General features: G+C 67.7%; 56 protein-coding genes and 1 pseudogene (1 of these 57 running past the window's edge). 38 read left to right on the top strand and 19 right to left on the bottom strand.

The genetic code is table 11. The annotated features are described in order from the left end of the window. Both AB0M15_RS00285 and AB0M15_RS00280 read left to right on the top strand, forming a co-directional pair. A protein-coding gene (locus AB0M15_RS00285) for a hypothetical protein (RefSeq protein WP_363812361.1) crosses the window boundary here: on the top strand, positions 1-969 show its 3' portion. 957 nt of this gene lie to the left of the window's left edge; only the last 969 of its 1,926 coding nucleotides appear in the window; the start codon falls outside the window, past its left edge; it ends in the stop codon at positions 967-969. A gap of 135 nt (positions 970-1,104) precedes the next feature. Beyond that, a complete protein-coding gene (locus AB0M15_RS00280; protein ID WP_363812359.1) occupies positions 1,105-2,010 on the top strand; it encodes a hypothetical protein in 906 nt (301 codons plus the stop codon). Here AB0M15_RS00280 and AB0M15_RS00275 read toward each other — a convergent pair. From AB0M15_RS00275 to AB0M15_RS00250, 6 genes are all read right to left on the bottom strand, one after another. Next, positions 1,989-2,936 carry a hypothetical protein gene (locus AB0M15_RS00275; protein WP_363812357.1) on the bottom strand — a complete coding sequence of 316 codons (948 nt, stop codon included), beginning with the start codon at positions 2,934-2,936 and terminating at the stop codon, positions 1,989-1,991. The genes AB0M15_RS00280 and AB0M15_RS00275 overlap by 22 nt on opposite strands. Positions 2,937-3,019: 83 nt before the next feature. After that, positions 3,020-4,240 (bottom strand): OmpA family protein, encoded by a 1,221-nt coding sequence (locus AB0M15_RS00270; RefSeq protein WP_363812355.1) that lies wholly within the window; start codon positions 4,238-4,240, stop codon positions 3,020-3,022. 27 nt (positions 4,241-4,267) lie between these two features. After that, positions 4,268-4,438 (bottom strand): hypothetical protein, encoded by a 171-nt coding sequence (locus tag AB0M15_RS00265; protein ID WP_363812353.1) that lies wholly within the window; start codon positions 4,436-4,438, stop codon positions 4,268-4,270. Beyond that, positions 4,435-5,688, bottom strand: a complete 1,254-nt coding sequence (locus AB0M15_RS00260) for a hypothetical protein (RefSeq protein ID WP_363812351.1) — start codon at positions 5,686-5,688, stop codon at positions 4,435-4,437. Before AB0M15_RS00260 ends, AB0M15_RS00265 begins: the two co-directional genes overlap by 4 nt. Positions 5,689-5,698: 10 nt before the next feature. Beyond that, positions 5,699-5,863 carry a hypothetical protein gene (locus AB0M15_RS00255; protein ID WP_363812349.1) on the bottom strand — a complete coding sequence of 55 codons (165 nt, stop codon included), beginning with the start codon at positions 5,861-5,863 and terminating at the stop codon, positions 5,699-5,701. A gap of 96 nt (positions 5,864-5,959) precedes the next feature. Further along, positions 5,960-6,337, bottom strand: coding sequence for a hypothetical protein (locus AB0M15_RS00250; protein WP_363812347.1), 378 nt, complete (start codon positions 6,335-6,337; stop codon positions 5,960-5,962). A gap of 464 nt (positions 6,338-6,801) precedes the next feature. Between AB0M15_RS00250 and AB0M15_RS00245 the strand changes: the two genes are divergently transcribed. Together AB0M15_RS00245 and AB0M15_RS00240 are read left to right on the top strand one after the other, a co-directional pair. Further along, positions 6,802-7,212, top strand: coding sequence for a hypothetical protein (locus AB0M15_RS00245; protein ID WP_363812345.1), 411 nt, complete (start codon positions 6,802-6,804; stop codon positions 7,210-7,212). A 129-nt stretch (positions 7,213-7,341) separates the two neighbouring features. Next, positions 7,342-8,328, top strand: a complete 987-nt coding sequence (locus AB0M15_RS00240; RefSeq protein ID WP_363812343.1) for a LuxR C-terminal-related transcriptional regulator — start codon at positions 7,342-7,344, stop codon at positions 8,326-8,328. Here the strand turns inward: AB0M15_RS00240 and AB0M15_RS00235 are convergent. After that, positions 8,325-9,122, bottom strand: a complete 798-nt coding sequence (locus AB0M15_RS00235) for an alpha/beta hydrolase (protein WP_363812341.1) — start codon at positions 9,120-9,122, stop codon at positions 8,325-8,327. The genes AB0M15_RS00240 and AB0M15_RS00235 overlap by 4 nt on opposite strands. Before the next feature lie 57 nt (positions 9,123-9,179). On the opposite strand from AB0M15_RS00235, the gene AB0M15_RS00230 reads away from it, so the two are divergent. Then, positions 9,180-9,914, top strand: a complete 735-nt coding sequence (locus AB0M15_RS00230) for a TetR/AcrR family transcriptional regulator C-terminal domain-containing protein (RefSeq protein ID WP_363812339.1) — start codon at positions 9,180-9,182, stop codon at positions 9,912-9,914. 62 nt (positions 9,915-9,976) lie between these two features. Next, a complete protein-coding gene (locus tag AB0M15_RS00225) occupies positions 9,977-13,510 on the top strand; it encodes a discoidin domain-containing protein (RefSeq protein ID WP_363812337.1) in 3,534 nt (1,177 codons plus the stop codon). Here the strand turns inward: AB0M15_RS00225 and AB0M15_RS00220 are convergent, their stop codons facing one another. From AB0M15_RS00220 to AB0M15_RS00185, 8 genes are all read right to left on the bottom strand, one after another. Further along, the gene (locus AB0M15_RS00220; RefSeq protein WP_363812335.1) at positions 13,511-14,479 is read right to left on the bottom strand and encodes a TAXI family TRAP transporter solute-binding subunit; all 969 of its coding nucleotides are present in this window, start codon (positions 14,477-14,479) and stop codon (positions 13,511-13,513) included. After that, positions 14,476-15,837: a HAMP domain-containing sensor histidine kinase gene (locus tag AB0M15_RS00215; RefSeq protein WP_363812333.1), complete on the bottom strand. Its 1,362-nt coding sequence runs from the start codon at positions 15,835-15,837 to the stop codon at positions 14,476-14,478. Before AB0M15_RS00215 ends, AB0M15_RS00220 begins: the two co-directional genes overlap by 4 nt. Beyond that, positions 15,834-16,487 (bottom strand): response regulator transcription factor, encoded by a 654-nt coding sequence (locus AB0M15_RS00210; protein WP_363812331.1) that lies wholly within the window; start codon positions 16,485-16,487, stop codon positions 15,834-15,836. The genes AB0M15_RS00215 and AB0M15_RS00210 overlap by 4 nt, the downstream gene beginning before the upstream one ends. 4 nt (positions 16,488-16,491) lie before the next feature. Then, a complete protein-coding gene (locus AB0M15_RS00205) occupies positions 16,492-17,805 on the bottom strand; it encodes an MFS transporter (RefSeq protein ID WP_363812329.1) in 1,314 nt (437 codons plus the stop codon). An 82-nt stretch (positions 17,806-17,887) separates the two neighbouring features. After that, positions 17,888-18,577, bottom strand: coding sequence for a pentapeptide repeat-containing protein (locus AB0M15_RS00200; RefSeq protein ID WP_363812327.1), 690 nt, complete (start codon positions 18,575-18,577; stop codon positions 17,888-17,890). A 26-nt stretch (positions 18,578-18,603) separates the two neighbouring features. After that, entirely contained in the window at positions 18,604-19,449 is an 846-nt protein-coding gene (locus tag AB0M15_RS00195) for an ROK family protein (protein WP_363812325.1), read from the bottom strand. A gap of 30 nt (positions 19,450-19,479) precedes the next feature. Then, complete coding sequence (locus tag AB0M15_RS00190; RefSeq protein WP_363812323.1) at positions 19,480-20,199, bottom strand: hypothetical protein; 720 nt, start codon at positions 20,197-20,199, stop codon at positions 19,480-19,482. 1 nt (position 20,200) lies between these two features. Beyond that, positions 20,201-20,644 carry a sigma factor gene (locus AB0M15_RS00185; RefSeq protein ID WP_363812321.1) on the bottom strand — a complete coding sequence of 148 codons (444 nt, stop codon included), beginning with the start codon at positions 20,642-20,644 and terminating at the stop codon, positions 20,201-20,203. 76 nt (positions 20,645-20,720) lie between these two features. Between AB0M15_RS00185 and AB0M15_RS00180 the strand changes: the two genes are divergently transcribed. From AB0M15_RS00180 to AB0M15_RS00105, 16 genes are all read left to right on the top strand, one after another. Further along, the gene (locus tag AB0M15_RS00180) at positions 20,721-21,482 is read left to right on the top strand and encodes an alpha/beta hydrolase (protein ID WP_363812319.1); all 762 of its coding nucleotides are present in this window, start codon (positions 20,721-20,723) and stop codon (positions 21,480-21,482) included. Positions 21,483-21,566: 84 nt separating this feature from the next. Then, positions 21,567-22,298: a hypothetical protein gene (locus AB0M15_RS00175; RefSeq protein ID WP_363812317.1), complete on the top strand. Its 732-nt coding sequence runs from the start codon at positions 21,567-21,569 to the stop codon at positions 22,296-22,298. A gap of 39 nt (positions 22,299-22,337) precedes the next feature. Next, positions 22,338-23,024, top strand: a complete 687-nt coding sequence (locus AB0M15_RS00170; protein ID WP_363812315.1) for a YcnI family protein — start codon at positions 22,338-22,340, stop codon at positions 23,022-23,024. Between the two features lie 2 nt (positions 23,025-23,026). Further along, complete coding sequence (locus AB0M15_RS00165) at positions 23,027-23,536, top strand: copper resistance CopC family protein (protein ID WP_363812313.1); 510 nt, start codon at positions 23,027-23,029, stop codon at positions 23,534-23,536. After that, positions 23,533-24,651 carry a CopD family protein gene (locus AB0M15_RS00160; protein ID WP_363812311.1) on the top strand — a complete coding sequence of 373 codons (1,119 nt, stop codon included), beginning with the start codon at positions 23,533-23,535 and terminating at the stop codon, positions 24,649-24,651. The genes AB0M15_RS00165 and AB0M15_RS00160 overlap by 4 nt, the downstream gene beginning before the upstream one ends. Before the next feature lie 30 nt (positions 24,652-24,681). Continuing rightward, complete coding sequence (locus AB0M15_RS00155; RefSeq protein WP_363812309.1) at positions 24,682-25,143, top strand: helix-turn-helix domain-containing protein; 462 nt, start codon at positions 24,682-24,684, stop codon at positions 25,141-25,143. 83 nt (positions 25,144-25,226) lie between these two features. Continuing rightward, positions 25,227-25,790: an NAD(P)H-dependent oxidoreductase gene (locus AB0M15_RS00150; protein ID WP_363812307.1), complete on the top strand. Its 564-nt coding sequence runs from the start codon at positions 25,227-25,229 to the stop codon at positions 25,788-25,790. A gap of 205 nt (positions 25,791-25,995) precedes the next feature. Then, entirely contained in the window at positions 25,996-27,534 is a 1,539-nt protein-coding gene (locus AB0M15_RS00145) for an ABC transporter substrate-binding protein (protein ID WP_363812305.1), read from the top strand. Continuing rightward, complete coding sequence (locus tag AB0M15_RS00140) at positions 27,535-28,473, top strand: ABC transporter permease (RefSeq protein WP_363812303.1); 939 nt, start codon at positions 27,535-27,537, stop codon at positions 28,471-28,473. After that, the gene (locus tag AB0M15_RS00135) at positions 28,470-29,267 is read left to right on the top strand and encodes an ABC transporter permease subunit (RefSeq protein WP_363812301.1); all 798 of its coding nucleotides are present in this window, start codon (positions 28,470-28,472) and stop codon (positions 29,265-29,267) included. Before AB0M15_RS00140 ends, AB0M15_RS00135 begins: the two co-directional genes overlap by 4 nt. Next, entirely contained in the window at positions 29,264-30,967 is a 1,704-nt protein-coding gene (locus tag AB0M15_RS00130; protein ID WP_363812299.1) for an ATP-binding cassette domain-containing protein, read from the top strand. Before AB0M15_RS00135 ends, AB0M15_RS00130 begins: the two co-directional genes overlap by 4 nt. Next, positions 30,964-32,010: a pyridoxal-phosphate dependent enzyme gene (locus tag AB0M15_RS00125; protein ID WP_363812297.1), complete on the top strand. Its 1,047-nt coding sequence runs from the start codon at positions 30,964-30,966 to the stop codon at positions 32,008-32,010. Before AB0M15_RS00130 ends, AB0M15_RS00125 begins: the two co-directional genes overlap by 4 nt. Before the next feature lie 9 nt (positions 32,011-32,019). Further along, a complete protein-coding gene (locus tag AB0M15_RS00120) occupies positions 32,020-32,778 on the top strand; it encodes a phytanoyl-CoA dioxygenase family protein (RefSeq protein ID WP_363812295.1) in 759 nt (252 codons plus the stop codon). Further along, on the top strand, positions 32,775-33,587 hold the full coding sequence (locus AB0M15_RS00115; protein ID WP_363812293.1) for a DUF364 domain-containing protein: 813 nt from the start codon (positions 32,775-32,777) through the stop codon (positions 33,585-33,587). Before AB0M15_RS00120 ends, AB0M15_RS00115 begins: the two co-directional genes overlap by 4 nt. Before the next feature lie 47 nt (positions 33,588-33,634). Continuing rightward, entirely contained in the window at positions 33,635-34,780 is a 1,146-nt protein-coding gene (locus tag AB0M15_RS00110; RefSeq protein ID WP_363812291.1) for an MFS transporter, read from the top strand. 94 nt (positions 34,781-34,874) lie between these two features. After that, entirely contained in the window at positions 34,875-37,745 is a 2,871-nt protein-coding gene (locus AB0M15_RS00105) for a S8 family serine peptidase (RefSeq protein WP_363812289.1), read from the top strand. A gap of 1 nt (position 37,746) precedes the next feature. Here AB0M15_RS00105 and AB0M15_RS00100 read toward each other — a convergent pair whose 3' ends face one another. Genes AB0M15_RS00100 through AB0M15_RS00090 form a run of 3 tightly spaced genes read right to left on the bottom strand, consistent with a single transcriptional unit; the run spans position 37,747 to position 39,812 of the window. After that, positions 37,747-38,244: a hypothetical protein gene (locus AB0M15_RS00100; RefSeq protein ID WP_363812287.1), complete on the bottom strand. Its 498-nt coding sequence runs from the start codon at positions 38,242-38,244 to the stop codon at positions 37,747-37,749. A 3-nt stretch (positions 38,245-38,247) separates the two neighbouring features. Next, on the bottom strand, positions 38,248-39,453 hold the full coding sequence (locus tag AB0M15_RS00095) for a sigma-70 family RNA polymerase sigma factor (protein WP_363812284.1): 1,206 nt from the start codon (positions 39,451-39,453) through the stop codon (positions 38,248-38,250). A gap of 2 nt (positions 39,454-39,455) precedes the next feature. Next, the gene (locus tag AB0M15_RS00090) at positions 39,456-39,812 is read right to left on the bottom strand and encodes a YciI family protein (protein ID WP_363812282.1); all 357 of its coding nucleotides are present in this window, start codon (positions 39,810-39,812) and stop codon (positions 39,456-39,458) included. 153 nt (positions 39,813-39,965) lie between these two features. On the opposite strand from AB0M15_RS00090, the gene AB0M15_RS00085 reads away from it, so the two are divergent. Further along, positions 39,966-41,360: a CocE/NonD family hydrolase gene (locus AB0M15_RS00085; RefSeq protein ID WP_363812280.1), complete on the top strand. Its 1,395-nt coding sequence runs from the start codon at positions 39,966-39,968 to the stop codon at positions 41,358-41,360. Positions 41,361-41,388: 28 nt separating this feature from the next. Then, positions 41,389-42,060 carry a DUF1707 domain-containing protein gene (locus tag AB0M15_RS00080; RefSeq protein ID WP_363812278.1) on the top strand — a complete coding sequence of 224 codons (672 nt, stop codon included), beginning with the start codon at positions 41,389-41,391 and terminating at the stop codon, positions 42,058-42,060. Here AB0M15_RS00080 and AB0M15_RS00075 read toward each other — a convergent pair. Continuing rightward, the gene (locus tag AB0M15_RS00075; RefSeq protein WP_363812276.1) at positions 42,057-43,742 is read right to left on the bottom strand and encodes a phospholipid carrier-dependent glycosyltransferase; all 1,686 of its coding nucleotides are present in this window, start codon (positions 43,740-43,742) and stop codon (positions 42,057-42,059) included. The two genes, AB0M15_RS00080 and AB0M15_RS00075, sit on opposite strands and share 4 nt — an antisense overlap. Positions 43,743-43,836: 94 nt before the next feature. Between AB0M15_RS00075 and AB0M15_RS00070 the strand changes: the two genes are divergently transcribed. The 14 genes and pseudogenes from AB0M15_RS00070 to AB0M15_RS00005 form a co-directional block, all read left to right on the top strand. Continuing rightward, a complete protein-coding gene (locus AB0M15_RS00070; protein WP_363812274.1) occupies positions 43,837-44,076 on the top strand; it encodes a hypothetical protein in 240 nt (79 codons plus the stop codon). Beyond that, positions 44,073-44,345, top strand: a complete 273-nt coding sequence (locus AB0M15_RS00065) for a PIN domain-containing protein (protein ID WP_363812272.1) — start codon at positions 44,073-44,075, stop codon at positions 44,343-44,345. The genes AB0M15_RS00070 and AB0M15_RS00065 overlap by 4 nt, the downstream gene beginning before the upstream one ends. Positions 44,346-44,353: 8 nt before the next feature. Then, complete coding sequence (gene rsmI, locus AB0M15_RS00060; protein WP_363814528.1) at positions 44,354-45,193, top strand: 16S rRNA (cytidine(1402)-2'-O)-methyltransferase; 840 nt, start codon at positions 44,354-44,356, stop codon at positions 45,191-45,193. 22 nt (positions 45,194-45,215) lie between these two features. After that, positions 45,216-46,787, top strand: a complete 1,572-nt coding sequence (gene metG, locus AB0M15_RS00055; RefSeq protein WP_363812270.1) for a methionine--tRNA ligase — start codon at positions 45,216-45,218, stop codon at positions 46,785-46,787. An 81-nt stretch (positions 46,788-46,868) separates the two neighbouring features. Beyond that, the gene (locus tag AB0M15_RS00050) at positions 46,869-47,780 is read left to right on the top strand and encodes an NADP-dependent oxidoreductase (RefSeq protein ID WP_363812268.1); all 912 of its coding nucleotides are present in this window, start codon (positions 46,869-46,871) and stop codon (positions 47,778-47,780) included. 72 nt (positions 47,781-47,852) lie between these two features. Then, positions 47,853-48,278, top strand: a complete 426-nt coding sequence (locus tag AB0M15_RS00045; protein ID WP_363812266.1) for an SRPBCC domain-containing protein — start codon at positions 47,853-47,855, stop codon at positions 48,276-48,278. Positions 48,279-48,290: 12 nt separating this feature from the next. Beyond that, positions 48,291-50,534, top strand: coding sequence for a hypothetical protein (locus AB0M15_RS00040; protein WP_363812264.1), 2,244 nt, complete (start codon positions 48,291-48,293; stop codon positions 50,532-50,534). An 18-nt stretch (positions 50,535-50,552) separates the two neighbouring features. Next, the gene (locus tag AB0M15_RS00035) at positions 50,553-51,467 is read left to right on the top strand and encodes a TatD family hydrolase (protein ID WP_363812262.1); all 915 of its coding nucleotides are present in this window, start codon (positions 50,553-50,555) and stop codon (positions 51,465-51,467) included. Next, complete coding sequence (locus AB0M15_RS00030; protein ID WP_363812259.1) at positions 51,461-52,363, top strand: hypothetical protein; 903 nt, start codon at positions 51,461-51,463, stop codon at positions 52,361-52,363. Before AB0M15_RS00035 ends, AB0M15_RS00030 begins: the two co-directional genes overlap by 7 nt. Before the next feature lie 13 nt (positions 52,364-52,376). Continuing rightward, positions 52,377-52,991: a nitroreductase family protein gene (locus AB0M15_RS00025; protein WP_363812257.1), complete on the top strand. Its 615-nt coding sequence runs from the start codon at positions 52,377-52,379 to the stop codon at positions 52,989-52,991. A 219-nt stretch (positions 52,992-53,210) separates the two neighbouring features. Beyond that, positions 53,211-54,323, top strand: coding sequence for a transglycosylase family protein (locus AB0M15_RS00020; RefSeq protein ID WP_363812255.1), 1,113 nt, complete (start codon positions 53,211-53,213; stop codon positions 54,321-54,323). A gap of 87 nt (positions 54,324-54,410) precedes the next feature. Next, complete coding sequence (gene rsmA, locus AB0M15_RS00015) at positions 54,411-55,229, top strand: 16S rRNA (adenine(1518)-N(6)/adenine(1519)-N(6))-dimethyltransferase RsmA (RefSeq protein WP_363812253.1); 819 nt, start codon at positions 54,411-54,413, stop codon at positions 55,227-55,229. A 9-nt stretch (positions 55,230-55,238) separates the two neighbouring features. Beyond that, positions 55,239-56,165 carry a 4-(cytidine 5'-diphospho)-2-C-methyl-D-erythritol kinase gene (locus tag AB0M15_RS00010; protein WP_363812251.1) on the top strand — a complete coding sequence of 309 codons (927 nt, stop codon included), beginning with the start codon at positions 55,239-55,241 and terminating at the stop codon, positions 56,163-56,165. 319 nt (positions 56,166-56,484) lie between these two features. Continuing rightward, positions 56,485-56,900, top strand: a pseudogene (locus AB0M15_RS00005) (hypothetical protein); the annotation flags it as partial.

The following is a 56,900-nucleotide window of genomic DNA, read 5'->3' as shown; positions in this document are numbered from 1 at the left end:
CCGTGGATCAGGCAGGCGGGCAGCGACGAACAGCGAGGCCGGTTCGAAGTCCTGGTCCGGTGGTCGACCGGTGTGCTCGGTTCGCCGGAGCACGGTACTGCGGACGACGCCGTCAAGGTTCTCAACGACCTGGTACTCCGGATCCGCTCCGGGGTGGTTGACGCCAGGGAACTCGACTTGATCGACCGGACCGTGGCGGAGTGCGAACCGGCCACTCAAGGGCACTTGGTCGTCTCGCTGTACGCGATCAAGACCATGATGCTGGCCAGCCTCGAACGAGTCCCGGAAGCCCGGCAAGCAGCGGAGCTGGGGCGTACGGCGTACCGGAGGCTGGAGGAGGCGAAGCCAGGTGGCTATCCACTGCTGATCCGGTCGGGCCTGGAGATGGCCGACGTGATGATCGAGCTGGCCGCCGGGCAGCCGGCCGAGGCGGTACGCATGCTGGATGCGAGCTGGCGAAAGAGCGCGGCGGCCGGCTCGCTGGCGGCTACCTGCGCAGCAGCCTCCACCGCGGCCTGCCTTCACCTCAAGGTGCTTCGGCAACCGCAGGAGGCGCTCGAGGCAGCGGTCGTCGCGTTGACCGCGGCCCAGGAACTCGAGTACGCCAAGGCCGACAGCAGCGACCGGCTGTCGTTCGCCGGACTGCACGAGAACGTCCGCGGCTGGGCGATCGATGCCGCTGAGGAGTTGCGGGATCCGCGGCTGATGGCGGAACTCCTCGAAGTACTGCGGGCGCGAGCCATCCCGTACGTCTCCGCGAACGGCCAGGCGGCCGGACCGCTCGGCTCGCTGCTCGGTGCGGCGCTGGCCGCGATCGAGACCGCCGAACCGACGGCACCCGGGATGGAGTTGCCGCCGCCACCGTTGATCGTGATGCCGTGGGGATCGGTTGCTCTGTCGCGCTGGTTGAGCTATCCGTCCGGCGTCGCCAGATGCTCCGGCCGGGTCGGTCTGGAGCCGATCCACTGAGCGATCCGGTCTGGACCTGACAGATAGTTGACAGTTCGTTCGATCTACTCGGTCCTGCGGGGCGCTCGCCACAACCATGGAACAACCAACCGCTCGGAGGGGGGCGGCGATGGTTCGCAACAGGGGGTTGAGGGGATGTCAGCAGGTGTTGATGATCGACTCGCGGAGCTGGTTTGGTACGGGACCGCCAAGCTCCGTCGTCGAGCGCACGTGGCGGTGGGGCACGCGCACTGCCCGACCCGCGGAGTTCCTTACGCGGAGAACGAGGGCAGGGTCCACCAGCTCTGCCGCGACGATGGTTGCCTGGGCATCATGCACGAGGTCTACGTGCGGGCGATCCAGCGGTTGGGGGACCGTAGGGAATCGATGTCACCGGTCAAGGACCGGCTGCGCTACGCCCGGACGATCGTGTCGTCGCAGGTGGCCGACTACGAACGCGACGGCCGGGTACGCCGGGGCCTGCCGGCCAAGCCGACCCGCAACGACGGGATCGCGGCCCGGATCAACGTCGCGCTGGACGCCAAGGGCGTGGACGAGCACCAGCGGGCCTGGCTGCGGATGCTGTTCCGGATGATGCGTGGCTACGCCTGTCGCGACGACCGGCGCAGCGCGGTCTGGCCGGTCGATGTCTGGGCCGGTGAGAAGAGCACGGTCGACGGCGGGCTGCGGGTGATCGGAGCGGCCGCGACCCGTGCTGAGCTGTCGGCCGATATCGCTCTGGTACTCGACGTCGCTGAGCAGGTCGCCGGGCGCCGGTGGGTCGACGACGCGATCCGCCATCCGCTGCTCACTTTCACCGGGCCGCTGACCGAGGAGCATCAGCGTGAACTGCCGGCCACGGCGGTCGACCCGGTCGACGTGGTCTCGATCGCCGCGCTGCGTTCCAGGTTCTGGTCGCTGCTGCAGGAGGGAGCATCAGCGCAGGAGGCGTTGAACCGATCGGCCGACGAGGTGCTGGGGCATCGGGCGGAGTGCGACGTGGGGGACGTCTTGGAGGATCTGCTGGCACCGTGTTCCGATCAGGACCAGCCGATTCCGTAGGCGAGGCCCTGGCGCACGATCGGCCAGTCGGCGGCGACCGATCGTCCGGTGCCGAGGTCGAGCAACCGGCCGGTCGGAACGCCTTCCTCGATCGACAACGGCGGTACGCCGTCGTAGCTCCAGACGGCGCCGACCTCGGTGTCGGGGTCGAAGGTGACGCTGGCGTGGAAGGATCGGGTCCGGCGTACCGCGACCAACGCGTTGTAGGGGCGGACGAACGCACGGGACGGCATCGTGACGGCGATGCCGACCCGATGCGTCTGCATCGCCTTGAAGGTCTGCGGCAGATGGACCGTCAGTTGCCAGCAGCTGAGGGAGAACCGGTTCACCTCGACCAGTTCCGCGCCTTCGGTCGCCTCGACCGTGAGCTCCTGGCCGGCCGGCGTCCCCGCGCTGTGCGGCACGTTGAACGACTCGCACAGGTACCGCACGTTGTCGTGGGTGAACTTGATGTCACGCACACTGGTGAACCGGGGGCGCTTGCCGATCACGGCATGCGACTCGAGCTTGTCGACGTACCAGCCCTTGGTGGCAAAGGGATTACGGTCGTCGTTGATCAGCGCCCGGCGCTCCAGTACCTGGGCCACGGCCCGGTCCGCCTCGGTCAGCCGGCGGCTCATCGTCCGGTTGCCCCGGTCCATCAACCGGCCGAGCCGTTCGAGCCGCTCGGTCAGCAGCGGCGCGGTGTCGTCGACTCCCAGGCCGGCCCGGAACACCCTGGCCAGATCGGTGGGTATGACCTCCGCGGCCGAGACCAGCGTCGCCCGGATCAGGCTGCGGCTCTCGGCTTCGTCGGGCTCGTTGTCGCCGTAGATCAGCTCCCGCAGGGTGGGGCCGAGGCGCTCGCCGACGGCAGGCGCGTGGATGCCGCGGCCTCTGTGCAGATCGTCCAGCTCCCTGGTCAGCAGGTCGACTCTGGAACTCACAAACTCTCACCTCGGTCCGGTGTAGCCGATAACGATGGGGGACCTACCCCGCACCGTATCGCTCCTGGCTGCCGAGCGCCTGTTCAGTGCGTCGGCGGTAGCGGTGCCACGGTGACTCGGACGGTCCGGTTGCGGATCGCGAGTTCGGGAATCAGTTCGCCGGTTCGCGAACGGTCGTTGACGAACGCGCCGAAGTGCTTGCCGACGCCCACCGCGACGATGGAGGCAGGTGAGACGTTAAGTACCTCGGCGAGCAGGCTGCGGAACGACTCCGCCCGGTCGGTGGACACGCGCTTGCGGCCGGCCTCGGTTCCCCACGAGCTCGTCGTACCGGTCACCGTCAACCTGCCCGGGCAGTTCTCGAACGCCTCCGCGACCCGCTCGGCGGCCGCCCGGGCCTGCGGGGGCGCGAGGAACTCGGCGGTGTCCGGCTTGAACTGCACGACGGTCTCGGGAATCACCTGTTCCTTGCAGGGCTGGGGCTTCCGGCCCGGTGGTGGTGGTTCGGGTCGCTTGACCGGAACCACCGAGACCTCGAACTGCGACGTGGACGGCACGGCCGCGAGGACCGCCGAAGCGAAGTCGACTGTCGTGCGCTTGTCGCCGGACCGGATCAGGATCGTCCGCCAGAGGTCCTCCAGCTGCTTCTTCCGCCCCTCGTCCAGTGCTTGCTGCGGCGACGTGGTGGCGCCGAGGCCGAGGACCACGACATGGATGTCCCGTAGATCGGGCAGGTTGGTGGGCTTGTGGCTGTTCAGCCGTTCCCAGATGTCCTCGGTCGTCCAGTCGAAGCCGAGCCGCTGGAACTGCAGATCTCCCGCGGTGGGCAGCAACGGGTCGGCGATGATCAGGAGCTTCTTGGTGGCGGGGCTGCCCTTCAACTGCCGGGCCGCGACCGCGATCGCTGCCAGCGGATCGCTCTCGGCCGCCTCGGCGGCCGCGCCGTCGATCTTCGTGACGAACTCCGACTTGGCGTCGGAGATCGCGTCGAGCCGGTCGGGGCCCGACTTGGCCGTGCCGATGATCTTTCCGTCGACGATGGGCAGGCCGTCGACCGTACCGTCCACGCCGACGGCGGTCAGGCGGTCCCCGTTTGTCAACTCCGGCAGGACTTTCAGGACCTGCTGGCCCGACATCTTCGGCGCGTTGCGGTGGACGCTCACCACCACCGCGACGTCGGACGTCATCGGTAGTTGCTCCGCCTTCGCCGGCTCATGCTTGCCACAGGCAACCAGTGGCGAGATGACGGCCAAGACGACGGCTGCCGTCAGCAATCGTCGCCGGCCGGTGGGTCTTGTGCTCATTCGGTCGTCCCCCTCGATAGTGAAGCTCTAGAACCAGTTCCGGCCGTGGGTCGGGCAGCTGACCTTCAGGAAGCAGTGCACGTAGTCCAGCCGGCCGTGGGCGGGCGACTCGCAGACCTCCAGCGGCTCCGCGCACGCGCGGCAGCGGCCCGACCGGTCGGGCTCGATCCGCCGCCACTTCCAGAACCGCCAGGTCATGCGACTTCCCCGCTGGTCAGGCCGGTGGTGAAGTCGGGGCTGCCCATCATCGTGACCAGGCTGTCGCGGTAGTGGCGTTTCACATGGGTGCCGGCCCGGACCAGCACCACGTCGTACACGTGCCGGCGTGCTTCGTTCTGCTTCTCGATCATCCGGCGCTTGAAGTCGGCGTGGTTGGTCACCGCCGCCAGTTCCGACCGCAGTTTGCTGAGCTTGCGGCGCAGCAGGGCGATGGTCGTGTCGAGCTTGATCGCGTCGGCCCGGACCGGGTTGTGGGTCAGTACCTTGATGAACATCATCGCGATGCCGACGGCGAGGACGGCGAGGAACCACATCAGCAGCGTCGGTACGTAGGAGAAGGTCTGAGCCGTGCCGCCGGTGGCTGCGATGGCGCGTTGCTCGGACTCGAAGATCTGGCGCGACGCGTCGGTCCGGGCCAGGGCCAGGGCGACCCCGAAGAGGACCCAGAGCGCGGTGCCGAGGAAGACGATCTTGTCGAGCCGGTTGGCGTTGCCGCGTCGCTTGCAGCCGACCAGCCGGGTTCCGCAGACGTACGGAACCATGACCATGAAGACGATCAGCATCGCGGCCAGGCCGGTGGTGAGCTCCACGTCCTCCTCGTCGTGGAGGAAGGTGCCGATGATCCGCCGCAGCACGTACCCCTCGGGGAGGCCGAAGATGATCAGCAGGCCGACCGTGGTGAACCACAACTTCAGCCGCTCGGGCCGCAGCACGATCTGCCAGCGGTTGTCCGAGGTGGGCACCGACGGCTCGGTCGCGCTCCAGTCGGTGTCGTCGGACGCCAGCTTCTCGCCGCGCAGGATCCGGCCGAGCTCGGCCCTGCTCTCCTCGGCGGCCGCCAGGTCGGTCTCGAGATGGTGGGCCCGCAGTTCCAGCTTGGCGTAGGAGAGCTGGTTGCCCTTGCTGTCCTCGGTCGACTCGAGCGCATGGTGGACGAAGTGGTCCCCCTCGGCCTCGGACAGGATCCGGCGGACCTCCTCCTCGGACCGCAGTCGCTCGATCTTCGCGTCGATCTCCTTCTCGTACGGGAGTTGTCCCTCGATCGCCTCCACCACGGTCACGTCGTACGCGCCGCTCTGGACGTCGGCCTGCGCCTTCGCCTCAGCCGCCTTCAGCTCCAGCGGCAGGTCGAACTCCGGTGGCAGCTGGGTGAAGGCGGGCAGGTCGCTGTTGCGCTGCACCAGTGCCTCGATGCCGTTGTTTCGCACGCGACGGGAAAAGAACTTCATGCTCGCCTCCTCAGGCGCTGCGGGTTTGGACGCTGGCCAGATGGGTCCGGCGATGGCGCCAGCCCGGCCCTTCGTACGGCGGCCCGGACGGTACTTCGGTGATCTTGCGATCGGCCCTGGAGTAGCGGCTGCGGTTGTACAGCTCGACGCGGACCAGGTACGCCCCGCCGCACAAGCCGTCGAGCGTCTCGTACTCGCCCTCCAGCTGACCGAGCTCGGTCTGTACGGCGGCCAGGCGGACTGTGGCCGCCCGGCGTTCATTCGTCCCGGTCTATAGCGCGTCCAGCGACGTCAGCTCCCTACGCCGTTCGCGCGCCCAGTCGTGCAGTTGCCGGGCGTCCCCGGCCGGTCGGGGCCGGGACGCGGGTGGCGCGGCGGCTGGCGCGGCTAGCTGCGCCTCCAACGTCGCCTGCTCGACCTCCAGTGCGTCCTGGCGCTCCTCGAGCTGCTCACGGAGCGCGAGTGAGAACTCGTAGTACCGGGCGTGCAGCGTCAGCGTCCAGCCGGTGGCCTCGCCGATCGGCACCCGCCGGTACCGCGCGCAGTCACGGAACGCCTTCCATCTGATCTCCCAGCGCTCCTTCCGCTGGATCTCCAGCGGCGGAGCCGATGCCTGCGCGGCCCAGCCGGCCAGCGACTTCCTGTTCATCGCGCCTCCCTCTCACGGTGGGTCCTGACGGACCGTGAGATTTCCGGGCTGCGAGGTCTCACCCGTGGGGTGAGACGTAGTTGAGCGGAAGATCATCCTGCGGGGGATGGGCGGGAAGTGCGGAGAGTGACAGTCTTTGCGTTGGGGGGATGGAGGAGGCCGATGGTTCGGGTGGTTCAGGGGTTGCTTGTTCCGGTGGGGGCACTGGGGACAGGTGGTCCGGGCACTCGGGCGGGTCTCGGAACTGTGGGCGTGGGTGGTGGTGGACGGTGTGACCGGGGAGCGCAGGGCTCCAGGTTGGGGATGCGTCGCAAGGGTCGGTTGAGTTCAACCAGGTGGTGAACTCGAAACGATCGATCGCCGGATGTACTGGGGGCGGTACATCGGGCGGTCCGCATCCAACTGGTCATACAGGTCGCCACCCCCGCGTTCACGTGAACGGTCTTGGCTGAGAAGGAGAAACGGTGGAGGCCGTTCGTGAAGTGGTGGTGATCGATCCCGTCGATCTGCAGGCGATCCGGGAGACGGCCGAGCGGGTCGGGGCGCAGACGGCTGAGGTGCCGCCGTTTCGCGGGATTCAGCCGGTGATGGCTTCGGTACTCGTCGTAGGCGAGCGTGGAGCGGTCGGCCAGGTGCGGGCGGAGATCGAGCGTCGCCGGGGCGGACTGGTGTTCGACCTGCGAGTGGGCGCGGTCCGGCCGATTCACCGGAGCCGGGCGCTGGGCCACAGGGAACTCAAGGTAGTCGCCGCGGACGGCATGGTGACGGTCGCGGAGTGTGACACGGAGCTGGTCGCCGCGCTCACCAGGCTGGCCTCGGGACGAGGGGAGAAGACGGTCGCGAGCGTGCGCGACCTGGTCGACACCCTGAGCTGATCCATCTGGCACCGTCGCCACTTGCTGCTATTGGCATCCGCCGTGTTCCCGGCCGACCCCTTGGCAACCGAGCGTGACGACGGCATAGTCCTGCTTGCCAGGAAGGACTAGCTAGGGGGACGGCGGCCGGTGAATTCCGACAAGCCTGCTCCGCTGCGGGTGGACGCCGAGACGGCGATCATCCTGCGCGAGGCGTACCACAAGATCCAGTCGCTCTACCGGGGCGACCACTACGGTCTGTACGACTACGTGCGGGCGGTCTGCGCCAAGATCGCCCGGGTGGACACCTTCTACGTGGGGTTCCTGCACGGCACGAACCGGGTCCGGTTCCCCTATGGCTACGACTCCGGTACCTACCTCGATCCGGACACCCACAACTTCGGGCCCAACGGTCAGACCGCGTGGCTCCTGAAGCATCGGCAGACCTACCGGCTCGCCTATGACAACGGTGCCGTACTGCGCTCGGGCGTCCAGTTCGGCGACCTCTCCCGGACGTCGGCGGACGCCGTCACGGTGCCGATCTTCCGGGCCGGTGAGGGCGGCACCGATCGGTTGTTCGGCATGTTGTCGATGCACAGCTACGAGCCGAACAGCTACGACGACAACGCGGTCCGCGCGTTCGAGTGGCTGAGCGGGTTCGTGGCGCGGGTACTGACTCGCGAGGGTGAGGACGCCGAGGCGCTCCGCCGGTTGCCGGCCGGCGACGAAGGGCAGAACCTGCTGACGTCCGATCGAGTGATGGAATACCTCGGTCACCAGATCGCGTCACTGCGCGCGATCGCCGTCGAGGCGATGGCCGAACCCGAAGGGTCGGGCGCGGCGGTCCAGGGGCACCTGAGTCGGCTGGTTCGCGCCACCGAGCAGATCCAGTCGGAGCTGATGGAGATGATGCTCGACACCGACCAAGGCCCCGAACGCCGCTACGCCAGCCTGACCAAAGCCCAGCAAGGCGTGGCGGTCCTCCTCGTCGACGGCTTCGACAACGACCAGCTCGCCGCCGAACTCGGCATCAGCCTCAACACCGTCAAGACCCACCTCAGCGCGATCCTGAAGAAGTACGGCATGGTCCACCGCGCCCAGGTCGCCGACGACGTCCGCAAGTACCTCGCCCGCTAGAGCAGCCGCTCCGCCAGCCACGGCTCGACGACGGGCAAGATCTTCGCTGCTTGCATCGCTTGCATGTGGTCGAGGCCGTCGAGTAGCTCGATCGTCCACCCGAGTTCCTCGAGCAGTTGCTTGTTGGAGGCCACGGCAGAGCCGATGCTGACGAGAGTGTTGCCCCAGCGTTCGCCGTACTGGATGTTGTCCGCGCTTCCGGCGATGCAGAGTCGCGGAATGGTCAGCGTGACGGCATGGTCGTCAAAACCCTGCAGGGCTTGGTAAAGCGTGAGGAATTGCTGGGTTTGGTCCTTGGTCAGGGGGACCTCCGTACTGTCCCAGTCGCCGGGCTCGACGACGGCGCCCGAGACAGGTTGGCCCGCCTCGGCGTGCGTCGCGGCCGTGACGGCGAGCATCGCGTCGTACGGGCCGTCGAGCGGTGGGTAGCCGCCCATCGCCAATGCGGTCAGTCGATCGGTGCGGATGGCGAGTTGGAGGCCGGCCATGCCTAGCCAGCTGTATCCGTAGTACGCGAAGGTCGAAGCGTCGGCGGCATCCGCGACGGCCAGGAAGTCGTCGACCAGGACCGAAGGGGTGAGCGTCGTCGGCTTCGGATGGGCTTGGAGGAATCCCTCGTAGTCGAAGGCGATCACCCGGAATCGCTTGCTGAAACCCTCGACGAGAGCGTGCCCGAGCCCCGGATCGGCGCCCCAGGCCCGCATCTGGTCGGCCTCAGTGCCTTCGACCGGCGGGGCGGGATTGACCGGCAGCAAGAGATTCGGCCCGGTGCCGTGTACTTCGAAGTCCACCACGATAAACTCCTTACGTCGTATAGAAAAACGATAACACTTTACGTCGTAAGGAGTAAAATGCGGACTGATCCGGCGCGGGCGATCGCGGTGCTGTGGGGCCGGGCGGCCGGTCCCAGGCGCGGGCCGCGGCAGGCTGCGAGTGTCGAGGAGATCGTCGCCTCCGCGATCGGGATCGCCGACGCGGACGGGCTCGACGCCGTCACGATGCGTGCCGTCGGCAACGAGCTCGGCCGGACCGCGATGTCGCTCTACACCTACGTCGTCAGCCGCGATGTGCTGATCGATCTGATGTACGACAGCGTCCACGCGGAGCTGGGCGAGGTCCGCGCGGGCGGCGACTGGCGGAAGGCGGTCGCGCGGTGGAGCGGCAAGCTCCGCGACCTCTATCTGGAGCATCCGTGGCTGCTCGAGATCCAGTCGGCGCGACCGGTGCTCGGTCCGCACGAGCAGCAGGTGCTCGAGTCCCTGTTGAGGATTCTGGCGAGCGCGGAATTGACCTTCGAGGATCGTCAGGCGGCGACCAGTGCGCTGTTCAGCATCGTCAAGGGCGCGGCCAGGCAAGCCGTCGATGCCCGGGCGGCGATCACGAAGGCGGACGCCGAGTGGTGGGCCGCCGCGGGCAAGGCGCTCGCCGACGCCGCGCCGGATTTCGCCGAGCGCTTCCCTGAGTCGACGGCGGTCGCGGCTCACCAGCGCCGGCTCGGGGCGCAGCCGTGGGTGACGGCTGCCGACCAGGCGTTCACGAGAGCCATCGAGCTGCTGATCGCCGGCATGGATAAATTGAGGGATTGAAGTAAGTCTGCGGATCTGCGTTAATTACGAAATAAAACCCCACACCGCCCTGGGAGTCACACGTGCCGTCCGATCCGCTGTCCCGCCGGACCTTCCTCGCATCGACCGGCGGAGTGCTCGCCGGCATCACCCTGAGTTCGGCCCTCCCCACCGAGGCCTTCGCCGCCCAAGCGGCCACCAGGACCGACCTCGCCCTCTATCGCCCGGTCACCGCATCCTCCACCGCGTATGCGGCCACCCCGCCGCAGTTCGCCGTCGACAACCTCGCGCAGACCGGCGTACGGGGCTCAGGCTGGCGTGCCGCGACCACGGATCCGCAGTGGATCACGGTCGACCTGCAGGCCAAGTGCCGCGTCGAGGCGCTCACGCTGACGTTCGAAGGCAAGGCTGGTGACCCTACCTTTGACCTGTCCGGCGGCAACCCCTACGGCCAGACCCAGGGCCAGGAGATCCTCTCCAGCTCACCCAGCAACTTCCGCATCGACGTCTCGACCGACGGCAGCTCCTGGCGCACGGTTCACCAGGCGACCAACAGCCCCGGTGGCGTAGTCGACATCACCCTAGACTCCGCAACCAGCGCCCGGTACGTCCGTCTGACCGGCACCAAGCAGGCCAACGGCAACCCGCTGGGCCTCAACGGCTTCCAGGTCTACGGCACCGCCCAAGGCTCCCGTCCCGCGGCGACCGGCTGGACCTCCTGGGGCACTCACCACGGCACCGCCCCAGCCCTGGTCAAGGCAGCCGACGGCACGGTCCTGGTCGAAGACGGCTGGACCCTCACCATGGACGACTTCGCCGGTACTACGGATGGCGCCGCCCTCTCCAGCCCCACCCAGGACACCTCGACCTGGCTACCAGCAGTCGTCCCGGGCACCGTCCTCGCGACCCTGGTCGAGCAGGGCCACTTCCCCGAGCCCGCCGAGGGCATGAACAACCTGGAGATCCCCGAGGCGCTCAGCCGCCACGCGTGGTGGTACCGGCGCGCCTTCGACCTTCCCAAGGGCCTGGACATCAGCGCGGGGCGCCGGATCTGGATCGAGTTCGACGGGGTCAATCACCAGGCCGATGCGTGGCTCAACGGCGTACAGGTCGGCACTCTGAAGTCGCCGTTCGCCAGGGCATCGTTCGAGATCACTCAAGCGCTGAAGGCGAAGAACGCGCTCGCGGTCAAGATCACCCCGATGCCGCACCCAGGTTCGCCGGGCGACAAGGGTGACAAAGGTGACGCGTTCGTCCAGTCGGGCAAGCTCTGGCAGGACTCGCCGACGTTGCTGTCGGCATCCGGGTGGGACTGGATGCCCGCAGTACGCGACCGTGCGGCCGGCATCTGGAACCACGTCCGCCTGCGCTCGACCGGCGACGCGGTGCTAGGCGACGCACGCGTCGTCAGCAAGGTGCCCGACATCAGCAAGGCGACCGTCGCCATCACCATCCCGGTCCGCAACGCGGCGACCGCCGACCAAACCATCACAGTGAAGGCGGTCTTCGACGGCAACACCCTGACCAAGACCGTCACCCTCAAAGGTGGAGAGCAAAGCAACGTCGCCTTCGACGCGGTCACCGTCACGAACCCCAAGCTCTGGTGGCCGAACGGCTATGGCGCGCCCGACCTGCACACCCTGACCTTCAGTGCCGCGATCGGTGGCAAGGTCAGCGACAGCCGGTCGACGACCTTCGGCATTCGCGAGTATGGCTACAGCTACGATCTGCCGATCAAGATCGACCCGGCCACCAGCAGCGCGGCCCAGACGGTCCAGTTTGCCAAGCAGACCAAGCGGTACCTCCGCATCCAGGGCGGCCGTCGCGCCACCGGCTGGGGCTTCTCCCTCTGGACACTGGCGATCAAAGACTCGGCGGATGCCGCGACGGACCTGGCCCGTGCCGGCACGGCGACCGCCTCGTCCGACGACGGCAGCCCGGCCACGAACGTGAACGACGGCAACGACCGCAGCCGCTGGTCGTCGCAGTACAACGACAACGAGTGGGTCCAGGTCGACCTCGGTGAGGCGAAGACCTTCGACCAGGTCGAGTTGCTGTGGGAGACGGCGTACGCGCTGACCTTCGCCGTCCAGGTGTCCGACGACGGCCAGGACTGGACCGACGTCAAGGACGTCAGCAACGCGCCGGTGCCGTTGAAGATCAGCGTCAACGGCGTCCAGATCTTCTGCCGCGGCGGCAACTGGGGGTACGACGAACTGCTCCGTCGCGTCTCGCCGGCGAAGATGCGGGCGCTGATCGGCATGCACCGGGACATGAACTTCACCATGATCCGCAACTGGATCGGCTCGAGTACCCGCGAGGAGTTCTACCAGGCCTGCGACGAGAACGGCATCCTGGTCTGGAACGACTTCTGGGAGGCCGGCGAGTTCTCCGACAACCTGCCCGGGTACGTCGAGATCGCCCGCGACACGATCGTCCGGTACCGGACGCATCCCAGCATCGTGATCTGGTGCGGCGCCAACGAACAGCACCCGCCCGGCGGGATCAACCAGGGGCTGATCGACGCGGCGGCCGAGGAGGACGGCGAGATCCTCTACCTGCCCGACTCCGCGGCGGGGTTCGTCTCCGGCCACGGCCCGTACTACTGGGTCGACCCGGCGAAGTACTTCGAACAGAACACCTACGACACCTTCAACTTCGGCTTCCACACCGAGATCGGGATGCCGACCATCCCGGTGATCGAGTCGATGCAGAACCTGGTCGGCAAGGACGATCCGGGCTGGCCGATCGGTACGCCGTGGTACCACCACGACTGGTCGACGCACGGCAACCAGCACCCGGAGACGTACCTGGGCGCGATCGACGACCGGCTGGGTTCGTCGAGCGGGCTGGCGGAGTTCACCCGCAAGGCGCAGTTCGTGAACTACGAGAACATGCGGGCGATGTTCGAGGCGTGGAACGCGAATCTGTGGGAGGACGCGTCGGCGTTGCTGCTGTGGATGTCGCACCCGGCCTGGCACAGCACGGTTTGGCAGACGTACGACTACGACCTCGACGTGAACGGCAGCTACTACGGCGCTCGCAAGGGGTGCGAGGCGATCCATGTCCAGGCGAATCAGAACGACTGGAAGATCGTCGCGATCAACCACACCACGAAGGTGCTGGCGGCAACCATCACCGCGGATCTGTATGACCTGAAGGGGACGAAGCTCAAGCCGACGCAGCAGCAGGCGGTGAGCGTCGGTGCGTCCGGCAAGACCGACTCCTTCGCCGTGCCCAACTCGGCCGATCTGCCGGCTCTTCATCTGCTGCGGCTCAAGCTGACCGATGCCCAGGGCAAGGTGTTGTCCGAGAACACCTACTGGCGCTACCGCGAGGCGACCGACGTCCAGGCGATCAACACGCTTGCCAAGGCAAAGCTGAGCGTCACGAGCACCACCAGCAGAGGGAAACTCACCGCGACCATCCGCAACACCGGCACGTCGGTGGCTGTGCTGACCCGCCTCTCGCTGCGTGATCGCAACAACGAGCGGGTGCTGCCGGCGCTCTACTCCGACAACTACTTCTGGCTGCTGCCGGGTGAGTCCCGCACGGTGACGGTCACGGCTGACACGACCTCCAGCCTTAAGCTTCTGGTGGAGCCGTACAACAGCTGATCATCCGTACATCCGCCGGTACTGCTGTACGGCGCCGGCGTGGAGGTCGATCGGGGCGCTGACAACCAGCGACTGCAGGTTGAGGAACTGCGCCCCGACGGCCGACGGTGGTACCAGGTTGCTGGCGCGCCGGACGAGCGTCTCGACGATCCGGCGCGCTGTCGTATTCGGTAGGTCGGGACGGCAGAGGAGGAGGTTGGGGATGCCGACGACCTTCACCGGCGCCGTTCCGCGGTAGACGCCGGCTGGTACTCGCACGTCTTGATACACAGGTCCGTACGTTCGCCGGAGCGCTGGAAGCGGGCCGTCGAGGGGGATCAGCCGGAGCGGGACGCGCTGGCTGAGCTTGTCGAGGGTGGAGGTGGGAACGCCACCGGACCAGAACATCGCGGCGATCCCACGAGCCTCCAGCGCCTTGGTCGCTTGCTCCAGCAACAGATGGTCGACCGTGCAGTCGACACCGACGGTCGTCAGAATGCGAGCGGCCGTCAATGCCGCCCCCGACCCAGCGGCCCCTGCCGAGATCCTCGTACCTGCCAGGTCGGCAAGCGTCTTGTACGAACTGTCCGCCCGCACCACGCATTGCAGATAGTTCTCATAAACCCGCCCCAACGCCTTCACCTGCGGGCTGGGCGAGACCGCGTCGGCAAGACTCAACGCGAGATCGGTCTTGTGGTCGGCCAGCAACCGCAGATTGTCCTTGCTACCCAGCGTCGGCAACACGACGACATCCTTCGCAACCCCCGCCATGCTGAGCTGCGCCGCAAGCAGTTGAGCAAACTCCAAGTAGAACCCACCCGGCTCACCGGCTGCGATGGTGAGCCGACCGCTCTTGTCGTCACCTTTGCTGCAGGCGGCCAAGGCCAACGCTGTGGTTGCGCCGGCCAGAGCCGCTAGAACGGTGCGGCGAGCATGTGTCGGCGGCGGTTGGCTCTGCTGGTCTGGCGAGCTCAGCTCATGGCTGTTCATGGTGCCTCTGGTAGCTGGATGGTGGCGGTTAGGCCGTGGGGGACGGTGGTTGTCAGAGTTAGGTGTCCGCCGATTGCCAAGGCGGTTTGTTCGGCTATTGCTAGGCCTAGGCCGGTGCCTAGGGTGGAGACGTTGCCTCGCCAGAAGCGTTGGGTGGCTAGGGGTAGGTGTTCGGGAGGTAGGCCGGGGCCGTTGTCGGAGACCTGGATTTCCAAGCCGGCGACTCGGGTGGCTGTTAGGGCGACGGTTGCTGAGGGGCCCGCGTACTTGATGGCGTTGTCCAGTAGGCCGCCGACTAGTTGGCGTAGGTCGTGTTCTGGGGCGGCGGCGATCAGGTTGTCTTCGGTTTGCAGGGTGAGGGTGACGCCTGCGGAGGCGGCTGCTGGGCGCCAGATTTCCAGTTCTTCGGTGAGAACGGCTCCGACCAGGCATTCCTCGGGGGAGAGGGGGAGACGGTCGGTTACCCGGCTTTCCAGGGCGGCTAGTTTCAGGAGGTCGCTGAGGACGTCTTCCAGGCGCTCCAGGTCGTCTTGGAGGTGGAGGAAGGCGGGGCTGGCGGGGTCGCGTAGTTCTGGGGCCAGGCCGTCGATGCGTAGGCGGATCGAGGCCAGCGGGTTGCGGAGTTGGTGGGAGGAGTCGGCGACCATCTGGCGTTGGACGTCGATCGAGCGCTGGACGGTGGCTCCCATTACCTCGACGGCTTGGGCGAGGCGGCGTAGTTCAGGGGGACCGCTGGCCTCCAGCGACTGGTTCCAGGTTGCTGAGCGGCCTAGTTCGACGACGGCGTCTTCCAGCTGCTTGACCGGGCGGATCACCCAGCGGGCGGCGCGTGAGGCCATGAACAACAGCAGCAGGGCGGCGGCGACGGCTGCGGCGCAGATGAGTAGCCATAGCCGGCGTACCTCAGAGACGGCTCGCGAGGCGTCGACGGCGAGCACCACCGCGCCTTCGGGCTCGTGGGGAGAGCCGACGGGAGTCGCGATCAGCGGACGGGACGAGCTCCAGGGACGGAGTGCGTCGATGGTCAGCTGGGGCAGGTCTCGCGCGGCGAGGTCGGCGACGGCGCCTACTCCCGCGGACGACTTGGTGAGCCCGCCGGTGGAGACGATGACGTTGCCGGAGGCATCGATCACGAGTACCGACTCGCCGTACAGCTCCTGATGGCGTTCGGCCTCGATCCGGACGGAGCTGTAGTCCGACCGATTCGCGAGCCCGGCGAAGCGATCCAGCGCAGCGCTCCGGGTGAGTTGCAGTCGTTGGGTCTGCGCGTCGGAGACAGCAAAGAGGAACGGCATTACCAACGCCGCCAGCAACCCGAAGGAGACGATCGCGAGCACGCTCATCAGCCGAGCCCTCATGGCTCGAGCCGATACCCGAAACCGCGGATGGTGGTGATGACCGGCTTGCCGAGCTTCATCCGCAACTGGTGCAGGTGCACGTCGAGCGCCTTCGACTTGGTCAGGAACGCGTCGCCCCAGATCTCGTCCTGGATCACCTCCCGGCTCACCGCAGTACCGGCCCGCCGAGCCAGTACTGCGAGCAGGTCGAACTCCAACGGCGTCAAGTGCAGCACGTCGCCGTCGACGACCACCTGACGCAACCCGAAGTCGATCCGCAGCCCGCCCGACTCGTACCCGTTGTCGTCGAGCTCGGCCCGCCGCGACCGGCGTACCGACGCCTCGATCCGTGCGAGCAGCTCGGCCAGCCGGACCGGCTTGGTCAGGTAGTCGTCCGCGCCGAGCCGCAGCGCGAGTACCACCGAGCGCTCGTCGTCCCGAGCGGTCAGCACGATCACCACGACGTCGTCGACCCTGCGGAGCTTGCGCAGTACCTCCAGGCCGTCCATGTCCGGGAGGCCCAGGTCGAGCAGGATGACCTGGGCCTCGGCGTGCCGGAGCAGGACGTCGGCCCCGCAGTCGACCAGCGTGACGGTGTGCCCGTTGGCGCTCAGTACGTCCCGCAGGGCCCGGCCGACCAGCTTGTCGTCCTCCGCGATGAGAGTGCGCATTGCGTCATTGTGCCGTCGTCGTCCGCTCGCGGCGTACCGGACGAGCACTGCTCAGCGACTTGCCGCGCGTCTCCGTCATGGTCAGGTAGACGATCAGGCTGACCGCCGCGCACCCGGAGACGTAGTAGTAGAAGGCCGACTCATGACCGGCGTTCTTGAGCCAGAGGGCGACGTACTCCGCGGTCCCGCCGAACACCGCCACCGTGACGCCGTACGGCATCCCGACCCCGAGCGCCCGGATGCTGGTCGGGAACAGCTCCGCCTTCACGATCGCGTTGATCGAGGTGTACCCGGTGACCACGACGAGCCCCGCGAGCATCAGCAGGAACGCCCGCAGTGGGGTCGCGTCCTCCAGCGCCGTCAGCAGCGGGACGGTCAGCACGGTGGTACCGACGCCGAAGAAGATCAGCAACGGCCGTCGGCCGATCCGGTCGGACAGCATCCCGCCGAGCGGCTGTAACCCGACGAAGAGCAGCAGCGCGAAGAAGTTGATCCAGGTGACGGTCGTCTTCTGGATGCCGGTCGTGTTGACCATGAACTTCTGCAGGTACGTCGTGAAGGTATAGAAAGCCACCGTCCCGCCGAGCGTGAGGCCGACCACCGTGAGCACCGCGCGCGGGTGCTTGGCCAGCTCAGCCAGCGAGCCCTGCCGGAACCGCCGGGACGCGGGCTGCGCCTCGAACTCGGCCGACTCGTCCATCGACCGCCGCAACCAGAACACGATGACCGCCGCAACAGCCCCGACCACAAAAGGAATCCGCCACCCCCACGACGCCAAGTCGCTCTTGGACAGGGTCTGCTGCAACAGGATCTGTACTGCGAGCGCCACCAACTGCCCCGCCGCCAGGGTGACGTACTGGAAGCTGGAGAAGAATCCACGCCGACCTTCCGACGCGACCTCGGACATGTACGTCGCGGAGGTGCCGTACTCGCCGCCGACCGACAGGCCCTGCAGCAACCGCGCTGTCACCAGCAACACGGGTGCGGCGATGCCGATGGTCGTATGGCCCGGCGTGCACGCGATCACCAGGGAGCCGGTGGCCATCAGAGTGACCGACAGGGTCAGGGCGGCTCGTCGGCCGTGCCGGTCGGCGTACCGGCCGAGCAGGAAGCTGCCGACCGGGCGCATCAGGAAGCCGACCGCGAAGACGCCCGCGGTGTTCAGCAGCTGGCTGGTCTGGCTGCCGGAGGGGAAGAAGACGGGTGCGAAGTAGATCGCGAAGGCGGTGTAGACGTACCAGTCGTACCACTCGACCAGGTTGCCCATCGAGCCTTTGAAGATGTTGCTGACAACTCGCCGTGACGCCGAAGTTTCCACGATGCCTCCAGGTGGGGTTGCCCGCCACTGTCCGAGCTGTGGACAGTGCCGACAAGATCACCTCGCGCATCCTTAACTCGCCTTAAGAGTGGTCCTCCGGGTCGCCCAGCGTGATGCCCAGCGCGGTGGCCATCGCGACGGTGACGGCGAGGGTGTCGATGGGGGAGGAGTTGGCGATCGTGGCGCCGGCCAGGCTGCCGATGCCGCGGGTGCCCTCCCAGGTGCAGTCGACGAAGACGGCGCCGGTCGCGGTCACCTGCGAGAACTCGACCGAGGTCAGGTCGCAGTGCCGGAAGACCGTGCCGGTCAGATCGGCCGAGACGAAGTCGGCGCTCTGCAGGCGGCAGTCGGTGAACTCGACCCGCTGGAACTTCGCGAACCGGAACGAGCTGAAGTCCAGGACCGAGTCCCGCACGGTGACGTGCTGCAGGCTCATCCCCGATCCGGCGAACCCGGTCAGCCGCGACGACGTGATCGCCAGCCTCGTGCCCGACGCATCCGCCCAGCGGGCGTTGGCGAGGTCGCAGTGGTCGAGCTCGAGGTCGACCAGGATCAGCTTGTCGAGATCCGAGCCGCCCAGGTTGACCCTGGTCAGTCGGCAGCCGCTGAGCTCGACGTGCTCCGCGAGGAGGCCGCCGAGGTCCTGGTCGGTCAGGGACAGATCGGTCAGCCGGTCCTCGTCGCCTACCTCGTCCGCGGTCAGCGCCCGCTCGTCGAGCTGCGTCCGCAGTCGGGGAGTGGCGAGCTTGCTGGCTTTGCGCGGAGGAGGCATGTCCGCCACCGTAACGGGCTCTACCGTCAGTTTCTGAGGTAGTGCTCCGCCGCCCCGATCAGTGCGGAGTGCTCGGCGTCGGCGGTCGCGCTGACCGGGAACGGGAACACCTCGGCCACCACGTCGAAGGCGCCGGCGATCGACCCGCCGAGCACGACCCGGGTCGCTCCGAAGCGCTCGAGCCACGGCGTGAGTGCGTCGGACAGCACCTGGAACGACTCCACCAACGCGCTCTTGGCAACGGCGTCACCGGCTCGGGCCGCCTCGGCGACCTCCTTCACCCCGGCAGTCGGCGGCGGTGGGGTGGTGAGCTTTTCGGCGTACCGGCGGAGGATGGCCCGGGCGGAGATCCAGTCCTCGATCGGGCGGCCGTCGTACGAGGTCTTGTAGAGCTCGCCGCCGGGCGGGACCGAGTCGCCGGTACGGACCGCGCGGCCGTCGTCGAGAAAGGCCGAGCCGATCCCGGTGCCGATCGTGATCCCGACGCACCGGTCGAGCCCGCGCAGCTCGCCGACCGACCATTCGCCGACCGTGAAGGCCTCGGCGTCGTTCAGGAAGACGACCTGATCGAGCCCGAGCCGCTCCCGCAGACTCCGGCCGAGATCGTGCCCGTAGAGCGCGGCGAACTTGTCCAGCTTGTACCAGGCCACGCCGGCCGCGAAGTCGAACGGACCGGGCAGCGCCACCGCCAACCCCTTTGCCAACGGCAACTGCTTCGCCGCCTCGCACAACTCCCCGATGATGGAGTCCGCCGAGGCCTTCGAATCCAGCCCCGCCCGGTACAACCCCTCCACCCCATCGCTAGCAGGCGAAACCACCGCCGCCGTCACGTGACTTCCACCGACCTCCAGGACCGGCACACCCGAGTTCATACCGCCCATCATCCCTGACGGGCGGCGACTTCAGCGCCAGGCGCCGACGTACTCCGGCTTGCCGGGGATCGTGAAGCGGACGATCACCGTAGGCTCGGGCCCGGGCCAAGGCGTCTGCTCGACCCGCCGGTAGGCGAAGTAGCCGCCCCCGACCTTGGCGACGCCGACATGGCCGTCCTTGGTCTCCACGGTGACGCGCTGAACACCCTTCGGCACTTGACCGAACACCGTGGTGACGCTGCCGGGCTCCTTCAGCCCACGGCCGACGGCTGCGGACTTGCGTACGACGATGCCGTCCGTCCCGCCGCCGGATACGACCGAGTCCTTGGCTCCGTTGCCCCATTCGGTGGTGCAGTAGGCAACAACCTGCGGATCTGTCGGCGAGTGACGCAGTAGGGAGGCACCGTAGGTGTCCTGGACACTGAGGTAGACGGGCCACTCCCAGACTCTGGCGCCGGCTCCCGGGACAGGCTCGCCGTTCTCGTCGGAGCACAGGCCGGTCGAGCCGCCCGGGTCCACCGAGCGCAGAGGCCAGGATGGTGCGACGGCCGGGGCCGAGTGGTCAGTCGTGTCCAGGCCGAGGATGGTGCCGCCGGCAACGACTGCGATCGAGGCGGCGACGGTGACGGCGGTCACCAGGCGGCGGTTGCGTCGACGTCGGCGCCCGGTGGTGAGCAGCTGGTCCACGTCCGGGGTGAACGCGGGCCGGTCGGTTGCCTCGTGCATCAGATCTTTGAGTTGACGGGTCATCTCAGCCTCCCAGTCCGGCGAAGTCGGTGAGGTCGGCGAGGGCTGGATCCAGGCGGAGTTTCTCCAGTGCTCGCAGGGTCTGGCTCTTGACCGTCCCGCCGCTACAGCCGAGCGCCTTGATGATCAGCAGCCGGTTCTCCAGCAGGCCCAGCGGATCGGCCGGGTCGGCGGTGGAGCTGAAGTAGGTCTCGCCGCCGACCAGTTCGGTACTGGACCTGCGCCGCAGGCTGTCCAGGGTCGTCGAGACCACCACCTTGCGGGCGTAGGCACCGATGGCGCCCTGGCGTCGCAGGCGGGGCCAGCTCCGGTACAGCTTGAGCAGCGCCTCCTGGGTCGCGTCCTCGGCCCGCTTCCAGTCTCCGCACAGCAGGTACGCCGTGTTGCAGAGCCCGTTGGCGTGATGGGTCACGAAGTCGACGTACTCACTCTCCGCCTCGCTCTTCACGCTCACTCCCTTCGCTGTCGGGCATTCAACGTGCGGGCCGCCCGGATCGGTTGCACCGGCCGGGCAAACTGGTCCCATGTCAGAACTGAGCGTCGGCGGTGTGAAGGTCAGCTATCACGTCGCGGGGTCGGGGCCTGTGTGTCTGGTGCACTCGGGTGGGCCTGGAATCCACTACGACTATCTGCGGATGCCGGAGCTCGAGCAGCAGTTGACGATGGTTTACATCGAGCCGGTCGGGACGGGTGCGTCCGATCTGTTGGCTGATGGTGACTACAGCATGCCGAGGTACGCGTACTACGCCGAGCAGGTGGCGCGGCATCTTGGCGAGGAGAAGGTGCTCTTCCTCGGGCATTCGCATGGTGGGTTCGTGGCGCTGCAGTTCGCGTTGGACTATCCCGAGCGGCTGCGTGGGGTGATCGTGTACGACGGGATGGCGTTCAACGGGCCCGAGCTCGGTGAGGAGGCCGGCCGGCAGGTCGCGGCGTACGTCGCTCGGCGGCCGGCCGGGGATGCGCTCGCGGCTCAGGTACAGGCTGCTTGGGACGAGGACTCCGATCTGCCGGACAGCCGGGAGGCGCATCTCGACAGTCTGCGGCGGTTGTTGCCGGTGTACTTCAAGGACTTCGAGGAGATCTCGCCGCGGCTGACTTCGTGGTTCCCGACCATGGACATCACGATCGATCCTCAGCGTCAGCCGGCCTTGTGGGATGTGCGCGATCGGCTGGGGGAGATCGCCGTACCGGAGCTGGTTGTACTGGCCGATTCCGGGCACTTCGGGCACCTGGAGGAGCCGGAGCAGTTCTTCGGAGCCGTACTCCGTTTCGCAGCGGCACACTGAGACGGGAACCACCGGCCCCCGTCCACTCGTAGAGTTGTCTGGAGCGCGGTCCGCCCACCGTCGGTCACGCGTCCATCACTGCGAATGACGAAGGTGACCGGTTTGCGTGCCGAGACGAGTCCGACCGCCGCCATCGCGACGCTCAGCGTCGCGGTAGCGGTAGCCGGGCACGCCCTCGCAGGCGGCACCGTCTCCCTCGCGGTGATCCCGCAACTCCTCGCGCTCGCCGCCATCGCGTGGTCCCTCGGTGAACACCTGGCCGGCCGCCGCTGGCTGACCGTCGGCGTCCTGGCGGCCATTCAGCTGTCCACCCACCTCGCTCTGGAACTAGGCCACCGCGCCCCCACCTCCATCGGCACCGCGACGGCCGCATCCGCGGCCGCTCCAGACGGCTCGGCGCTGCCCACGGCGATGGACCACGCGGCCATGGGCCACAGCTCGATGCACGACATGGCGGGCATGGCCGGCATGGCTGGAATGGAGATGCCGGCGAGCGAGCCGGTCGCCAGTGGAGTGAGCGCACCGGCGACGGTGCACAGCGGTTTGGCCGGCGTGGTGAGCATGTCGGCGGCGCATCTTCTTGTGCTGCTGCTGGGTGTCGCGTTGGTGACTCAGGCGCACCGCTGGGTTCAGCGGGTGGTGCGGATTCTTGCGCGGCTGGTTCCGCAGCTTCCGGCTGCACCGGTCGCCTTGCCGGGGGTGCGCGCGGCGCTGATCGGCGTACCGGAGGTGCCGCGGCTTACTCAGCGGTGGTTGGTTTCTGGGGTGTCGCGGCGAGGGCCGCCTGAGTACGGAGTTCTTGCAGCTTCGTACTGATCCGCCCCAGAACCGTTGCCCTAGAGAGGGTTCCAAGTCATGCCCAAGAATCTTGTACTGCGCGCTGCCGCGATCACCGCGGCGACCGCACTCGTTCTGATCGGGGCGGCCGGCTCGGCCTCCGCCCACGTCACCGTGTCGTCGCCGGACGCCAAGCCCGGTGGCTACGCCAAGCTCGTGTTCCGGGTGCCGAGTGAGTCCGACACCGCGAGTACCACCAAGCTCGTCGTCAACCTGCCCAAGGACAAGCCGTTCGCCAGCGTGAGTCCGCAGGTGAAGGACGGCTGGAAGGTGGTCAAGACGACCGAGAAGCTGGCGCAGCCGGTGAAGGTCGGCGACGTCACGCTGACCGAGGCGATCACCAGCGTCACCTGGACCGCGGCCGCGGGCGGCGTACCGCCGAACGCCTTCGACGAATTCGGGTTGTCGGTAGGCCGGATTCCGGAGGGCGTCGACTCGCTCAGCTTCCCGGCGGTACAGACTTACAGCGATGGGGAGGTGGTCAAGTGGGAGCAGATCGCGAAGGACGCCGCGGACAAGCCGGAGCACCCGGCGCCGTCGCTGAAGCTGACCACCGCGATCACCACCGTCGCGGCCACGTCGGAGGACGAGGGCGGTTCCTCGGACACGCTCGCGCGGGTTCTCGGTGGGGCCGGGTTGCTGCTCGGCCTGGTCGGGCTCGGCCTCGGTCTGCGGGCCGGCCGGACGCGGAAGGTCACGCCGTAATCGTGCGCCGGCTGATTGCTCTACTGGCTGCGTCGTTCGCCGTCCTGGTGGTCTCCACCGGGACGGCGGCGGCACACGCCAAACTCGAATCGATGACGCCGTCCGACGGTTCCACCCAGGCGGTGCCGCCGACGCAGGTGGTGCTGACCTTCAACGAACCGGTCGCCAGTACCGGCGCCGAGGTCCAGGTCACGTCGCCGAAGGGCACCAACGTGTCCACTGGTGAGATCAAGGTGATCGACAACACCGTCACTCAGCCGGTGGACGGACTGGTCGATATCGGCGAGTACACGGTGATCGCCCGGATCGTCTCGGCCGACGGCCATCCGATCACCGTCGGCGGAAGCTTCAAGATCACCCATGCGGGTCATCCCGCCGTCCCGGTCGCGGCTACCCCGCCGGCTTCGGACAGCAGTTCGAATGTGGTGGTGATCGTCGCGATGGCGCTGGTGATGCTGGTGGTCGTCGCGCTGGCGGTCGTCATCGTCCGCCGCCGGCCCGCGCCGCAATGAGCGTCGAGACGGTACCCCGGGTCTCGGGGAAGGTGCTGGGGCTCGGGGTTGTCGCGATTGCGTTCGTGGTCGTGGTCGTGGCGCTCCTGGCCGGCGGAGGCGCTCCCAAGCCGTTACCCCCAGGGCTCGCGGGCGCGGGTCGGCCTGTCTCCTGGGCCGTCCCGGTACTCCGCGTCCTCGCCGACCTCGCCGCAATCGCCACCGGCGGGGCAGTGCTTGCCGCCGCATGGTTGCTACCAGCAACAAAGGCTGGAGGAGATGGGCCAGAGCCGCGCGGGCGGTCGGCGCGCACCGCCACGGCGCAGAGTGGGGCGGGGCGACAGGCGCTCGGCCAGCAGGGTGGGGCGGGGCGGCAGGCGCTCGGCCCGCAGGGCTTGCGGGCTTGTCAGGATGCGGCTGTCGCCGCGGGGATCTGGGCTGTGGCGAGCATTGGTGGCCTTCTAGTCACAGCGTCGGTGATTCTTGGGGTTCCTCTTTCGGAGTTGGGGGCTCGGGCTGGGGACGCGGGTGGGGTTGACCAGGTGCGGGCGCTTGCGGTCGCGGTGGTGTTGACGGCGGTACTGGCCTTGCTGCTCTCGGGTGCTCGTACCGTCCGTACGGCGCAGGTGGCGTTGGTGCTGACGGCTGCCGCGCTGACTGGCCCGTTGCTTACCGGACACGGCGCGATCGAACGGACCGCCTTCTGGTCTGTACTCGCCACCGCCTCCCTCGTCGTGCACGTGTTCTGCGCGACCGCCTGGATCGGCGGCCTCGGCTCGCTCGTCCGCTACGGCCGCGGCCAGCAAGCAGCGATCGAGAAGTTCAGCCGCCTCGCCCTCATCTGCGCCCTCACGATCGGCGCCACCGGACTGCTCACCGCCGAGATTCACCTCGGCGGCCGCGAGGACGGCTTCGGACTGATCACCCAATGGGTGACCACCGGCTACGGTGCCCTCGTCTTCGCCAAGGCGATCGCGTTCGCCATCCTCGTCTACATCGGCTGGCGCCACCGCCAGGCGACTCTCCCCGCCCTGGCAGCCAATGAACCAGCCGCCTTCTGGCGCCTGGCCGCCGTCGAACTGCTGGTGATGGCCGGCACGGTAGGACTCGCCGTGGCGTTGTCGCGGACACCGTGACATGTCAACAGAAGCACGTAGGATAGGTGGATGACGGAGACACGGTGGCTCGATGCGCGAGAATCGCATCTGTGGCAGACCTACCGTGACGCCTATCGCGAGCTGACCGCGACGCTCGAGGCGCGCTTGATCACCTCCGGCCTGTCCGGCGCGGACTACGCCCTCCTGCATCCGCTGTCCAGCTCCGAAGCCGGCGTACTACGCACGCGCGACCTCGGCCGCTCGATCGGCTGGGAGCGCAGCCGGCTGTCCCATCAGGTCAGCCGGATGGAGAAGCGCGGCCTGGTGATCCGCGAGGAGTGCGAGTCGGACGCCCGCGGCTCGATGGTCCGGATCACCGCGGCCGGGCGGGCGGCGATCGAGGCGGCGGCCCCGGATCACGTCGACGCGGTCCGTACCCACTTCCTGGAGAAGCTGACCCGCGAGGAGCAGGAGCAGCTCACCAAGATGCTCGACCGCGTCCTCACCGACCTCCCCACCACGGACTGCTGAAACTGCCTAGGTTGACGCGTCATCTAAATCTGCTATTTTTGGTGACGCATCACCGAAACGCTCCCACTCTGGTTAGGAACAACATGCCCAAGATCGCGATCATCCTCGGTAGCACCCGCCCCGGCCGCAACGGCGAGGCGGTGGCCAACTGGGTGCTCGACATCGCCAAGCAGCGCAGCGACGCCGAGTTCGAGCTCGTCGACATCGCCGACTTCAAGCTGCCGCACCTGGACGAGGCGATCCCGCCGGCGGCCGGCCAGTACTCGCAGCCGCACACCTTCCCGTGGGCCGAGAAGATCGGCTCCTTCGACGGCTACGTCTTCGTCACCCCCGAGTACAACCACTCCACCTCCGGCGCGCTGAAGAACGCCATCGACTTCCTCTTCGCCGAGTGGAACGACAAGGCGGCCGGCTTCGTCAGCTACGGCTCGGCCGGCGGCACCCGCGCCGTCGAGCACCTGCGCCTGGTGATGGCCGAGCTCAAGGTCGCCACCGTCCGCGCCCAGGTCGCCCTCTCGCTGGTCACCGACTTCAAGAACTACAGCGAGTTCACTCCCGCCGAGTACCACGTAGCCGAAGTCACCACCCTGCTCGACCAGGTCATCTCCTGGAGCAACGCCCTGGCCACCGTCCGCACCGCCGCCTGACCCCGGCGAACCGGTAGTAACTCCCAGTACCCGGCGTCCGTGGGTGGTGACACGCCGTCACGGGCGACGGGCTGGTGGGGTCTGCCGGAAGAATGATGAGGGTCCGTTCAGATGCGCCTGAATTTGACAACTATTTTCATTAACGGCAGGATTCGACCCGGCGACCACTCCTCGTCGGAGCCCCCTCACCGTGAAGGAAATGCGGATGTCCGATGCTCTGAACAGGCGGGGATTTCTTGGCTTGGCCGGTGGGCTGGGGCTGGCCGCGGTGGCCGGTTGCGGGGCCGGTGGGACAAGTGACGCGGGTGGTCAGCCGAGGGCCGGCGGGCGGTTGCGGGCGGTCTTCGCGGGCGGTGGCGCCAAAGAGGTGCTCGACCCGCACGTGCAGAGCCTGTTCGTCGACATCGCCCGCCACAAAGCGATCTACGAGAAGCTGGTCGAGCTCGGACCGGATCTGAAACCGTTGCCACGGCTGGCGGAGAAGTGGGAAGCGGACGCGCAGGCGGCGACCTGGCGGTTCAGGCTGCGGGACGCGACCTTCCACGACGGCAAGAAGCTGACGAGTGAAGACGTCCTCTACAGCCTGGCCCGGATCGCCGATCCGAACACTCCCGAGCGCGTCGCCCAGTCCTCGCTCGCCGCGCTGGATCTCAAGCGCTGCAAGGCGATCGACAAGCAGACGGTCGAGCTTGTACTGACCGCGCCGAACGCCGAGTTCCCCGCCCTGCTGGCCGGCATCGGCACGCAGATCGTCCGCGACGGCTTCAAGGACCCGACCAAGCCCGTCGGTACCGGCGCCTTCGAGTTCGTCTCCTTCGAGGCCGGTCGCTCCCTCGTCGCCAACCGGTACGACGACTACTGGGACGGCGTGGCCAAGATCGAGGAGCTGCAGATCCTGTCCGCCGACTCCGAGGCGCGGGCCAATGCGCTGCAGGGTGGACAGGCGGAGTACGCGAACGAGATGACCGCGACCTTCGCCCGGACCGCCGAGGCCGGCAAGACGGTCAAGATCGTCGCGGCCAAGGGCAGTACGACGCAGGCCTTCGTGATGAAGGTGGATCAACCGCCGTTCGACAATCCCGACGTACGGCTGGCCTTCAAGCTGCTGGCGGATCGGCAGCGGCTGGTGGACGTCGTCCTGGCCGGCCGAGGGGTGGTGGGAAACGACCTTTTCGGCAAGGGATTCCAGTACTACCCGGCGGACCTGCCGCCGCGCGAGCGCAACGTCGAGGAGGCCAAGGCGCTGCTCAAGAAGGCCGGCCTGCTGAACAAGGAGGTCGAGATCTTCACCTCCGACGCGTCGGCGGGCTTCGTCGAGGCGGCGACCCTGTTCGCGGAGCAGGTCGGCGAGGCGGGCGTGAAGCTCAAGGTGACCACCGGCAGCGCGCAGACCTATGCCAAGGACCTGCTCACCAAGGGCGCGATCGGCAGTCATCGCTCGGGGGCGATGCCGATCCCGCAGTACATCACCGATCGGCTGCTGTCGAAGTCGCCGTTCAACGTGACGCACTGGCGCCGGCCCGCCTTCGATGCCGCGTTCGCCGCGGCGCAGGTGCAGACGGACGAGCCGGCGCGCGCAGCGAAGTACGGGGAACTGCAGAAGACGTTGCGGGACCAGGGCGGCATCCTCGCATGGGGACATCCGGACTTCCTGGTCGCCGTCTCGGCCAAGGTGCAGGGCGTCCAGGCGGTCCCGCCGAACACCTTGGACTCGGGCCGGTTCGACAAGGTGTGGCTGGCCTGAATGCGGTCGTATGCCGCCCAGCGGGCTGCATTGGCGATCGTCCAGCTGGCCGTTCTCTCCGTCCTCGTCTTCATCCTCACGGCGTTGCTGCCGGGCGACGCGGCGGACATGCGTTTCACCGAGACGCTGACGCCTGAGCAGGTCGCGCGGTTGCGGGAACAGCTCGGGCTGGATCAGCCGGCGCTCGGGCGGTTCGTGCACTGGTTCGGCAATGTGCTGACCGGCGACCTCGGTATTTCGCTGATCAGCGGCGGGCCGGTGCTCGACATCGTGAAGGCCTCGGTCGGGGCGACGCTGGTGCTGACGGTTGCCACGCTGGCCGTGGTGGCGCCACTGGCCGTTGCCCTCGGCATCTTGATGGGGACGCGCGAGAACGGGCGGCTGGATCGAACGATCACGTCGATCACGCTGGCGTTGAGTGCGATTCCCGACTTCGTGATCGCCGTCGTGCTGGTTGCTCTGTTCTCGTTGAAGCTCGGGTGGCTTCCGGCGACTTGGGTTGGTGGGTCGCTGCTCGCGTCGCCCGTGTTGCTGGTGCTGCCGGTTGCTGTGCTGCTCGGGCGGACGGTTTGTTTGCTGTCGCGGCAGGTGCGGGCGGGGACGATCAATGCGTTGAATGCGGAGTACGTCGTACAGGCTCGGCGGTTGGGGGTGCCGCGGCGGCGGTTGCTGCTCAGGCATGTGTTGCCGAATGCGGCGGTACCAGGGGTGCAGGAGTTGGCGCGGACCGGGGATACCTTGCTGGGTGGGGTTTTGGTGGTCGAGGCGATCTTTGCGATCCCGGGGTTTGCGACCGCGTTGGTTGATGGGGTCGAGACGCGGGATGTGCCTGTTGTCCAAGGCCTGACGTTGGTGCTGGCGGTCGCGGCGTTGTTGATCAATCTTGGTGCTGATCTGGTCTGCAATCGGCTGGTGCCGCGGACGGAGCTGCTGCGATGAGGGCCCGTACGCCGGTCGCTGTGTCCGCCTTGCTGGTGCTGATTCCGTTGCTGGTGGCTCTGGTTGGGCCTTTGCTCGACGTGTCGGCGAAGCCTGGGCTGCCTTACGAAAGTACGGGGTTGCTTGGGACGGACGGGCTTGGGCGGGATGTGTTCGGGCTTTTGCTGGTCGGTGGACGGACGGCGCTGGGGATGGCGTTGGGGGCGGTGCTGATCGCCTATGTTCTGGGTGGGTTGATCGGGCTCGTCGCCGCGTCGACCAGGCAACGCTGGGTCGATGAGTTGCTGATCCGGCCGCTCGACGTACTGCTGCCGCTGCCTTCCTTGCTGGTGATCAGCGTCGTTGCGGTCGGGTGGCGGGCGTCGCCGTTGGCGATCACGTTGGCGGTTGCGACGGTGAATGTGCCCACGGTGGCTAGGCTCGTGCGTGCGGCGGCGCTGGACGCGGCGAGCGGCCCGGTGGTCGAAGCGTTGCGGATGCAGCGGGAGAGCTGGGCCGGCATCCACCTCGGCTACGTCGGCCGAGCCGTCCTCGGCCCGGTCGCCGCCGACATCGGCACCCGGATCACCCTCGCTGTCTTCCTTGTCGCCTCAGTCAACTTCCTCGGCCTCGGCCTGAGCCCGACCGCCCCAGACTGGGCCGTCAGCGTCTCCCGAAACCGCGAGGGATTGCTATTGCAGCCCTGGGCCGTGCTGGCTCCCGCACTCCTGCTGGTGTCATTCACGCTGGGCTTCAACCTGCTGGCCGACCGCCTGGTCCACCGCACGAGACGCCTGGCTGAGGCAACCCGATGAGAGGGAAGGAGCGAGCCGACCGCGATGCGGTGGGCAGCGGGCAGGCCGACCGCTGGGGGCTGGGGAGAGGGCAGGCCGACGGCGATGGGGTGGCGAGTGGGCGGGCCATCGGCGGCGGGGTGGCGGGTGGGCCGGGTGCGGCTGAGCGGGAGCGGACGCTGGTCAAGGTTGTTGGGTTGGGGGCGGTGGCGGGGGATGCGGTCTTGGTGGACGGGGTTGGGTTTGAGGTTTGGGCGGGGGAGGTTACTGCGCTGGTTGGGGCCTCGGGGTCGGGGAAGACGACTTCTGCGTTGGCTTTGCTTGGGGAGCATGGGCAGGGGGTGAGGCTGAGCGGCTCGGTGGAGGTTGATGGGGAGCTGGTTGTTGATGGTGGGGTGACGGCGGCGGCGACGTCGGTGCGGGGGCGGGTTGTTGCTTATATGCCGCAGCATCCGGGGAGTGCGCTCAACCCGGCTCGCCGGATCGGTGCAGGTTTGAGGGAGCTGGCGAAGCTACATCAGCATGGGCTGAACGTAGTACCGGAAGCTCTCCGGGGTGCGCAGTTGCCGGCGGACAAGGCGACCAGCCGGCGGTTTCCGCATCAGTTTTCGGGTGGGCAGCGGCAGCGGGTCGCGTTGGCTCAGGCGTTGGTGTGCGGGCCGAAGGTGCTGGTGCTGGATGAGCCGAGCACGGGGCTGGACTCGATCACCAGGCTTCAGCTTGTCGACGAGTTGAAGGAGCTGGCGGCAGCGGGGCTCGGGATTTTGCTGCTGAGTCACGATCTCGACCTGGTCCGCGCTCTCGCTCACCGCGTCGTCGTGCTCGACGCCGGCCGGGTGATCGGCGATGTTCTTCCAACCGCAACACAACCGACCCCGGCGCGGGGAACCCACCAACCGGCCGAGCCGTTGCTCCAGGCAATGAATGTCTCCGCGTCGCTGCGTACCCGCGGTCGCGATCCCATCCTGCAGGAGGTCGATCTCGCCGTGCCGCCCGGTGGCTGCGTCGGCGTGGTCGGCCGGTCCGGCAGCGGCAAGACCACCCTCGCCCGCTGCCTCGCCGGCCTGCACGAGCGCCACACCGGCCGCATCACCTTCGCAGGCGAAGATCTCCCGGTACTCCGCAAGCGCACCCCCGACCAGACCCGCCGAGTCCAATACGTGTGGCAGGAAGTCCGCGGCTCCTTCGACGAACGCCGACTCGTCGACGAACAAGTAGCCCGCACCGCGATCCGCCTCCGCGGCCTCACCCCAACGACCGCAAGGGCCGAAGCCATCGCAACCCTCGCCCGCCTAGGCGTCTCCGCCCACACGGCAGCCCGGCCACCGAGCCGCCTCTCCGGCGGAGAACTCCAGCGAGCCGCCCTGGCCAGAGCGCTGCTCGCACACCCCGAAGTACTCATCTGCGACGAGATCACCACAGCCCTCGACGAACACGGCACCGGCCTGGTCGTCGAACTGCTGAACGAGCTGAAGACCCAAGGGACAGCCCTGGTCTGGATCAGCCACGATCTCGGCCTCGTCGCCGACGTCTCCGATCACGTGCTGGTGCTCGACGCCGGCCGCGTGATCGAACAGGGTCCACCGGCAACTGTCATGACCAAGCCCGACACCGAGCTGACCCAGCGGCTGGTGAGGGCCGCCCGGATCGGGCATCGACCCCCAGAGCCTCCGCCCGTGCTGACCAGTAGTGCCGACACGAGGAGCGAACCGCACCGATGAAGCAACTACACGATCACCTGGCGGAGGCGATCAAGGACCCGGACCCGATCCGCGTCGGCGAGGACCTGATCTGCCTGCGGTTCGAGACGATGAAGGTGTACTCCGCGCTGGGCGCCGTACGTCACCTGCTGGAGACCGGCGCCGTCCGGCCGGGCGACACCCTGATCGACAGCTCCAGCGGGATCTACGCGCACGCGCTGGCGCTCGCCTGTCACAGGTACGGGATGAAGTGCCACATCGTCGGGTCGACGACGGTCGACCGGACGTTGAAGATCCAGCTCGAGATCCTCGGCGCGACGGTCGAGCAGGTGCCGTCGTCCAACAACCTGCAGCTGGACCAGAATCTCCGGGTCCGCCGGATCGGGGAGATCCTGCGCGACAACCCGTCGTACCACTGGATGCAGCAGTATCACGACGACATCCACTACCTCGGGTACGGCGCCGTGGCCGATCTCGTTGCGGAACTGGTGCCGGCCGGGCCGCTGTGTCTTGTCGGGGGAGTCGGCACGGGCGCGTCGACCGGCGCGATCGCGGCCTTTCTGCGGGATCGCGGGCGGGACGTCAACCTGGTCGGCGTACAGCCGTTCGGGAGCATCACGTTCGGCGCCGGGCATACGCAGGATCCCGAGATGATCATCGCGGGGATCGGCAGCTCGATCGAGTTCCGCAATGTGCGGCACGAGCTGTACGACCGGCTGCACTGGGTCTCCTTCGACTACGCGATGTCGGCAGCCGTGGATCTGCTCCGGACGAGTGGCGTCTTCGCCGGACTGTCCGCGGGCGCGGCGTACCTGTCGGCGCTCTGGGAGCACAACTGCGACAGCAGCCGCACCCACGTCTTCCTGGCCGCCGACACCGGCACCCGCTACGTCGAGTCCGCTTTTTCCCGGTACGCCGAGGCACGCCCGATGGACACCATGCGCCCCCGCGAGATCGACTCCCTCGACGAGCTGGCCGTCCCTTGGTCCGCCATGTCCTGGGACCGGCGTGAATCAGCCTGGGCCGAGCGCCGCGAGTTCCCATCTGCGACCCCGTCGCATTAGAGTGCTGCCATGAGTGCGGGGTACCTGGTGTTGCCCGAGTTGTTCACGGCAACGGAAGTCGACCGGCTGCGCGCTGCGGCCGAGCAGGTGCACGCCGAAGTGGTGTCGGCCGCCGAGTCCGGAGAGACGAAGGTGACGGTCTGGCCGGACGGGCATCGGCTGGAGGAGATCAGCGGCACGACGATCCACTGGGAGCCGGACGCTGTGGGGAAGGCTGTCCGCAGCCTGGCGCCAGTCGCTCACCTGCATCCAGCGTTGACCGATCTGTGGATCGACTCGAGGCTCACCTCGCCGATGGCGGAGCTGATCGGCGAGCAGGTCGGGCCGTTCGTGTCGAAGCTGAACTTCAAGCGGGCCGGCGTCGGCTCGGAGTTCGCCTGGCACCAGGACTTTCCGTACTGGTACTGCTGCGCCGGCGACGCGGCGTACGAGATCGCCACAGCGACCGTGATGCTGGACGACAACACGTTCTCGAACGGCGCGATGACGCTGGTTCCTGGGAGTCAACGAAACGGACCTGCCCGCCGAGATCCCGCCGATCCGACCGGCCTGCTGGTGGATCCCTTGACTGTGGACCCGCCGAAAGCAGTCACTGTCACGGCCCCGGCCGGTTCGGTGCTGATCTTCCCGGGATTGATGGTGCATCGGTCGGCGCCCAATCGGACCGCCTTCGATCGCAGGTCGTTGCTGTACTGCTTCCAGCCTGCTGGACGTCCAGAGTTGTCCGCCCTGACCTACGACGCCGAAAAGCTGAGGGATCTGCCATGACCGTCGCCGCACTCACCGTCGCCGTCCTCGCCGGAGCTCACGGCCCCCTGCCCTCATCCCTCGATGTCACCAGCGCCTTCTGGCTTCACCACACCACTCGCCTCCCGGGCGCGGACGTCACCTATCGCAACTACTACGTCCTCCTGCGAGTCGGTGAAGTCTTCGGTGCCTGCTCCTTCGAGGCGGGCGAGGTCGACCCTGACTACTGCGCCGGCGCCTCCGGCCTGCCCCTTTCCGACTTGCTTGCCAACGGCCCCCTTCCCGTCCGCATCGCCGCCCTGGACGCCTATCTGGCAGCCGTCGAGCCCCACCACCTGTCGGCCCAGGCCGAAGAAGTCATCCTCCCCGCCGGTACGCCGGACGTCCGCGCCCGAGCCCGCGACGCCGCGGTGGCCGGCCTGCTCGACGTTTCCGAAGGTTCGAAGGTCGCGCTGATCGGTGTCGTCAACCCGCTGGTCGACGCGATCACCGCCCTGGGCGGCACCTGTCTGCCCTGCGATTTCAACCTCAGTGAGACCGCCTCCGGACTCCCGGTTTCCCGCGACATGACGGCGGTTGTCGATGCCGCCGACGCCGTCGTGGCGACCGGAATGACCTTGAGCAACGGGACTTTCGACACTTTGCTCGATCGTTGCCTACAGCAATCGAAGCCGCTGGCCATCTATGCTCAGACCGGCAGTGCCGTCGCCCGTGCCTTCCTCGGCGCCGGTGTCACCGCCCTGTCCGCGGAGCCCTTTCCCTTCTCCCAGTTCAGTGCCCGCCCGACCTCCCTCTACCGCTACCGCCAGAACGGACCACAGACGCCGTGAGTACCACTGAAGTTCGCAGGACAGGAGAAATACCGGGCGACTGGCGGATGGCGAAACGGTTGTGGCCGTTCCTGCTCGCCTCCACGGTCAGCCTGATCCCGTTCACCGTCTTCGGCATGTATCTGGTGCCGATCGCGGCGGCAGCGGACGGCAGCGTCGCCGAGGTCGGCGGACTGCGGGGACTCGGAGGCCTCGCAGCCCTCATCGTCGGCATCGCCCTCGCGCCACTCATCGACCGCTTCGCCAGGGAACTGGTGGCCGCCGGCGGTCTGGCCCTGCTGGGCATCTCGGCAGCATTGGGTGCCATCGGCAACGTCTTCGCGCTCGCCGCCTTCTGCCTGCTGATCGGCGCCTCGACCTCGATCCTCGGCCCGTCGATCGGCGCGGCCGCGGCGGATCGCTTCAACACGCCTGCCGCCGCAGGCCGAGCTGCAACGTTGGTCTCGGCAACCACCTCGATGATGGCGATGCTCGCCGCTCCGGTGCTCGCAGTACCAGGTCTGTTCTGGGGCTGGCGCGGCAACCTGCTGGCCGCCTCGGCCATCTCGCTGACCCTATCGGCAGCCTTCTTCTGGCGCGGTCGCGGCCGCAAGGCGCCGCTGCACAGCACCCAGCGCACCAGCTACCTAGCGACCTACAAAGCCCTGGCTCGCATCCCAGGAGCGTTGCCCTTGCTGGGAGTAGCGATGCTGAGGACGGCGGCCTTCATGGGCTACCTCGCCTACCTGGCAGCCTTCTACGACGAGAAGTTCGACCTCGCCCCCGGGTGGTTCGCCCTCGTCTGGTCCCTCAGTGGCGCCTCGTTCTTCCTGGGCAACCTGTTCGCGGGCAGGTATCTCGTGGCGGCGGTACGCCCCGAGAAGACCCTTCTCCTGGGCCTCCTGACGGCCTTGGTTGCCGTGTCGGCCTTCTACTTCACCCCGAGCCTCCCGGTCACCCTCCTGCTGACCTCCCTCATGGGCGCCGCCCACGCCACCGTTGCGGCGTGCGTCACAACCCTCCTGGTACGCCGAAGTGGCGATCTGCGCGGCTCGGCCCTCAGCGTCAACGCCGCCGGCATGAGCATGGGCACGTTCCTGGGCGCGGCTCTGGGCGGTGTCGGCCTGGGATTCGGGGGATATCCCGGCCTGGCCTTGATTTTCGGCGCCGTCACCCTCGCCGGCGTCCTGCTCGCCTTGCGCGTAAGGGCGTAGTTGCAGCTATTGACATGGATCCGGCGCGAATTCTGGTCCGTACCTCTGCCATACTCCGGCTCATTGTCACTTCTGAGACCCTTGGGGGGGTCCTGTGTCCTTCCGTCCTGCCCATCTCCTGCGCCTCGGCATCCCTGCCGCCCTGGTCGCAGCCACGCTGGTAGCCGTCACCGGTTCCGCCAGCCAAGCGGCCCAGCCGGGTCCATACACACCGAAGTTCACCCCGCACGACGCCACCGGACCGAAGTACGACCCGAACTCGGTCGTGGTGAAGTTCAAGCCGTCCGCCACCAAGGCGGCCCGGCAGTCGGCGCTGTCGCGGTTCAAGAGCACCACCGACGACTCGCTGACGGCCAAGACCGTCGAGCTGACCGGTGAGCTGTCCGCGCCGGAGCTGCTGAAGAAGGTCAAGGCCGACCCGACCGTCGAGCTGGCCTCGCTGAACTACAAGCGGCACATCAGCTCCATCCCGAACGACGAGTTCTACGGCGAGGACCAGTCGATCTTCGCGAGCACGGTCCGGCTGCCGCAGGCCTGGGACGTCTCGAAGTCCTCCGGCAACCAGATCGTCGCCGTGCTCGACACCGGCGTCGACATCGGTCACCCGGACCTCGCCGGCCACCTCCTCACCGGCTACAACGCGATCACGCCGTCAGCGGCCCCGATCGACGACGAGGGCCACGGCACGATGACGCTCGGCCTGATCGCCGCGGCCGGCAACAACGCGATCGGCGTCGCAGGTGCCGCGTGGTCCGCGAAGGCGATGCCGGTCAAGGTGCTCGACAACGAGGGCTCCGGTTTCGACTCCGACATCATCGAGGGCCTGCACTGGGCCGTCGCCCACGGCGCGGACGTCGTGAACATGTCGCTCGGCAGCGACGAGGACGACCCGGTCCTGCACGACGCGATCGCTCAGGCAGTCGCCGACGGGGTTGTGGTAGTAGTTGCCGCTGGCAACGACGGTACCTCGCTCCTGCAGTACCCGGCCTCCTACCCCGAGGTGATCGCAGTCGCGGCCACCGACCCGCGAGGCAAGCTGTCCGACTTCAGCTCGTTCGGCGACTGGGTCGACATCGCCGCCCCGGGCACGCACCTGCTGAGCACCGGCTCCCGCGCGCTCACGGACCCGGACTACCTCCCGTACTGGTACTGCACCGGTACTTCGTGCTCCGCGCCGATCGTCACCGGGATCGCGGCTCTGGTCCGCAACAAGTACCCCGCCTTCACCCCGGCCCAGATCCGTCAGCGCCTGATGGCGCTGTCGCGTGACGCCGGACCGCGCGGGTTCGACCAGTACTACGGCGCCGGCATCGTGGACGCGTACGCGGCACTCGGCGGCAAGACGACGACCGACTTCGCCGGCGGCGCGGCGGACGGCAACGACCAGCCGTCCCGCTCGACCCATGTCGGTCTGTCTCCCGTCTCGGGGCTGATCAGCACCGAGGGCGACGTCGACTGGTACTCGATCAACTCCGACGCCGCGCGCAACCTGCGGGTCTCGGTCACCGGCGCGTCCTTCGACGAGCGGAACCAGAACTTCGCCAACGTCGGCCCGGAGGTCGACGTCTACAACGCCGACCTGCAGTCGCTCGGCCACAAGGTGAACGCGTTCCCGCCGGTCAATCCGACCACGCATGTGGTGAGCTGGGGCCCGCTGACCGCGTCTGTCGACGTCAGCGCCGCCGTTGGCCAGACCTTCATCGCGGTCCGCAACAACAACGGATCCTGGGACAGCCGGTCGTACACCCTCTCCGTCACCGAGGCGGGTTCGGGCGGGACGAGTACTGCTCCTGCGTACCCGATCCGCGATGTCACTCCGGCGCACCTGTCCTCGGTCGCCACTCCGGACACCAAGCCGGTCGTGACGTTCGCTCGCGCGGTCACCGAGTCGACGGTCACCGCCGGCACGGTCAAACTGCAGAACGGCAAGACCGGCGCCACCGTGCCCTCGACGGTCGCGTACGACCCGTCGACGCTGAAGGCGACCATCACGCCGGCCGCTCCTTTGCCGGAGGCAACGGCGTACAAGATCGTCGTCAACGGTGTGGAGGAGACGGGTGGCACGCCGCTGGCGCCGATCCAGCTCGTCTTCAGCACGGCCGACCTGATCCCGCCGAAGCTGGCGACGTTCACCGCGACCGGGGCCTACCTGGCCGCGAACGTGTCGTGGACGCTCCCCGACATCACGGATCTCGATCAGGTGATCATCCGGCAGAACGTCGGCGGTGTCGCTCCGACGATCAACACCGGGACGGCCGTGTACGCCGGTACCGCGACGTCGGTCAAGGTGACCGGGCTCAAGGCAGCGACCACGTACACGTACGCCGGCTGGGTGAAGGACAAGGGCGGCAAGATCAGCCCGATCTCCTCGAAGGCCGTCAACGGGGTCAAGTCGACCATCTCGACGACCGCCGCGGCGATCAACTACGGCAGCACGATCACCCTCAAGGGCAGCGTGCTGCGGATCGACAACAAGGCGTTCGCGGGCCTGCCGGTCCAGCTGTACGGCCGGGCCAAGAACGTGGCGGCGCTCAAGCTGATCACCACCCTGACGACCAGCTCCACCGGTGCGGTCAGCTACGCGATCAAGCCGACCACCTCGTCGGTCTACACGATGGTCTTCGTCGGCAACGCCGACCTGATGGGAACCCGCACGGCTGACATCAACGTCGCCGTCGCGCCGACCGTCACCTCGGTCCTGTCGCCGACCGCCATCACGCTGGGCAAGACGACGCGCTTCTCCGGCGTCGTCACCCCGGCCCACGCAGGCAAGCTCGTCTCCCTGCAGTTCTACTCGGCCAAGACCTGGAAGACCATCGCCTCGGTCAAGCTGAGCACCACCGGCGGCTACGCCTTCGGCATCAAGCCGACGGCCCGCGGTTCCTTCGCGTACCGCGTCCTGTTCACCGCGGACGCGGACCACGCGCAGGCACTCAGCCCGCAAAGGATCGTCAAGGTCAGCTGACCTAAGGCTGGGGGAGTTGCTCCTTGAGCAGCTCCTCCAGCCACTGCTGGAGAGCTTTCATATCCTTGGCCGCGGTAGCCGGAATGATCAATTCCTTGCCCCAGGCATCTTTCGGGATGATCGGAAGCATCCGCCCGCTGGGGCCGGAGCCGCGGAGCAGGCCGATCGCCCCTACCTCGGACCACCGGATCGACTTCTTCAACCCGACCTTCAGACCGAACTTGTCGACGGTCAGCGCCGGGTACCGGGCATAGAGCCGTGAGGTGTACCAGAACGTCGCGACCATGGCCGACAACACGACAGCCATGGCCAGGTACTGCCGGGTGTCGCCCTCTCCCCAGGACTGACCGAACGAGATCGCCTGTGTCACGGCGACGACGAGCCAGATGAATCCAAGTTCCCGCCCCACCGCCGCCGCCCGGATCGGGAAGATCACCCGGCCCTCGCGTTGTAGTTCGTCGGACCACTTCTCAGGCAGGGCGTCGCCCATTGCTGGCATGGGCTAAGAGTAGGTCCTGAGGCGGGCGGCTCGGGTGTTCAGATAGCGCTGTTCGGGCAGGCTGGTGGTTCTGCGGGCGGCTTCAAGGTAGGCGGTGAGGGCTTCGGGGAGGTTGCCGGCCTGTTCGAGGAGGTGGGCTCGGGCTACGTGTACTCGGTGGTGGTTGGTCAGGCGGGGGTCTTTGGCCAGGTCGTCGATCAGGGTGAGGCCGGCTTGGGGGCCTTGGAGCATGGCGACGGCTACCGCGCGGTTGAGTAGCGCGATGGGGGTGTCGTCGAAGCGGATCAGCAGGTCGTAGAGGGCGACGATCTGCGGCCAGTCGGTGGCTTCGGGGGTCTTGGCTTCGTTGTGGACGGCGGCGATCGCGGCCTGGAGTTGGTACGAGCCCAAGGGGAAACGGGTCATCGCGTCGGTGATCAGGGCCGTGCCCTCGGCGATCATGGCCGCGTCCCAGAGCGTGCGGTTCTGTTCGTCCAGGCGGATCAGGTCGCCGGCGGCCGTAGTACGGGCTGCGCGGCGGGCGTGGGTCAGGAGCATGAGGGCGAGCAGGCCTGCTGTTTCTCCATTGGTGGGGAGCAACCGAGCCAGCCGGATCGCTTCTTCGGCGAGGTCCACCCGGTCGGTGCTCGTGTAGCCCTCGTTGAAGATCAGGTACAGCACCTGCAGTACCGCGGCCAGCCGCGCGGGCAGCTCGCTCGGTGGCGGCGGACGGAACGGGATGCCGGAAGCCCGGACGCTCTGCTTGGCGCGGGTGATGCGTTTGCGCATGGTGTCTTCGGGGACGAGCAGGGCGCGAGCGATCTCGTCGGTCGACAGGCCACCGATCGCGCGCAAGGTGAGGGCGATCTGCGCCGCCCGGTTCAGCGACGGATGGCAGCAGAGGAACAGCAGCAACAAAGTGTCGTCGGCGTCGCGAGGGCCGGCAGAATCGGCGCCGGGGGCAACCAACGGGATTTCGGTCGCCACAGTGTTCTCGCGTCGACGCCGGGCCTCCTCGCTGCGCAACTCATCGGTCAGCCGCCGCGACGCGACGGTGATCAACCAGGCGCGCGGTTGCGACGGCTGTCCCTCGCGCGGCCACTGCTGCGACGCCGCCAGCAACGCTTCCTGTACCGCGTCCTCGCACGCGTCGAAAAGCCCGTACCGGCGGACCAGCGCGCCGAGCACCTGCGGCGTCAGCTCACGCAGCAGGTGCTCGAAGCCGGTCACGGTCAGGAACCGTCCATCAGCGGCCGGACCTCGACGATGTCACCGACCGCGTCGACGATCTGCTGGGCGATCTCGTACGCCCGGTCGGCGCTCACCACGTCGACGATGCCGAAGCTGGCCAGCACCTCCTTGACCTCGGCGTACGGGCCGTCGGCGGCGACCGTACCGCCGGGGGTCTCGCGGATCGTCCTGGTCAGCGACGGGTCGCCGAGGCCGGCCGTGTAGACGCCTTCGCCGCTCGCGGCCAGGTCCTTGCCGAGCTGCTCGTAGAAATCGCAGGCCTGCTGGAACTCCTCGGGATCCCAGGTTCCCTCGACCCAGGTCTGGGCGTTCGTGTAGGCCAGCATGATGAATTTCATCTCGCACTCCTCGTCGATCCGGCTCCCTTGCTGGGAGCCTCTCGTCCAGTAGTCGGAGTCGGGTCCGCCGCAGGGACATCTTCTCGCATGTCCCTCGCCGGCCGATGGCTCCGACCAGGTGGATGAAGGTTCCCACCGAGAAGGAGCAGGACGATGAAGAGAGTAAGTCGAGCAGTCGCGGCGGCGGTCGGTACGGCGCTGGTTGCGGTGTCGGGTACCGCAGTGGTGGCTGCCCAGCCGGACGTGGGCCGTCACACGTATACGGGGACGATCGGCGGAGCGGCGTACAAGGTGGAGACGCCTGAGCGGTGGAACGGGACGTTGCTGATCTACAGCCACCCGTACTACCCGGCGGACATGCCGGAGTTTCCGCCCGGGAACGGCAACCGGGTCGACAGCGAGGAGTGGCTGCTCGACCAGGGGTATGCGCTGGCGGCGTCCGACTTCAAGGGGCGCACGGGCTTCGTGGTGAAGGAGGCGGTGCGCGATCAGATCGGGGTGCTGGACTGGTTCGAGTCGCATGTCGGGAAGCCGCGGCGGACGGTGGCGACCGGCTCGTCGGGCGGTGGCGTGATCTCACTGCTGCTCGCGGAGAAGTACCCGCAGCGGATCGACGGGGTGCTGGCGATGTGCGCGCCGATCGATCTGTACGGGCAGATGAATCTGTCGCTGGACATCAACTTCGCGCTCAAGACCCTGCTTGCGCCGGACGCCAAGGACATCGAGCTGGTCAACGCGAAGGATCCGGCGGGGAGTGTGCAGCGGTTGCAGCAGGTGATGACCGAGAAGGTCGAGACGGCGCAGGGGAGGGCACGGATCGCGTTGGCGAGTGCGTTCGGCAACGTGACCGGCTGGAACTCGGCGCACGACCCCAAGCCGGCGACGATCGAGGGGCAGGCGCGAGCGCTCTACGAGATCCAGCTGTACGGCGCTGTGGGCGTCTTCGGCGCGGTCGGCCAGGTTGATCTCGCTGAGCATGCGGGTGGCAACCCGTCGTACAACGTAGGTGTCGACTATGCCCGGCAACTGGCCAAGTCGGACCAGCTGGCCTTCGTCCGCAAGGCGTATCGCGAGGCCGGTCTCGACCTGTCCAAGGATCTCGCCCGTCTCGCCTCGGCTCCCAGGATCAGCCCGGATCCTCAAGCCAGGCAGTGGATGCTGCGCCATGCCGTGCCTCGCGGTACTACGCCCTCGCCGGTCGTGACGCTCCACAACACGGCCGACCTGGCCGTCCCGGATCACGAACGCTGGTACGCCACTCAAGTCCGCCACCGCGGCGACCCGGCCGACCTTAGGCAACTCTTCGTCGGTCGTGCGACCCACTGCGCCTTCACCGTCGGCGAGGAAGCCGTCGCGCTGCGAACGCTGCTGACCCGCATCGACACCGGCCGCTGGCCGACGACGGATCCGGGTCGTCTCAACGCACAGGCGACCGCGCTCGGTGAGTCCTGGAGCAAGGTGTTCGACTTCGCCACCGGGACGGACGCAGTACGGTCGGCTGCCTTCACGGCGTACCGGCCGAGCCCCTTGCTTCGTCCGTCGCGTTGACCGGTGCGGGGGGATATCGTTCGGGGTTATGGACAATCTGCCCGAGCGCCAGAATCCGCATGCTCATCTGCGGGCCTCCGACACCGATCGGGATCAGGTCGTGGATGTGTTGCGGGATGCGCTGATGACTGGGCGGCTGACCCAGGACGAGCATGCCGAGCGGCTCGAGCAGACGTTGCAGGCCAGGACGTTGGGGGAGCTCGAGCCGATCACCCAGGACCTCGCAGTTCCGGGGCAGCCGTTCCAGCCGGTCGCCGCGGCCGCGCCGTCGAACAGTCCGGTGCCGATCGAGGAGCCGGCCAACCCGTCCGACAGCTTCGAGGCGATGGTCGCCGTCTTCGGTGGTGGTGAGCGCAAGGGCCGCTGGCGGGTCAAGCGGCGGATCAACGCGATCTGCGTCTTCGGCGGCCACGACCTCGACATGACCGATGCCGTGTTCGAGGGGCGTGAGGTGACGATCTGGGCGTTCGCGATGTTCGGCGGGATCGACATCACCGTGCCGGACAGCGTCGAGGTCCGCAACGAAGGGGTCGGGATCTTCGGCGGCTTCGGCGCCCGTGGCGGTGAGTCACCCGACCCGAACGCCCCGGTCGTCGTCGTCAAGGGCATCGCGCTGTTCGGCGGTGTGGGCGGTCAGGTCAGCTCGAGGCGCCACAAGAAGCGCTTCCGTGACCAAGGCGGCCACGGGCAGCTGCACTAGATCCAGGACTTGAACCACATTCGGTTCAGCCAGTCCGGATGCGGCATCACCTGGTCGGTCAGGATCGGCCAGATGTAGGCGAAGTTCAACACGACCAGCACCACGAAGGCGCCGACGACCGCGCTGCCGACCAGCCTGCGCGGCGTCGGCGCCTGGAGCGCCTGTTTGGCCGGGCCGAGGATCTTGCCCAGCACCATCGCCAGCGCCATACAGGTGAACGGGATCATCGTGACGGCGTAGAAGAAAAAGATCGGCCGGTCGTCGAAGAAGAACCACGGGATCCAGCAGGTGAAGAACCCGACGATCGGGATCCCGAACCGCCAGTCGCGCTGGGCGATCCAGAACACCAGCGCGGCGATCAGCGCCAAGGCGCCGGCCCACCACAACAGCGGCGTACCGACGGCTGAGATCACCGACAGGCAGTTCACCCCGGTCGGCGCGGTGCAGCCGTCGGTACCGGGCTTGATGTCGTTGACCGCGTCGAATCCGATCGGGCGGGCGATGATCGGCCAGCCGGCCGGGTGGGACGAGTACGGGTGGGTGGCGTTCTTGATGTAGTCGCCGGTGTGGAAGGCCAGCACTTCCTGGTGGTAATGGATCAGTGACCGGAAGTCGTCCGGGATCACCTTCATCACGCCGTGCGCCGGATGGCTGGCCGCGTAGTCGTGGTCGTAGGCGTTGTCGTGCAGCAGCCAGCCGGTCCAGGTCGCGGTGTAGGTGATGCCGGCGACGAGCACGATGCTGACGAACGCGGGCAGGCCGTCGACGAAGACCGACTTGATGAACGCGCGCCGGGCCCCGAGTGCACGACGGGCACCGAGGTCCCAGGCGAAGACGAGGATGCCGAAGCCGGCCATCACCCAGACGGCGGACCACTTGGTGCCGAGCGCCAGGCCGAAGCAGACGCCGGCAGCGAGCCGCCACGGGCGGATGAGCAGCCAGCGGCCGATCTTGCGGCTGCCGTCGCGGTGCTCGAGGGAGTCCGCGTGCCGGCGGCGGGTCCAGTCTCGGTCGGCCACCAGGCAGGACACGGCGGCGACCAGCCAGAAGGCGAGGAAGATGTCGAGCAGGGCGACCCGCGACATCACGAAGTGCAGACCGTCGACGGCGAGCAGCAGGCCGGCGATACAGCCGATCAGGGTCGATCGCGTCATCCGGCGGACCGTCCGGATCACGAGAAGAACAGTCAGCGTGCCGAACAGGGCCGGCATGAAGCGCCAGCCGAAGGTGTTCATCCCGAACAGTTGCTCACCGGCCGCGATCATCCACTTGCCGACCTCGGGGTGCACGGTCAGGCTCGGGGTGTCCTTGAAGACGTCCAGGTTGCCGGCCAGGATCGCCTTGTCGGCGGCCCCCTCCGGCTTGTCGATGAACTGCAGCGCATACCCGTGCTTGAGCAGTGAGTACGCATCCTTGGCGTAGTACGTCTCGTCGAAGACGAACTTCACCGGGTTGCCGAGGTTCCAGAACCGCAGGATCGCCGCCAGCGCCGTGATCGCCAGCGTCGCGATCCAGCCACCCTCGAAGTCCTTCGGCATCGGCGGGTAGAGCCGCTCCTTCAGCGGCGGCAACCGTCTCCCAAGAACGTCCCGCCCAAGCGTCTCGCGCTCCTCGGCACCTTCCCCAGGCACGTCAGCCGGCTTGGCGGTGTCGTCCTCGATCACGGCAGTCACGACGGCCATGGTACGGAGAACCCGGTCGAACCGCTCCTCCGCGTGGCGAACAGGCCTGTGGATAACCACAGAAACGTCCGCCGGACCTTCTAGACTCGTGACCATGAGTACTCCTAGAGAAGAGCTCCACGCGCTGATCGACTCTTTGTCGGACAGCACCGCTGCCGATCTCTTGCCGGAACTACGGCTGCTGAAGCTGCAAGCCGAGGCGCGCGCAGAGCGTCCGCAGCCGACCGGCACCTGGCCGCCGCCCTGGTTCGGGTCGGTCGAGGGCAGCCGACCCGACTTGTCCGAGAACCACGAAGACATCCTGCGAGCCGAACTCGGACGCAATTCCAGGTGATTGCCCGCGAGAAGGGGGCCAAGTCGGAAGAAGCGTTCGTCCGTTCGTTGGCCGCTGATGATTTCGTGATTGCGCCGGTGACAAGCTCGGGGCTCGAGCGCGCCGCTGACCTGGTCGGTCAGTATGCCGACCTGCCACTTGGATTCGTGGACGCGTCGGTGGTTGCTCTTGCCGAGCAGCTCGAGCTCCGAGAGATCGCGACCTTGGACAGACGGCATTTCAGTGTCATCCGGCCTCAGCACATCAACGCGTTCGCCCTTCTGCCGTGACCGGGCGATTGGTGTTGGTGGGGACTCCTATTGGGGACTTTTCGGATGCGTCTGCGCGGTTGCGGCGGGTGTTGGGGGAAGTGGATGTGGTGGCCGCGGAGGATACGCGGCGGTTGAAGCGGCTGACCAGTGAGCTGGGGATCGTGGTCAGCGGGCGGGTGGTGAGTTTTTTCGAGGGGAACGAGCGGCAGCGGACCGATGAGCTGGTCGCGGCGTTGGTCGAGGGGCAGACGGTTGCCGTGGTGACCGACGCGGGGATGCCTAGCGTGTCGGATCCCGGCTACAGACTGGTGGCGGCCGCGATCGAGGCCGGCGTACAGGTGACCGCGGTACCGGGGCCGTCGGCTGTGTTGACCGCGCTGGCGTTGAGTGGGTTGCCGGTGGATCGGTTCACCTTCGAGGGTTTCCTGCCGCGGAAGTCGGCCGAGCGGACCAAGCGGTTCACCGAGCTCGCCCGGGAGCAGCGGACGATGATCTTCTTCGAGGCGCCGCACCGGCTGGCTGCCTCGCTCCAGGATCTGGCTGAGGCGCTCGGGAAGGATCGCCGGGCAGCGGTCTGCCGTGAGCTGACCAAGACCTACGAGGAGATCAAGCGGGGCACCGCGGCCGAACTGGCCGAATGGGCCGAAGACGGGGTGCGCGGCGAGATCACCATCGTCGTCGCGGGAGCCGACCCGTCGGCCCGCGAACTCGGCCCGGAGGAGCTGGCCGCCGAGGTCGCCGCCGACGAGGAGGCGGGCACCCCGCGTAAGCAGGCGATCTCGGACGTCGCCAAGCGGTTCGGAGTACCGAAAAGGACGGTCTACGACGCCGTACTGGCCGCCCGAGACCCTGGTAAGACCAGCTAGCCCGGCCCACTACCCTTTAGACATGTCCGACAAGGCCTTTTACGTCACCACCCCGATCTACTACGTCACGGCCCCGCCGCACATCGGCAGCGCCTACACGACGGTGGCCGGGGACGTCCTGACCCGTTGGCACGCCCAGCGCGGCGAGCGCAAGTGGTACCTGACCGGTACCGACGAGCACGGCGAGAAGGTGATGCGCAGCGCTCAGGCGCAGGGCATGTCCCCGCAGGAGTGGACGGACAAGCTGGTCGAGGAGGCGTGGAAGCCGGCCTGGGTGGACGTCGACATCGACTACGACGACTTCATCCGGACCACCGAGAAGCGGCACACCGAGCGGGTCCGCGACTTCTGGCAGACGCTGTACGACAAGGGCGACGTCTACAAGGGCGAGTACGAGGGCCTGTACTGCGTCGGCTGCGAGGAGTTCAAGCTCCCCGCGGACATCCGGACCGACGAGGACGGCACCCAGCGGTGCATGATCCACGGCACCGAGCTGGAGACGGTCTCGGAGACCAACTACTTCTTCCGGCTCTCGGCGTACGCCGACAAGCTGATCGAGCTGTACGACTCGCAGCCGGACTTCGTCGCGCCGTCGAGCGCCCGCAACGAGGTCATCTCGTTCGTCAAACAGGGCCTGCAGGACCTGTCGATCACCCGGTCGACCTTCGACTGGGGCATCCCGGTCCCGTGGGACGAGGACCACGTCCTCTACGTGTGGATCGACGCGCTGCTCAACTACGTCACCGCGGCGGGCTACGGCACCGATCCGGAGCGGTTCGAGGAGCTGTGGCCGGTCGACGTGCACCTGGTCGGCAAGGACATCCTCCGGTTCCACGCGGTGATCTGGCCGGCCATGCTGATGGCCGCGGGCGTCGCCGTACCCAAGCAGGTCTTTGCGCACGGCTGGCTGCTGGTCGGCGGCGAGAAGATGAGCAAGTCGAAGCTGACCGCGATCGCGCCGAAGGAGATCACCGACCACTTCGGCTCGGACGCCTTCCGGTACTACTTCCTGCGCACGATCCAGTTCGGCTCCGACGGTTCCTTCTCCTGGGAGCACCTGAACGCCGTCTACACCTCCGAGCTCGCGAACGGCCTGGGCAACCTGGCCAGCCGGATCGCCGCGATGGTGAACAAGTACTTCGACGGCGAACTCCCCGAGCCCACCGACCACGGCCCCGCCGAGCAGGCCCTGGCCGACAAGCTCGCCGAGACGGTCGCCGCGGCTGACAAGGCGATCGACTCCCTGGCCTTCCACGACGCCCTGGCCGCGATCAACGACCTCGTCGGCGCCGTCAACGGCTACGTCTCCGAGCAGGAGCCCTGGAAGGTGGCGAAGGACGAGTCCCAGAAGGCCCGCCTGGCCACCATCCTCTACACCTCAGCCGAGGTACTCCGCGCTGTCGCGGTCCTGCACAACCCGACCATGCCCAAGACGGCCGCCAAGCTATGGACCCTCCTCGGCGCCGAAGCCAAACTCGGCCCCCTCAAGGACCAGCGCATCCAGGAAGCCGGCACCTGGGCCCAACTCCCGGTCGGCTCCGTCCTGGTCAAGGGCGACTCCCTCTTCCCCCGCCTGTCGGACCCGGAAATCTAGCCAACGGGAATATTCGCACCGCCGTAGTGATTGAGGCCTAAAGTACTTCACTTGACGCTTCAATAAACAAGGAGCAGTGCGATGCGAGCGGTTGTCTTCGAAGAGTTCGGTGGACCCGAGGTTCTGCAGGTCAAGGACGCCAAGGAGCCGCAGGCCGGCCAGGGCGAGGTCCGGATCGCGGTCAAGGCCGCCGGCGTGAACCCGATGGACTTCAAGATCCGGTACGGCTGGTTCGACAGCTTCATGCCCACCACCTTCCCGGCGGTCCCGGGCCTCGAGGTGGCCGGCGTGGTCGACCAGGTCGGTGAGGGCGTGACCGAGTTCGCCGTCGGCGACGAGGTCGTCGGCTGGTCCCAGAGCGGCGCGTACGCCGAGTACGCGCTGCTCGGCGTCGCCACCAAGAAGCCAGCGAACGTCTCGTGGGAAGAGGCCGTCGCAATCCCGGTCGCCGGCGAGACCGCCGCGCGGGTACTGAACGAGCTCGGTCTCAAGAAGGGTGAGACACTGCTGCTGCACGGAGCCGCCGGTGGGGTTGGCTCGGTGGGTGTGCAGCTCGCCGTCGCGCTCGGCGCGACCGTGATCGGTACGGCGTCCGAGGCCAACCACGACTACCTGCGTTCCCTCGGCGCGATCCCGATCGCGTACGGCGAGGGCCTGGTCGAGCGGGTCAAGGAGGTCGCTCCGCAGGGTGTCGACGCCGTCTTCGACGCGGCCGGCAAGGGTGGTCTGCAGGAGTCGATCGAGCTCCGCGGTGGTACCGACCGGATTGTCACCATCGCTGACTTCGCCGCCGGTGAGATCGGCGTGGCCGTCTCTAGCGGGGCCGTGTCGGACGACGTCAAGAAGGCCGGTCTGGCCGAGCACGTCCAGCTCGTCGCCGACGGCAAGCTGAAGCCGGCCATCGCCAAGACCTTCACGCTCGACGAGGCCCGCGCCGCGCACGAGATCAGCGAGGCCGGCCATAACCGCGGCAAGCTCGTCATCGTTCCCTGACGCTTTTCTACAAGACCGTACGGCGCCGGCGTCGTACGGTCTTGTAGAAGACACCGATGGGAGTTGGACATCATGGCCGACTATCTGGCCACAGCGCAGACCGAGATCAAGGCATCGCCCGAGCGGGTCTGGGACGTCCTGACCGACCCGGAGCAGATCAAGAAGTTCATGTTCGGGGCCGATGTGGAGACCGACTGGCAGCCGGGCAGCCTGATCACCTGGCAGGGCGAGTACGAGAGCAAGCAGTACACAGACAAGGGCGAGATCGTCGCGGTCGAGAAGGGCCGGCTGCTCAAGGTGACCCACTACAGCCCGCTGAGCGGACAGCCCGACGTACCGGAGAACTACCACACGCTCACGTATGAGCTCTCGGCTACTGACGGCGGCACGCACCTTACGCTCACCCAGGACAACAACGGCAGCCAGGAAGAGGCCGATCACTCCAGCGGCATGTGGGAGATGCTCGTGAAGGGTGTCAAGGAGGCCTCCGAAGGCTAGTAAGATCCGACGGTGACCAGTCGATTACGGCCTGGCATCGGGCTGCTCGGGTGGTGGCTGTTGGTGCCGCTCAGCGCGGTCCTGTTGCTGGTCCGGATCGGCGACTCGACCGGCGAGAGCGTCCGCTGGATGCTCACCTGGCTGATCGCCGTACTCCTGCCAGGCACACTCCTCTGGCGCGCGCTGGCCGGCGGCCGCTTGTTGACGCAGGACCTGGGTTTCGGCGCAGTGCTCGGCCTCGCCTGGCAGTTGGCCGTCTGGGCGATCTGTACCGCGCTCGGCGTCCCGCTACTCCAATGGGCCTTCGTCGCCGGGCTACTGCTGTTCTTCGCCTTCAACAAGTCACTGCGCCCGCCGGTCACCGCTCCACCCCGCTGGTGGCACGTACTGCTCGTCTCCAGCCTCCTCCTGGCGATGGTCCGGACAGTGGTCGTCCTCCTGCGACCCGTCCCGCTCCCGCCGCTCCCGGCGACCCGCCACCAAGACATCTGGTACCAACTCGGCCTGGTCCAGCAGCTACTCCACGACGTCACGCCGGCAGACCCGTGGGTGCTGGGTGAGCCACTGATCTACCACTGGTTCGCAACCGCCTCCATGGCGAGCGGCTCGGTGATGGCCGACGTCCGGCCGGCCACCGTGCTCATCCACCAATGGCCGTTGACTATGCTGCTCACTCTGGTCCTGGTCGGCTGGGCGGCGGGGGAGTTGCTCAGCGAGCGCAAGTGGGCCGCACCGCTCGCCGGCCTGCTCGCTGGCGTCCTGCCGGGTGCTATCCAGCTGGTCAACACCCCGACGGCCAACATGTCCGCCGCGCAGGTGGTGCAAGGACCGACCGGCACGATGGCCGCCGTCGTGATGCTCGGGCTGGTCGGACCGACCGTACTGATCCTGCGCCGTCAGGCCGGACCAGGCGTCTGGACAGCGATGGTCCTGATGCTGGCGCTGGCGACCGGGACGAAGCCCACCTTGCTCCCGATCATGCTGGTCGGCTGCCTCGTAGCGGGCGCCGGCGCCTGGGCCTCGGAACGCCGAGCCCCATTGCGGATAGCAGCGTTGGCCGGTGTCGCGGCGACCTTCCTGTTGGCGTCCTCGTTCGCGCTGACCGGTAGTACAGGTGGCAGCCGGTTCCAGTTGCTCGCCGCGCTCCGGGTCCAGCCGTACTACCAGGCCGTCACCGGCGACAAGTCCTACCCGGCCACCGGCAACTGGGTGCTGCCGTCGCTGGAGCACGGCGACGCCCGGATGATCCTCTTCGCGGTCGTGCTCGTGACCTATTACTTACTGGTCGACGCACCCCGGCTGCTTACGCTGCTCGGTCTCAAGATGTCGCCGGTACGCCGCGACCCGGCGTACTGGTGGATCAGCGGCTGTGTCGCGGCCGGGACCGGGGTGACGCTCGTGTTCTCGCACACGGGCTATTCGGAGTACCACTTCCTCGGGGCGATCCTGGCGCTCGGGATGGTCGGAGTGGTTGCCGTTGGCGTGAATCTGGCTGGGCAGACGCGGGCTCGGGACCTCATCGTCGTCGCGGTGGCCGGGTTGGCCACAGCGGTCGCGCTCTATCTCTTCTGGCCGACCGACACCGAGACCCACACGGTGGCGCGCGCGGCGGCCGGGTTGCTGGCGCCGTTCGGGGTGCTGGCCGTGGTCGGGGCAGTAGTGATCTTCGGGATCAACCGGACCCGGCAGGCCGCCTCGGCCGCAGTACAGGTGATCGTGCTGACGGTGGCGGCCGGTATGCCCGTGCAGTTCATCGTGATCGGGGACGCGCTGCGGGACGCGTCGAGGCCGCTGCCGCCGCCGAACATCGAGTACCGGACCTACCTCACCCGCGAGGAGCAGAGCGCGATGCTCTGGCTGAGCAAGCACCTCGAGCCCAACGATGTGGCCGTCAGCAACGTTTTCTGCATGCCTGTTCCGTACCGCCCGGGCTGCCCCAACGACGCGTACTGGATGTCCGGGCTCAGCGGAGTGCAGATGTGGATGGGTGGCTGGGCCTACGCGCCGGCCAACCTGGCCGCCACCGAACACAAGCACAGCTTCCTGCTCCAGCAGTCGCCCTGGCCCGACCGAGTACTGGACAGCCGGATCGCGGTCGAGAAACCGTCCGAGGCGCACCTCGCCAAACTGGCCGGTGACGTCGGTGTCACCTTGATCATCGGGGATCTGCGGGCCGGCCCGGTCTCGCCGAAGCTGGACCAGCTGGCCATCCCGATCTACCGGAACCAAGATATTCGGATCTACCGACTCAGATGACTAAGTAGGCTAGGGCTCATGTCTACCGACGGTGTGGAGGTCGATCGCCCGACACGGGAACGTGCTGCCATCGGGGAGGACGGCCGGTCGCGGGACCGCAGTCGCCCCGCAGTACCGGATCCGTTGCCGATGAGTGTGGTCGACGCGCACTGCCATCTGGACATCGCCGACGGCGAGGACGGCAACTGGCTGGCCGCGGCCGAGGCGATCAAGCTGGCCGCGTCGGTCGGCGTCACCCGGATCGTCCAGGTCGGCTGCGATCTGCCCGGCGCGGTCTGGGCGGTCGAGGCGGCAGAGCAGTACAAGAACCTCATCGCCGGTATCGCCCTGCATCCGAACGAGGCGCCCAAGCTAGCCGCGGCAGGCAAGCTGGACGACGCCCTGGCCGAGATCGAGCGGCTTGCGGTGAGCTCGCCCAAGGTCCGGGTCATCGGAGAGACCGGGCTCGACTACTTCCGTACCGGCGAGGACGGCCGGGCCGCGCAGCACGCGTCGTTCGCCGCGCACATCGAGCTGGCCAAGCGGCTCGACAAGACGCTGATGATCCACGACCGGGACGCGCACGACGACATCCTGAAGATCCTGGACCGCGAGGGCGTGCCGGACCGGCTCGTCATGCACTGCTTCTCCGGCGATACCGAGTTCGCCCGTGAATGCGTCAACCGGGGTGCGTTCCTGAGCTTCGCCGGGGTGGTGACGTTCAAGAACGCGCAGTCGCTGCGGGACGCGCTCGCGGTCACGCCGCTGGATCGGGTGCTGGTCGAGACGGACGCGCCGTACCTGACCCCGTCGCCGCATCGCGGCCAGCCGAACGCGTCGTACCTGATCCCGCACACGGTCCGGAAGATGGCCGGCGTGCTGAACATCTCGGTCGCCGAGCTGTGCCAGGCGCTGTCCGACAACGCCAACCGCGCGTTCGGTGGTTCGTGGTAACCGTCCTCACCGACTCCGACATCGCCGCGCGGCTCGATGCCCGCTCGGCCGTCGGCTGGATGCGCTCGGCGCTGCTCGCCGCGCATCGAGGAGAGCTGCACTCGCCGCCGCGGGTCAGTACGCCGCTGGGGGACGGCCGGTTGGTGTTCACGACCGGGGCGTTGGAGGGGGAGTGGTACGGGTACCGCTCCTATGACTCCTTCGATTCGTCGCCCGGCGCGCAGGTCGTGGTGGTCCACGACCGGCGGACCGGCATCGTCCGAGGTGTTGCTGTGGGCAACGAGTTGGGTCCGCGCCGGGTGGGGGCGATCGGCGCGGTCGCGGTCGACGCGCTGGCTGAGGCTGGTGCCTCCACGCTTGGCATCGTCGGTACCGGCGTACAGGCCTGGAATCAGCTGTGGGCCATTTCGGTGGTCCGCGAGTTGACCGAGGTGACCGTCTTCAGCCGGTCCGCCGAGCGCCGGAATGCCTTTGCTGCAAGGGTTTCGACCGAGTTGGGGCTGCCGGTCGTGGCGGCGCCGTCGGCCCGTGAGACGGTCGAGGGCAAGGCGCTGGTGGTGCTCGCGACGGACAGTCCGGTGCCGGTGATCGACGCGTCGTGGATCGCGCCGGGGAGTTATGTGACGACGCTCGGGCCGAAGCAGTTCGGACGCGCTGAGTTCGGGCCTGACCTGGTGGCGCGGGCGGATGTCGCCGTGACGGACTCGCTGGCCCAGACTGCGGCGTACGATCCGCCCTTCATTCTGACCGGCACGGTGCAACACGACCGGCTGGTGAGTCTGGGTGCAGTACTGGCTGGGGACGCGCCGGCTCCTGTGGCCGGGCAGACGGTGGTCTTCTGCTCGGTCGGGCTCGCGGGGACCGAGACGTACCTGCTGGCCAAGTTGCTGGGCTGATAGACAAGGCTGCATGGAGTTCAGTGAGGTCGTCCGGCGCCGGCGCATGGTCCGCAACTACGACCCGGACCGGCCGGTGCCTGCCGAGATCCGGGAACGGATCCTGGAAAACGGTCTCCGAGCGCCGTCCGGTGGGTTCACCCAGGGCTGGGCGTTCCTGACCCTCGAAGGCGACGATCGGGAGCGGTACTGGCGGATCGCGGCCGAGGATCCGGACGAGAAATATGTGGAGTGGATCACAGGGTTGCGGCGGGCACCGCTGCTGATCTTCGCCTTCGCCCACAAGGACGCGTACCTCGACCGGTACACCGCGCCGGACAAGGGCTGGACCGACCGCGACGAGAAGCACTGGACGGCGCCGTACTGGTACATCGACACCGGGATGGCGGCGCTGCTGATGCTGCAGACGGTGGTCGACGAAGGCTTGGGTGCTTGCCTTTTCGGGCCTCCGGCGGAGAAGGTCGGGCGGCTGAAGGAGGAGTTCGGAGTACCGGACGGCTTCGACCCGATCGGGGTCATCTCGATCGGTTACCGAGCCCCCGACAAGAGGTCGCCGTCGCTCAAAAGGGGGCGTCGCAGTACTGCCGAAGTGGTGCATCGGGGGCACTGGGGTCGTCACCAGGCGTAAACGGCCCGTTACACCTTTTTGCGCCACGCCGACCAGGGGATTGGCGCTTCAGCTACTTCTTCGTTACTGTCTCGTGATGTTGGCCGGGATCGGGGAAGATTCCGGACGGCACGCCCCTCGGCGGTTGACCGTGGTTTCCGGGCCCTGTACCCGGCATACGCGGCCTCGCGCCTGTGCCGTCCAGACCCTGTGCCCGGGTAGCTCTACCTGGGAGCGTTAGTGCGTAAGTCCATCATCGCGGCCGTGGGCGCCACGGCTGTGTTTGCCGTCGTGGGCGGCTCCGTGGCCTATGCGACCAAGAGCAAGACCGTCAGTCTGTCCATCGATGGCCAGGTCCAGAAGGTGCACACCTTCGGCTCGACCGTCGGGGACGCCCTGAAGGCGAAGAAGATCCAGGTCGGCGAGCGTGACCTGGTGGCCCCTTCGCTGGACGCCAAGCTGCAGGACGGCCAGGAGATCGCGGTGCAGTACGGCCGCCAGCTCACCGTCAACGCGGATGGCACGAAGAGAAGCTTCTGGACCACGGCGGACAGCCTCAGCGAGGCGATGACCGACCTGGGCCTGCGATATGACGGAGCGGTCTTCTCCACCAGCCGGAGCGCGCCCATCGGGCGTGAGGGCCTGGAGCTGACTGTTCGCACCCCCAAGACCCTGCAGATCGTCCGCCTCGGCAAGGCCGTCGCGGTGAAGTCGATGGCGACGACGGTGGGCGAGGCGCTGACCAGCGCCAAGGTCCCGTTCGACTCCAACGACCGGATCGTTCCGGCGGTGGCCACAGTGCTCAAGCCCGGCAGCATCACCCGGGTCGTGGTGGTCAAGGTCGACACCAAGACGGTCACCGAGAAGCAGGCGATCGCCTTCGGCAAGAAGGAGACCAAGGACGCCACGCTGCTCGAGGGCGAGACCAAGACGACCGCCAAGGGCGTCGCGGGCGCCAAGTCGGTCAAGTACCTGGTGACCTACCTCGACGGCAAGCTGGCGAGCAAGAAGCTGGTCTCCAGCGCGGTCGTCACCAAGCCGGTCGACGAGCTCGTCACGGTCGGCACCAAGAAGAAGCCGGTCGAGGACACTCCGCCCGCCACCGGTGGCAACGCCGGCGCCTGGGACCGGATCGCCGCTTGTGAGTCGGGCGGCAACTGGGCCTCCAACACCGGCAACGGGTACTACGGTGGCCTGCAGTTCGACCACGGCACCTGGGCCGCGTACGGCGGTACGGCGTATGCCAACAACGCCAACGGCGCGTCCAAGGCGCAGCAGATCGCGATCGCGGAGAAGGTCAAGGCCGACCGCGGTGGCTACGGCGCCTGGCCTGTCTGTGGCAAGAAGGCTTGATTCACGGCCTTCTCTGCGAGACTGGCGCTTGTGACCAGCGCTGATTCGTCCACTTCCGCCGGACCGAGACTTCTCGGTCCGGCGGAAGTGCGTTCACTGGCCGCGCAGCTCGGGGTCCGCCCGACCAAGCAGCGCGGCCAGAACTTCGTGATCGACCCGAACACGGTCCGCCGGATCGTCCGAGCCGCCGACCTGTCGGCTGACGGCGAGACGGTGCTCGAGGTGGGCCCGGGGCTGGGCTCGCTGACGCTCGCGTTGCTTGCCGAGGGCCACCGGGTCACCGCGGTGGAGATCGATCCGGTGCTGGCCGGGGCACTGCCGGCCACGATCGCGGAGTACGCGCCGAACCAGGCTCACGCGCTGACTGTCGTCGAGGCGGACGCGATGACCGTCGTACCGGATCAGATCGGCTCGCCTGACGCTTGTGTGGCCAACTTGCCTTACAACGTCGCGGTACCGGTCCTGCTGCATCTGCTGGCGATCTCGCCGTCGCTGCGGCACGGGCTCGTGATGGTTCAGTCGGAGGTGGCTGACCGGCTCGCGGCTCCGCCGGGCTCACGGACGTACGGCGTACCGTCCGCCAAGGCCGCCTGGTACGCCGAGGTGCGCCGCGCCGGTCCGATCGGGCGCAACGTCTTCTGGCCGGCTCCGAACGTCGACTCCGGCCTGGTCGCCTTCACCCGCCGCGAACCGCCGTCTTCCACGGCATCCCGGGAAGAAGTGTTCAAGGTGATCGAGGCGGCCTTCTCCCAGCGCCGCAAGACCGTCCGCTCCGCGCTCGCCCGCTGGATGCCCGACCGCGACCGCCTCGACGCTGCTCTTGCCAAGGCCGGCATCGACCCTTCCCTGCGCGGCGAGATGTTGGGAATCGAACAGTTCGCCGCGATCGCCGACGCTGGGCATTAGCCTGTGCCCGTGTCAGCTCATCAGGTCACGGTCCGGGCGCCGGCCAAGATCAATCTCGGCCTGTCCGTCGGCCCGCCGCGTCCGGACGGTTTCCATCCGCTCGCAACCGTCTACCAGGCCGTTGCCCTGTATGACGATGTGACGGCGACCCTGCGCGACGACTCCGAGGTCACCGTCGAGGTGCTCGGTGACTTCGCCGCCGACGTCCCGACCGACAGTACGAACCTCGCTGTACGCGCGGCGCGGGTGCTGCAGGCGGAGTACGACGTCGAAGAAGGCGTCGACCTCGTCATCCGCAAGACCATCCCGGTCGCCGGTGGCATGGCGGGCGGCTCCACGGACGCCGCGGCCACTCTCGTCGCCTGCAATCGGCTCTGGGGGCTCGGCCTCACGCAGCCCGAGCTCGAACACCTCGCGGCCGACCTGGGCAGCGACGTACCGTTCTGCCTCGTCGGCCACACCGCCCTCGGCCGAGGCCGCGGCGAACAAGTCACCGAGGTGATGTCCCGCGGCACCTTCCACTGGGTCTTCGCCATCGCCGAAGGCGGCCTCTCCACCCCTGCCGTCTTCCGCGAACTGGACCGCCTCCGCCCCCTCCGCCGCGTAGAACCCCCCGAAGTCCACCCCGAACTCCTCACCGCCCTACTCTCCGGCCAGCCCGCCGCTTTAGCTGTTGCCCTAAGCAACGACATGCAAGCCGCCGCCCTCTCCCTCCGCCCCGAACTCTCCGCCACCCTCCAGTTCGGCCTCGACCAAGGCGCCCTGGCCGCCATGATCTCCGGCTCCGGCCCCACCTGCCTCTTCCTGGCCGCCGACAGCCGCCGAGCAGTAGACCTAGCAGTAGAACTAGCCGAATCCGGCCTCTGCCGAATGGTCCGCCAAGCCGAAGGCCCAGTCCCCGGCGCCCGAATCCTCCCGGCCCCCATCCCCCGCTAACCCAGTCGTACCCCACGCACCCGCCGCCGCTCGCTCCCGCCTCACACGCAACTGCAGGGGCTCCCACCAGCCCGGGGGTGCTGCTCCCGTGTCGCGCTGGTCACTTGCGTGCGAGCCATCTCCTGCGGGAGATGTGATGGAGGCTCGGCGTGGACTCTCCTCACTCGCATGGCCCCCATGCGTTAACTGAGCGTGCTTGAACGTCGACCATCGCAACGATGACGCATTGCGAGATTCTCCATCAGTCGCCTTGTGTATAAGCAAAGTAAGCCCGCACCGCGATTTGCGCCGCCCGCTCACGGAGCGTAGTATCGAACGCATGTTCGAGAGTGATGCGACCGAGTGGAACACAGCAGAGACGCTGGCCGCTTCCGTACGGGCTCAGGCCGACGAACACGAAGCCGGCATCCAGCGCCTCCTCCTGGCCGCTCATTACGCTGACCTGCACCCTGAGCCCGCGATGATCCCCGCCGACCAGTCCTGCCCCGCCGGCGAACGCGCCCTGCACCCCGGCGGACCCGGCTGCCCCGGCATCGCCGAGTTCGCCGTCGCCGAGTATGGCGTCGTCATGGGTGTCTCCTTCGCGACCGCCGCGAAAACCCTCGGCCAAGCCCTCGCCCTGCGCCACCGCCTCCCACTGATCTGGGACCGCGTCCTGGCCCGCGAAGCCATCCCCTGGCGAGCCCGCGAAGCCGCCACCGCCTCCATGCACCTGTCGGTCGAAGCCGCCGCCAT

The organism is Kribbella sp. NPDC051718, assembly GCF_040681515.1.
Lineage (GTDB): Bacteria > Actinomycetota > Actinomycetes > Propionibacteriales > Kribbellaceae > Kribbella.
Note: the sequence above shows the minus strand (reverse complement) of the source record. Positions and strands in the feature narration are given on the sequence as shown.

Coding starts and splice junctions, on each gene's coding strand:
- AB0M15_RS00280 (WP_363812359.1), top strand. CDS start 1,105: ATGTCAGCAGGTGTTGATGATCGACTCGCGGAGCTGGTTTGGTACGGG.
- AB0M15_RS00270 (WP_363812355.1), bottom strand. CDS start 4,240: ATGAGCACAAGACCCACCGGCCGGCGACGATTGCTGACGGCAGCCGTC.
- AB0M15_RS00265 (WP_363812353.1), bottom strand. CDS start 4,438: ATGACCTGGCGGTTCTGGAAGTGGCGGCGGATCGAGCCCGACCGGTCG.
- AB0M15_RS00260 (WP_363812351.1), bottom strand. CDS start 5,688: ATGAAGTTCTTTTCCCGTCGCGTGCGAAACAACGGCATCGAGGCACTG.
- AB0M15_RS00250 (WP_363812347.1), bottom strand. CDS start 6,337: ATGAACAGGAAGTCGCTGGCCGGCTGGGCCGCGCAGGCATCGGCTCCG.
- AB0M15_RS00230 (WP_363812339.1), top strand. CDS start 9,180: ATGCGGACTGATCCGGCGCGGGCGATCGCGGTGCTGTGGGGCCGGGCG.
- AB0M15_RS00220 (WP_363812335.1), bottom strand. CDS start 14,479: ATGAACAGCCATGAGCTGAGCTCGCCAGACCAGCAGAGCCAACCGCCG.
- AB0M15_RS00215 (WP_363812333.1), bottom strand. CDS start 15,837: ATGAGGGCTCGGCTGATGAGCGTGCTCGCGATCGTCTCCTTCGGGTTG.
- AB0M15_RS00210 (WP_363812331.1), bottom strand. CDS start 16,487: ATGCGCACTCTCATCGCGGAGGACGACAAGCTGGTCGGCCGGGCCCTG.
- AB0M15_RS00200 (WP_363812327.1), bottom strand. CDS start 18,577: ATGCCTCCTCCGCGCAAAGCCAGCAAGCTCGCCACTCCCCGACTGCGG.
- AB0M15_RS00195 (WP_363812325.1), bottom strand. CDS start 19,449: ATGAACTCGGGTGTGCCGGTCCTGGAGGTCGGTGGAAGTCACGTGACG.
- AB0M15_RS00190 (WP_363812323.1), bottom strand. CDS start 20,199: ATGACCCGTCAACTCAAAGATCTGATGCACGAGGCAACCGACCGGCCC.
- AB0M15_RS00180 (WP_363812319.1), top strand. CDS start 20,721: ATGTCAGAACTGAGCGTCGGCGGTGTGAAGGTCAGCTATCACGTCGCG.
- AB0M15_RS00175 (WP_363812317.1), top strand. CDS start 21,567: ATGACGAAGGTGACCGGTTTGCGTGCCGAGACGAGTCCGACCGCCGCC.
- AB0M15_RS00170 (WP_363812315.1), top strand. CDS start 22,338: ATGCCCAAGAATCTTGTACTGCGCGCTGCCGCGATCACCGCGGCGACC.
- AB0M15_RS00160 (WP_363812311.1), top strand. CDS start 23,533: ATGAGCGTCGAGACGGTACCCCGGGTCTCGGGGAAGGTGCTGGGGCTC.
- AB0M15_RS00155 (WP_363812309.1), top strand. CDS start 24,682: ATGACGGAGACACGGTGGCTCGATGCGCGAGAATCGCATCTGTGGCAG.
- AB0M15_RS00150 (WP_363812307.1), top strand. CDS start 25,227: ATGCCCAAGATCGCGATCATCCTCGGTAGCACCCGCCCCGGCCGCAAC.
- AB0M15_RS00145 (WP_363812305.1), top strand. CDS start 25,996: ATGTCCGATGCTCTGAACAGGCGGGGATTTCTTGGCTTGGCCGGTGGG.
- AB0M15_RS00140 (WP_363812303.1), top strand. CDS start 27,535: ATGCGGTCGTATGCCGCCCAGCGGGCTGCATTGGCGATCGTCCAGCTG.
- AB0M15_RS00135 (WP_363812301.1), top strand. CDS start 28,470: ATGAGGGCCCGTACGCCGGTCGCTGTGTCCGCCTTGCTGGTGCTGATT.
- AB0M15_RS00130 (WP_363812299.1), top strand. CDS start 29,264: ATGAGAGGGAAGGAGCGAGCCGACCGCGATGCGGTGGGCAGCGGGCAG.
- AB0M15_RS00125 (WP_363812297.1), top strand. CDS start 30,964: ATGAAGCAACTACACGATCACCTGGCGGAGGCGATCAAGGACCCGGAC.
- AB0M15_RS00120 (WP_363812295.1), top strand. CDS start 32,020: ATGAGTGCGGGGTACCTGGTGTTGCCCGAGTTGTTCACGGCAACGGAA.
- AB0M15_RS00115 (WP_363812293.1), top strand. CDS start 32,775: ATGACCGTCGCCGCACTCACCGTCGCCGTCCTCGCCGGAGCTCACGGC.
- AB0M15_RS00110 (WP_363812291.1), top strand. CDS start 33,635: ATGGCGAAACGGTTGTGGCCGTTCCTGCTCGCCTCCACGGTCAGCCTG.
- AB0M15_RS00100 (WP_363812287.1), bottom strand. CDS start 38,244: ATGCCAGCAATGGGCGACGCCCTGCCTGAGAAGTGGTCCGACGAACTA.
- AB0M15_RS00090 (WP_363812282.1), bottom strand. CDS start 39,812: ATGAAATTCATCATGCTGGCCTACACGAACGCCCAGACCTGGGTCGAG.
- AB0M15_RS00085 (WP_363812280.1), top strand. CDS start 39,966: ATGAAGAGAGTAAGTCGAGCAGTCGCGGCGGCGGTCGGTACGGCGCTG.
- AB0M15_RS00080 (WP_363812278.1), top strand. CDS start 41,389: ATGGACAATCTGCCCGAGCGCCAGAATCCGCATGCTCATCTGCGGGCC.
- AB0M15_RS00075 (WP_363812276.1), bottom strand. CDS start 43,742: ATGGCCGTCGTGACTGCCGTGATCGAGGACGACACCGCCAAGCCGGCT.
- AB0M15_RS00070 (WP_363812274.1), top strand. CDS start 43,837: ATGAGTACTCCTAGAGAAGAGCTCCACGCGCTGATCGACTCTTTGTCG.
- metG (WP_363812270.1), top strand. CDS start 45,216: ATGTCCGACAAGGCCTTTTACGTCACCACCCCGATCTACTACGTCACG.
- AB0M15_RS00050 (WP_363812268.1), top strand. CDS start 46,869: ATGCGAGCGGTTGTCTTCGAAGAGTTCGGTGGACCCGAGGTTCTGCAG.
- AB0M15_RS00045 (WP_363812266.1), top strand. CDS start 47,853: ATGGCCGACTATCTGGCCACAGCGCAGACCGAGATCAAGGCATCGCCC.
- AB0M15_RS00035 (WP_363812262.1), top strand. CDS start 50,553: ATGTCTACCGACGGTGTGGAGGTCGATCGCCCGACACGGGAACGTGCT.
- AB0M15_RS00025 (WP_363812257.1), top strand. CDS start 52,377: ATGGAGTTCAGTGAGGTCGTCCGGCGCCGGCGCATGGTCCGCAACTAC.